Origin of the sequence: Povalibacter sp., assembly GCF_036735925.1 — a bacterium.
GTDB lineage: Bacteria > Pseudomonadota > Gammaproteobacteria > Steroidobacterales > Steroidobacteraceae > Steroidobacter.
Genome location: NZ_DAINNK010000047.1, coordinates 1 through 41,896, shown reverse-complemented (window position 1 = coordinate 41,896; position 41,896 = coordinate 1). Strand labels below are relative to the sequence as shown.

Annotated in this window: 36 protein-coding genes, 1 pseudogene and 1 riboswitch; of the genes and pseudogenes, 9 read left to right on the top strand and 28 right to left on the bottom strand. The window is 63.3% G+C overall.

From position 1 onward, the window contains the following. Positions 1-102: 102 nt before the first annotated feature. From V7D81_RS14870 to V7D81_RS14860, 3 genes are all read right to left on the bottom strand, one after another. On the bottom strand, positions 103-582 hold the full coding sequence (locus V7D81_RS14870; RefSeq protein WP_324317604.1) for a hypothetical protein: 480 nt from the start codon (positions 580-582) through the stop codon (positions 103-105). An 84-nt stretch (positions 583-666) separates the two neighbouring features. Beyond that, the gene (locus V7D81_RS14865) at positions 667-1,245 is read right to left on the bottom strand and encodes a hypothetical protein (RefSeq protein ID WP_324317602.1); all 579 of its coding nucleotides are present in this window, start codon (positions 1,243-1,245) and stop codon (positions 667-669) included. A gap of 1,016 nt (positions 1,246-2,261) precedes the next feature. Then, on the bottom strand, positions 2,262-2,603 hold the full coding sequence (locus tag V7D81_RS14860; protein WP_324317600.1) for an HNH endonuclease: 342 nt from the start codon (positions 2,601-2,603) through the stop codon (positions 2,262-2,264). Between the two features lie 339 nt (positions 2,604-2,942). On the opposite strand from V7D81_RS14860, the pseudogene V7D81_RS14855 reads away from it, so the two are divergent. Then, positions 2,943-3,935: pseudogene (locus V7D81_RS14855) on the top strand (integron integrase); the annotation flags it as partial. 81 nt (positions 3,936-4,016) lie between these two features. Here V7D81_RS14855 and V7D81_RS14850 read toward each other — a convergent pair. From V7D81_RS14850 to V7D81_RS14840, 3 genes are all read right to left on the bottom strand, one after another. Further along, positions 4,017-5,486, bottom strand: coding sequence for a DEAD/DEAH box helicase (locus V7D81_RS14850; protein WP_324317598.1), 1,470 nt, complete (start codon positions 5,484-5,486; stop codon positions 4,017-4,019). Between the two features lie 217 nt (positions 5,487-5,703). Then, complete coding sequence (locus V7D81_RS14845) at positions 5,704-6,333, bottom strand: VOC family protein (protein ID WP_324317596.1); 630 nt, start codon at positions 6,331-6,333, stop codon at positions 5,704-5,706. 34 nt (positions 6,334-6,367) lie between these two features. Further along, positions 6,368-6,829: a hypothetical protein gene (locus tag V7D81_RS14840; RefSeq protein ID WP_324317594.1), complete on the bottom strand. Its 462-nt coding sequence runs from the start codon at positions 6,827-6,829 to the stop codon at positions 6,368-6,370. A gap of 136 nt (positions 6,830-6,965) precedes the next feature. On the opposite strand from V7D81_RS14840, the gene V7D81_RS14835 reads away from it, so the two are divergent. Then, positions 6,966-7,379, top strand: a complete 414-nt coding sequence (locus V7D81_RS14835; RefSeq protein WP_324317592.1) for a hypothetical protein — start codon at positions 6,966-6,968, stop codon at positions 7,377-7,379. A 172-nt stretch (positions 7,380-7,551) separates the two neighbouring features. Here the strand turns inward: V7D81_RS14835 and V7D81_RS14830 are convergent, their stop codons facing one another. Genes V7D81_RS14830 through tagH form a run of 3 tightly spaced genes read right to left on the bottom strand, consistent with a single transcriptional unit; the run spans position 7,552 to position 11,531 of the window. Then, a complete protein-coding gene (locus tag V7D81_RS14830) occupies positions 7,552-9,462 on the bottom strand; it encodes a serine/threonine-protein kinase (RefSeq protein ID WP_324317591.1) in 1,911 nt (636 codons plus the stop codon). Positions 9,463-9,507: 45 nt separating this feature from the next. After that, a complete protein-coding gene (locus tag V7D81_RS14825) occupies positions 9,508-10,245 on the bottom strand; it encodes a PP2C family protein-serine/threonine phosphatase (RefSeq protein WP_324317589.1) in 738 nt (245 codons plus the stop codon). Positions 10,246-10,274: 29 nt separating this feature from the next. Next, entirely contained in the window at positions 10,275-11,531 is a 1,257-nt protein-coding gene (gene tagH / locus V7D81_RS14820; protein WP_324317587.1) for a type VI secretion system-associated FHA domain protein TagH, read from the bottom strand. A 193-nt stretch (positions 11,532-11,724) separates the two neighbouring features. Here tagH and V7D81_RS14815 point away from each other — a divergent pair, with 193 nt between their 5' ends. Continuing rightward, the gene (locus V7D81_RS14815) at positions 11,725-12,303 is read left to right on the top strand and encodes an SRPBCC family protein (protein WP_324317585.1); all 579 of its coding nucleotides are present in this window, start codon (positions 11,725-11,727) and stop codon (positions 12,301-12,303) included. After that, complete coding sequence (locus V7D81_RS14810) at positions 12,303-13,085, top strand: hypothetical protein (RefSeq protein WP_324317583.1); 783 nt, start codon at positions 12,303-12,305, stop codon at positions 13,083-13,085. The genes V7D81_RS14815 and V7D81_RS14810 overlap by 1 nt, the downstream gene beginning before the upstream one ends. A gap of 87 nt (positions 13,086-13,172) precedes the next feature. On the opposite strand, the gene V7D81_RS14805 is transcribed toward V7D81_RS14810, so the two are convergent. Both V7D81_RS14805 and V7D81_RS14800 read right to left on the bottom strand, forming a co-directional pair. Then, positions 13,173-15,662, bottom strand: coding sequence for an ABC transporter permease (locus V7D81_RS14805; RefSeq protein ID WP_324317581.1), 2,490 nt, complete (start codon positions 15,660-15,662; stop codon positions 13,173-13,175). 139 nt (positions 15,663-15,801) lie between these two features. Further along, the gene (locus tag V7D81_RS14800) at positions 15,802-16,491 is read right to left on the bottom strand and encodes an ABC transporter ATP-binding protein (protein WP_324317579.1); all 690 of its coding nucleotides are present in this window, start codon (positions 16,489-16,491) and stop codon (positions 15,802-15,804) included. Between the two features lie 96 nt (positions 16,492-16,587). On the opposite strand from V7D81_RS14800, the gene V7D81_RS14795 reads away from it, so the two are divergent. Together V7D81_RS14795 and V7D81_RS14790 are read left to right on the top strand one after the other, a co-directional pair. Then, the gene (locus V7D81_RS14795) at positions 16,588-17,160 is read left to right on the top strand and encodes an arylesterase (protein ID WP_324317577.1); all 573 of its coding nucleotides are present in this window, start codon (positions 16,588-16,590) and stop codon (positions 17,158-17,160) included. A gap of 33 nt (positions 17,161-17,193) precedes the next feature. Then, a complete protein-coding gene (locus V7D81_RS14790; RefSeq protein ID WP_324317575.1) occupies positions 17,194-18,864 on the top strand; it encodes an AMP-binding protein in 1,671 nt (556 codons plus the stop codon). Between the two features lie 105 nt (positions 18,865-18,969). On the opposite strand, the gene hemE is transcribed toward V7D81_RS14790, so the two are convergent. The 10 genes from hemE to V7D81_RS14740 all read right to left on the bottom strand — a co-directional run bounded on the left by hemE (position 18,970) and on the right by V7D81_RS14740 (position 29,945). Further along, entirely contained in the window at positions 18,970-20,031 is a 1,062-nt protein-coding gene (gene hemE, locus V7D81_RS14785; RefSeq protein ID WP_324317573.1) for a uroporphyrinogen decarboxylase, read from the bottom strand. A gap of 18 nt (positions 20,032-20,049) precedes the next feature. Beyond that, positions 20,050-21,213: a deoxyguanosinetriphosphate triphosphohydrolase gene (locus tag V7D81_RS14780; protein ID WP_324317571.1), complete on the bottom strand. Its 1,164-nt coding sequence runs from the start codon at positions 21,211-21,213 to the stop codon at positions 20,050-20,052. A gap of 13 nt (positions 21,214-21,226) precedes the next feature. Continuing rightward, entirely contained in the window at positions 21,227-22,306 is a 1,080-nt protein-coding gene (gene aroB / locus V7D81_RS14775; protein WP_324317569.1) for a 3-dehydroquinate synthase, read from the bottom strand. Further along, positions 22,306-22,833, bottom strand: a complete 528-nt coding sequence (gene aroK, locus V7D81_RS14770; RefSeq protein ID WP_324317568.1) for a shikimate kinase AroK — start codon at positions 22,831-22,833, stop codon at positions 22,306-22,308. Before aroK ends, aroB begins: the two co-directional genes overlap by 1 nt. Before the next feature lie 74 nt (positions 22,834-22,907). Beyond that, positions 22,908-24,878, bottom strand: a complete 1,971-nt coding sequence (locus tag V7D81_RS14765; RefSeq protein WP_324317566.1) for an Ig-like domain-containing protein — start codon at positions 24,876-24,878, stop codon at positions 22,908-22,910. Between the two features lie 52 nt (positions 24,879-24,930). After that, complete coding sequence (pilQ, locus tag V7D81_RS14760; RefSeq protein ID WP_324317564.1) at positions 24,931-27,087, bottom strand: type IV pilus secretin PilQ; 2,157 nt, start codon at positions 27,085-27,087, stop codon at positions 24,931-24,933. 20 nt (positions 27,088-27,107) lie between these two features. Further along, on the bottom strand, positions 27,108-27,614 hold the full coding sequence (locus tag V7D81_RS14755) for a pilus assembly protein PilP (RefSeq protein WP_324317562.1): 507 nt from the start codon (positions 27,612-27,614) through the stop codon (positions 27,108-27,110). 30 nt (positions 27,615-27,644) lie between these two features. After that, positions 27,645-28,301 (bottom strand): type 4a pilus biogenesis protein PilO, encoded by a 657-nt coding sequence (locus V7D81_RS14750; RefSeq protein ID WP_324317560.1) that lies wholly within the window; start codon positions 28,299-28,301, stop codon positions 27,645-27,647. After that, entirely contained in the window at positions 28,301-28,882 is a 582-nt protein-coding gene (locus V7D81_RS14745) for a PilN domain-containing protein (RefSeq protein WP_324317557.1), read from the bottom strand. The genes V7D81_RS14750 and V7D81_RS14745 overlap by 1 nt, the downstream gene beginning before the upstream one ends. A 1-nt stretch (position 28,883) precedes the next feature. Beyond that, positions 28,884-29,945, bottom strand: a complete 1,062-nt coding sequence (locus V7D81_RS14740; RefSeq protein WP_324317556.1) for a pilus assembly protein PilM — start codon at positions 29,943-29,945, stop codon at positions 28,884-28,886. A gap of 303 nt (positions 29,946-30,248) precedes the next feature. Beyond that, positions 30,249-30,351, bottom strand: a riboswitch (cyclic di-GMP riboswitch). Between the two features lie 59 nt (positions 30,352-30,410). On the opposite strand from V7D81_RS14740, the gene V7D81_RS14735 reads away from it, so the two are divergent. Then, positions 30,411-32,885, top strand: a complete 2,475-nt coding sequence (locus tag V7D81_RS14735) for a penicillin-binding protein 1A (protein ID WP_324317554.1) — start codon at positions 30,411-30,413, stop codon at positions 32,883-32,885. A 74-nt stretch (positions 32,886-32,959) separates the two neighbouring features. Beyond that, positions 32,960-33,595, top strand: a complete 636-nt coding sequence (locus tag V7D81_RS14730; RefSeq protein ID WP_324317552.1) for a hypothetical protein — start codon at positions 32,960-32,962, stop codon at positions 33,593-33,595. Positions 33,596-33,721: 126 nt separating this feature from the next. On the opposite strand, the gene V7D81_RS14725 is transcribed toward V7D81_RS14730, so the two are convergent. The 7 genes from V7D81_RS14725 to V7D81_RS14695 form a co-directional block, all read right to left on the bottom strand. Further along, a complete protein-coding gene (locus tag V7D81_RS14725) occupies positions 33,722-35,017 on the bottom strand; it encodes a citrate synthase (RefSeq protein ID WP_324317550.1) in 1,296 nt (431 codons plus the stop codon). Positions 35,018-35,163: 146 nt separating this feature from the next. Beyond that, positions 35,164-36,639 carry a M48 family metalloprotease gene (locus V7D81_RS14720; RefSeq protein ID WP_324317548.1) on the bottom strand — a complete coding sequence of 492 codons (1,476 nt, stop codon included), beginning with the start codon at positions 36,637-36,639 and terminating at the stop codon, positions 35,164-35,166. A 195-nt stretch (positions 36,640-36,834) separates the two neighbouring features. Next, positions 36,835-37,038: a 50S ribosomal protein L31 gene (rpmE, locus tag V7D81_RS14715; RefSeq protein WP_324317546.1), complete on the bottom strand. Its 204-nt coding sequence runs from the start codon at positions 37,036-37,038 to the stop codon at positions 36,835-36,837. Between the two features lie 453 nt (positions 37,039-37,491). Continuing rightward, positions 37,492-38,634 (bottom strand): radical SAM family heme chaperone HemW, encoded by a 1,143-nt coding sequence (gene hemW / locus V7D81_RS14710; protein ID WP_324317544.1) that lies wholly within the window; start codon positions 38,632-38,634, stop codon positions 37,492-37,494. Between the two features lie 12 nt (positions 38,635-38,646). Continuing rightward, positions 38,647-39,246, bottom strand: coding sequence for an RdgB/HAM1 family non-canonical purine NTP pyrophosphatase (gene rdgB, locus V7D81_RS14705; protein ID WP_324317542.1), 600 nt, complete (start codon positions 39,244-39,246; stop codon positions 38,647-38,649). An 84-nt stretch (positions 39,247-39,330) separates the two neighbouring features. Further along, entirely contained in the window at positions 39,331-40,056 is a 726-nt protein-coding gene (rph, locus tag V7D81_RS14700) for a ribonuclease PH (RefSeq protein WP_324317541.1), read from the bottom strand. Between the two features lie 98 nt (positions 40,057-40,154). After that, positions 40,155-40,901, bottom strand: a complete 747-nt coding sequence (locus V7D81_RS14695; RefSeq protein ID WP_324317539.1) for a PP2C family protein-serine/threonine phosphatase — start codon at positions 40,899-40,901, stop codon at positions 40,155-40,157. A gap of 140 nt (positions 40,902-41,041) precedes the next feature. Here V7D81_RS14695 and V7D81_RS14690 point away from each other — a divergent pair, with 140 nt between their 5' ends. Then, entirely contained in the window at positions 41,042-41,896 is an 855-nt protein-coding gene (locus V7D81_RS14690; protein ID WP_324317537.1) for a YicC/YloC family endoribonuclease, read from the top strand.

Genomic DNA, 41,896 nt, shown 5'->3' with positions numbered 1-41,896 from the left:
CCACTGCATTGTTTCCGAAGCTGACACCCTCAACGCTCTCCCTGAACGATCAAACCGCCTCGATGCCTACGACCTCATTCTTTCTGAGGCATAACGTTTGCGTTAAGGCGCGTGCGTCTTCGCACGTCGCCTCTTGAACGCATTGTTAGGGTTCTCCTGCAGTTTTTGCTGAGCTTGCACCACTTGCTCAAGTGTGAACTCGTTACAGCTCGCGCCCAAGAACTCCAAATAGGCATCAAACAGCCGCCACTGCCGCTCGGTGTAAGGAACCGTGGGTTCCCATCGATGTTCAGAGCTGAAGGCGAAGAGCAAGGCATCGGTGTAGTCCGACTCCGGTTCATTAATTGATCGAATGAGCCAGGCTGGCAGGTAGTACTGCTTTCCATCGTCTGAAAGTAGTGGCATGTCCCAACGATGCTTATCTAAGACACCGTCCGGAATGTTGAGCCATTCATACGGAGCAAGTGCAACGCGCAGTTCATCGCATTCAAGACATTCGTGCGGCGCTATGTCCGCTTCGACGGGCTTGCGCGACACTTTGAAAGCCGCGCCAACCTCAAGCTTGAGAGACTCCCGATCCATTTGCTCCTCTTAAGACCCTAACGCCACTGCTCAAGCGCGGCGTTTCTTAACGCCGTCGCGTGCAGCAGTTTGTTGGGCGTCATGTCACTGCCTGACATCTCTCAGTACTTTAGCAACGAGCTTTGAACCTTTGCCTGGACACATATCTGGATTGCTCGAAGAGAACGTGAAGCGCTGTCCGGCGAATACCCCGTCTACGGACATCCACTCACCGTCCATAACGCCACAACTGAGCGACTTTCCCGACAACTTGGATAGGGAGCCAAGCTCAGCCAATATCGTTTTCGTATTCTTCGAGCTCGAGGCTTTACAAGAACCACCAACAGGAGAGTGCTCGTTCTGTCGATAAGCAATGCGGCAGACCCACAAGCCTTGATTTGATATCACATAGCCCTTGGTTTCGTAGCCGATAGTACCGGGGTCGAAGTTGGCCCAGGAAATCCAGAATCGAATTTCGTCGGGACCTCCTTCCCGAAAAACGGCCAGCATAGATTTGGTCGCATACGCATCAACCTGTGCGCGCTTTTCGGCAAGCTCTGCCGCGCTATATGTGCTTACAGAATCTCTGCCAGAAATGTCTTCGACGTAGACGATCTCACCAGCCCACGCTGCATGCGAAAGAAGCACACAAATCGGGATCGCTGGCAGGAGGCGCTTTCGCATATTCACAATCAAACAGCCTTAAGATCGATTTGTCTCGCCCAACGCCGTGGGTAAGCCGCGAACAAGGTGCGTAGCACCTTGTGAGTCGGGTGCGCGCAGCGCACGAACTTGACCCACTTGTTAGGCATTCCCATTTCCGATCTCTCTAAGCAACTGACACCGCATGCTGACAACTAGCTCAGCAATGCCGTCTCGATCCGCCGTGTGGAACCACTCGCGTGCTCTGCCGGACCTTGCGTAGCGACGATCCATCTCAGAAAGAAGACAAAGTTCGAACGGTGCAAGATCCGGCGAGGCGAGTTCGATCAATGGCTGCAGAACGACTTCACCACCGAACGTTCTCTTGTACTCGGACCATCGCTTGAAAAAGCTCGATCGTGTAATCCCAACCTTGGTGTGCAACGCGTTTACAAGTGTCGTATGTCCCCGATAGGTGGGCTTCAACACCTCCGAAGTGGGAAATGCCAAGTACACGCCAGTGCCGTAGACGTTGATGTGTGCCGGACACCTGAAGCCTTCAGATCTCATGCTGCCTAACGCTCCGGCTGAGCCGAGAGCAAAAGCGCATCGCTTTTGCGAGTCGGGCGCGCCAGCGCGTACTCGAGCCGGTTGTTAGCCTGCACCAATCTTCCTCGATTTAGCCTTCTGCAACCTTGGCGTCGAAAGTCGAGCCGCAAGCGTTCCGATCAAGAAGCTCACTGGAAACACAACCAAGAAGAGTATGAGAGGGTGTGATAGACCGAAATTGTCCAGGAAGACGGCCAGTAGGACTGTGGCTGCCATTGCGGCGATGTATGCGACCCAACGCGCGAGCATTGGGATGTAGCTATGGCTTCGACAGTACTCACACTCAATGTGCCATGCGTAGTGCGACAGAGTCCTCCGCGGAATGAACTCCCAGAGACTGACCTTGATTGGGGAATTGCAGCTGGGACACAGATACATAAGGGCTAACGCTATTTCTCACGCGAGCGCGTCTTCGCGCGTCGCGTGCAGAAATTTGTTGGGCTCCGCGATCATGCTAAAGGAAGAAGCGGACGCTCAAGGTACCGAGGCATTACTTTCTCGGCCCATACCTTGTAGTAGTTGCGCCTGCTCTCAGCAACGTACTGCCGTTTTTTCTCAAGCATCTCTGCTCTTGACGCCTCTGGCGCAAATGTCATTCTGCTTGTCAGCGAGTTGCAGGAACCACAAGCCGCCACTCGATTGTTCGGTTCGTCTGTTCCGCCGCAGCTGCGAGGGCGGATGTGGTCGATCGAGAGTTGCATCCAGGCATCGAAGGTGCGCCCATCGAACCCACAGTACACGCACGTGAAGTGACATTTCTCGTACGTTGTTTCGTTTGATTCGGTGTTCATCTGCGTTCTCCTTATCTCCAAGCCCAACTAGATATAGACCGCCCCAGTCTGCCCAATCAACCTGCCGTCTGACAAATAACCTGGCACACCCCGACTTGCCAATACTCTGACCCGCCACGAGTTATGTCGCAGGCTGCGATCTAACAGCCCCATCAAACTCAGGAAGATCCAGCGCCTGGGTGCACAGCTTGTTCATGGACAACGTCATGAAGACTCCGATCAACCTGTGAACGACGGATAACCTGTCGATCGACAATGACGCAAGTAGCTGGCCGACGTTGACTTGTTTATTGATAACTGTATATAAACACAGATTCAACAGACACAGCACGGATGCTCATGAAATACCGATCGCCGGAACGGCCGCCGCTGCAGTCGCGTCGTCTGCTCGATCAGATCCGCGAGCGCGTTCGCTACATGCACTACAGTCTTCGCACTGAAGAGTCGTATGTGTACTGGGCGCGGCGTTTCATCAAGTTTCACGGGTTGCGACATCCGCGCGACCTGGGGCAGGCCGAAGTCGAACGGTTCCTGGCGTATCTCGCAACCCAGAAGAACGTTGCACCCTCGACGCATCGGCAGGCGCTGTCGGGCCTGTTGTTCCTGTATCGACAGGTACTCGATATCGAGCTGCCCTGGATGAGCGAAATCGGGCGACCGCGGGTGAGGGATCGCATTCCGGTCGTGCTGTCACGCATGGAAGTCGCCCGCCTGCTGCAGGAGATGGGAACGAGCGATCGGCTGATCGGCCAGGTTCTCTACGGCATGGGCCTGCGGCTGATGGAGTGCCTGCGTCTGCGCATCAAGGATGTCGATTTCGATCGCAAGATCGTGATCGTGCGGGAGGGCAAGGGATCGAAGGATCGCGTGGTCATGTTGCCCGCGGCGCTCATGCAGCCGCTGCGGGAACAGATCGCGCATTCGCGCGCCCTCTGGGCGGAGGATCGGGCGGCCGGTCGTGCCGGCGTCTGGTTGCCGGATGCACTTGCCCAGAAATACCCGCGTGCGCCGGCTTCCTGGGCATGGCACTGGGTTTTTCCGGCACCGCATGTGTCGACCGATCCGCGCAGCGGCATCTGCCGGCGGCATCATCGTTTCGAGCAGACCGTGGGCCGCGCGATCTCCCGGGCGGTGGCTCGCGCCGGCCTGGAAAAGAAGGTCACGGCGCACACGTTGCGTCACTCGTTCGCAACGCATCTGCTCGATTCGGGAGTGGACATCCGTCGCGTGCAGGAACTGCTCGGACACACCGACGTGAGCACGACGATGATCTACACACACGTGCTGTCATCGTCTGCTGCCGGCACGGCCAGCCCGATCGACGCGCTTCCCTGTGTGCCGATATTGCCTCCAGAGACAGACGAGGTGCGCGAGCCGCGACTGCACTACGGCTCACGCACCGATTACCGGCTCTTATCTGCGGCCCTGATTCCCGCTGCGCCATTGTCCACGGCCACCGCGCTGACCGGGGCGGCTGTGCCCTTGTGACTGGGGCTGCCGGTTCTGCGAGTTGCCGGCGCCGCGACCGAACGAAGCACTGCGCTGCGATTCCTGCCGATGCGCGCTATTGCCGTTCTGCGGACGACCGCGGCGAGCGTTCTGATTGCCGCCATCGAATCCCTGACGATTCGAGTCCGAGGGATACGCCGTGTTGCTGTTCGACCGCGGCTGGCGCTCGCGCTGTTGCTGGCGCCGCGGATCCTGATGCGGCTTGTATTCCTGCGGCTCGCGCGGCGCGACGCTGCGGCCGGCGGGCGGTTCTGAAATCTGCGGAATCGGCAGTTGCGACACGCGCTTGCCGATCACGCGCTCGATGTCCTTCAGCAGTCCGGTTTCATCCGGCGCAACAAGCGACAGCGCAACACCCGTGGCGCCGGCGCGGCCGGTGCGGCCGATGCGGTGCACGTAGTCTTCCGGCACGTTCGGCAGCTCGTAGTTGACGACGTGCGGCAGCTCCTTGATGTCGAGGCCGCGGGCGGCGACTTCGGTGGCGACGAGCGCACGGATGTTGAAGCCCTTGAAGTCCGCCAGCGCTTTGGTACGCGCCGACTGGCTCTTGTTGCCGTGAATCGCCGCGGCTTCGATGCCGTCGTCCTGCAGCTGCTTGGTGAGGCGATTGGCGCCGTGCTTGGTGCGCGTGAACACCAGCACCTGGTTCCAGTCGCCCTGGCGGATGAGATGCGAGAGCAGCGCGCGCTTGCGATCCTTCTGAATCATGTAGGCGCCCTGTTCGACTGTCTCGATGGCGGCGTTGCGGCGCGCGACTTCGATTTCGACCGGCTGCTTCAGCAGGCCCTGCGCGAGGCGACGGATGTCGTCGGAGTAGGTCGCGGAGAACAGCAGGTTCTGGCGCTGCTGCGGCAACAGCTTGATGACGCGGCGGATGTCGGCGATGAAGCCCATGTCGAGCATGCGGTCGGCTTCGTCGAGCACGAGGATCTCGACCGAACGCAGATCGACGTTGCCCTGCTGCGCATGATCGAGCAGCCGGCCCGGCGTGGCGACGAGGATGTCGACACCGCGACGCAGTGCGTCGATCTGCGGATTGATGCTCACGCCGCCGAAGATGGTGATCGTGCGCAGCTGCAGATACTTGCCGTAGCTCTTGATGCTGTCGGCCACCTGCGCAGCGAGTTCGCGTGTCGGCACCAGCACGACGGCGCGCGGCGCGCGCGACGGATTCTGTTGTGCCTGCAGGCGCTGCAGCAGCGGCAGCGTGAAGCCGGCCGTCTTGCCCGTGCCGGTCTGCGAACCGGCGAGAATGTCGCGGCCGGCGAGAATTTCAGGAATGACCCGCGACTGGACGGGCGTCGGTTGTGCGTAGCCGCGATCAGAAAGCGCGCGCACGAGTTCGGGCATCAGCCCGAGCGAAGCGAAAGGCATATATATGTGTTCCTCTACCGCACCTGCTCGCGAGCCTTGCGGTCGCGGGTCCAGTAAAGGCGGGAGACAAGTTCGAGGACGGCGAGGCCGTTTGATTCTCGAGAAATGAACGAGCTGACCGGACGGCAGCTTGTATAGGCGGCGCGGACTGTACAGGGATCCGCGGCAAATTGCACTGAGGCATTGCCTGAGCCCCGCCAGCGGAGCGTGACGCCGCCTACTTGCGCGTCTGCGCCATGATGGCCAGCAACCGTCCCTCGGGATCCTTGAAGAACGCCATCCATTCTTCCGTCCCGTCCGCGTGCTGGTGAATCCGGTGCGGTGCGGCCTCGAATACGACGCCTCGTTCGGCCAGCTCGCGATAGGCAAGCTGAATGTCCGGCACCCGCAGATACAGAATCGATTCGTCCGCTTTGACACCATGCATCGCGTTGAGCATCAGGCGGGTGCCGCCGCAGTCGAAGAAAGCCAGATTGCCGAAGGTGTACAGGTGAGGTAACCCCAGCACGCGTCCGTACCAGTCCGACGACTCCTGCACGTCGCGCACCGATCGCGCGATCTGGCCGATGGCGCCGAGTTGAAACTGCTGTGTCATGGCATCGCTCCTTGCTGCAACCGCGCTGTCGCGAGGTACGCCGAACCACCGCCGCAAGTCGTCGCGACCGTGCAGCCCGATCTTGTCGCGAATGTTCCGCACGTGGTACTTGATGGCATCGATACTGACGGCGCGACGTCGCGCGATCTCGCTCGTGGTCATACCGTGCTGCAGGGCATGCAGCGTGCGCCACTCCGCCGGCGTGAGTACGTCGTCATGCGCGGGCCGTCCACGTCGCCGGCGTTTACTCATGTGCACAGCCTAGCGTTCGACGACGCAAATTTCCCTACCCCTCGGCGCTCGCCCGCCGCGTGGCCAGCGCAATGGGCAGCGCCATCAGGAACATGTGTACCAGCAGGTTGAGCGCGAAGAATCCGGGACGGAACACGAACGGATGCGGATAGGCCGACAGCGGCAGCACCACGAACTGCATGAACGGATAAAGAAACGCGCCGTACAGCACGGCGGCGAGAACGGGCTGGCGGACCAGCCAGATCCAGCGGCGGCTGACCAGGAAAAACGCGGCGGCCATGAGCAATGCCATGCAGAAGTGCAGTACGAAGCCGAGCACGGCCGTCGGCACGCCGCCTTCGTAAGCAGCAGGGCCGAGCAGGCCTGTCGCCACCGACTGCAGCAGCCGCAGGGGCGGCGTGCCGCGCATCGCGGAAATCACGATGGCGTAAGTGAGATCGAGCGATCCGCCGATGGCGCCGCCGACCAGCGTGGCAAAAGCAAAGGGTCGTCGCATTCCGGTCCCCCGTTGTTCGCGTGCGGGGATCTTCGGTACTCGGGCTGCATACGGCAAGCTGCCGACGCGGCGCTGATTGGTATTTGCTGCGTTGCTGGGCCAACATGACGAGGCATCGACAGAGGAGCACCGGCCAATGCGCAACGAGAGTCATCGAACGCCATCCAGTCTGTTGCTGGCGGCCGTGATCGCGCATGTCGTCGCGACGCTGATTCATTTCGTCCACAACGCCGTCTTCCTCGCCGACTATCCGAATCTGCCGGCGTGGCTCACCGCCGGCGGCGTCTATGCCTCCTGGATCGTGCTGACTGCCGTCGGGCTCCTCGGGCTGGCGTTGCTGCGCTACGTCGCCGTTCCGCTGGGACTCGGCGTGCTGGTGCTTTATGCGCTGCTGGGATTCGGCGGTTTCGATCACTACACCGTCGCGGCGATCTCGGCACATACCACGGCAATGAACCTCACGATCCTGTTCGAGGCCGTCACAGGGTCGATACTGCTGGTGATCGTCGCGCGCGAGTACCTGCAGTACCGGCATGTCGACGCGCGTTGAAAGACGCTAGCGCGAACGGCACCGAATCCGCGCGCGGCGGTCGGAAGATCTGGAGTGGACGGATGGTCGTGATCATTGGGAGAGCACTCTCTTCTGTAGGTCAGGCTTCAGCCTGACAGGTTGATGGCCGGCTGAAGCCGGCCCCACAGGAAGAGAGAAGAAAGGCACGCGCCTACTTCGCCGCCTCGACGACCGGCGAATACTTCAGGAAATAGTCCGAGCGTCCCTGCATGTACGTCGCTGCCTCGCGGCGGCGCTCGGCATCGGTACCGGCCGCATCGAGCATGGCATCGCCCGCCTTGCGCAGTGCCTTCACCGCATCGCGGTTGCGCGGGTGCAGGCTGTACGCAGCCGCGTAGAACTCGATCGCATCGTTGAGTGCCGCGGAATTGCCGTCGTTCCTGAAGAACGTCCAGGCCTTGTCGCCTTCGTTCATCGCATCCAGAAATCCCTGCTGCGTCTCCTGCGGCAGCTGCGCGAACGGAATCGCCGGGCTCGTCTCCAGATAGTTCTGGTACCAGAGATAACCCGCCGTGATCGCAAGCACCGCGGCGACTGCGATCGACACCTTCTGCAGCGTCGAGACGCCGCGGAACAGCTTGAGGAATTCGCCCGCGTCCTTCGGCCGCTGCTTGCGATCGAACGACAGGCAGCGCTCGAGCGCGCGCGCTTCGCGCAGCTTGAGGCCCTTGAGCGGCGGCGGCTTGATGCCGAGCTTGCGCGCGGCCGGCGCGCCGTGGCGCTGGTACGGGTGAAAGCCAGTGATGAGTTCGTAGCCGATGATGCCGAGTGCGTACAGATCGTCGGCGGGATGCGGATCGACGCCGTCGATCATTTCGTCGGTCGCATACGCTTCGGTGTAGGCGCCGAGGCTGCCGGCGTCGAACACGTCGTCCTTGTTCTCCGCCGTGATGGAACTCGGCACGGCGCGCGCGATGCCGAAGTCGAGAATCTTGGGCGTGCCATCCTCGCCAATGAAGACGTTGCCGGGCTTGAGATCGGAATGCACGATGCCCTTGCGATGCGCATAGGCGAGGCCTTCGGCGATGCCGCGAATGATCGGCAGCGCGACTTCGGGCTTCACGCCCTTGCCGCGCGCTTCGCGCACGATCGCCTCGAGCGGCCGGCCCTTGAGCAGCTCCATCGTCATGTAGACGGTGTCGCCGTCGCGGTCGAAATCGAAGACTGTGACGACATTCGGATGCGCGAGCGTCTGCGCCTTGCGCGCCTCGCGCTGCAGGGCGATGAACGATTGCGGATGCCGTTCGAAGTCGGCGTTCAATACCTTGAGGGCGACGCGCGGATTCGGGTCCTGCGCCTCCTCCTTGCGGCGATCGATGGCGCCGAACACCAGGCCCATGCCGCCCTTGCCCAGCAGCGATTCCAGCACGAAGCGCCGCTTGATGATGGAGCCGGGCTGCAATACGCCGTGGCGTGGTTCGTCGACCTCGTCGAGCGATTGCACCAGTCGTTCGCTGATGACCTGCGTCTTGTCCGATGACTGCAGGGTCGCGGTGTAGTTGCCGGCCATCGCCTGCGTGCCGAGTTCCATCTGCACCGTGCGTGCCGCGGTCGGCGGAAACGGCCGCTCGGTGCGCAGCGTGGCGTCGGGATCGGCGGGCTGTGCGACGGTCGGTTCGCTGACCTGCGTCGGCGGCGGCATGCGCAGCGTGTCGCCACCAGGCCGCATCTGCGTATCGTCGGACTCGCTGGGTTCGGGCCGCACCAGTGTCTTGGCAAAAGGCGGTGTCACGGCCTGGGTCGGCTCGGCCACCCGCGTCGCAGGCACCGTGGGCGGGCGCATGGACGTGGTGTCGGGATCGATCTCGGTCGCCTCCGCCATGGCGACGGTCCTGTCGGCGAGTTCGCGAACCGTGCGTTCGATGCCGGCCAGCAGCGCGCGCCCGGCAGCGTTCGTGAGCCGACCTGCAACGACATCGCTCTGCACCCGCGCGATCAGTACGCGCGCTTGCGAGGGTTCCTCGCGCACGAGCCGTTCGATGCCGGCGACCGCGCCCGCTTCGTCCAGGGTGCCGCGCGCGAATTCCACGAGCAGTTGTTCGATGGTGTGGGAGACGGCCATGGCGTGGTGACTGCAACCTGCGGCGCCGCTCGCCGCAGCGCGAGTTTACGTCGCTTCGATCACGACGACAGTGACGTTGTCGCGGGCGCCGGCGGCGAGCGTCGCATCGATGAGCGCCTGCGCCGCGTCCTGCACCGTGCCCTCGCCGAGCAGGGCGGCGATGCGATCCGGCGGCAATTCGCGCGTCAGGCCGTCCGAGCACAGCAGGTAACGGTCGCCGAGCCGTACGCGATCGCGGCGCACGTCGAGCACCAGCGTCTGTTCGCCGCCGACGGCGCGCATGATCGAGTGGTCGAGTTCCTCGACTTCTTCCGAACCGTACATCGGCGCGATCTGCGCCGCCCAGGTGTGATCGGTCGTCATCTGCGCCAGCTGGTCGTGGCGCAGGCGATAGACGCGACTGTCGCCGGCCCAGAGGATGGCGCACGCCGTTCGCTGCACCGCGAACACGACGACCGTGCTGCCGCTCTGCACCGGATTGATGGGGCGGATCGCGGCGGCGTACAGACGCGTGTTCACTTCGCTGGCGCGGCGCTGGATGTCGTCGAGCGTGCCGTCGAGCTTGCTGGCGGGCGCGATGGCGGCGAGCGCGTCGCAGACCATGCGGCTGGCGACATCGCCCTCCATGTGGCCGCCCATGCCATCGGCCACGGCCCAGAGGCCGGCATCGGCGCGATCGACGAATCCATCCTGGTTCGATTCGCGGACCTTGCCCGTGTGCGTCAGCGCCGCGGACACGTAGACCGGATGGATGTCTTCTTCGACCAGGGTGTCTTCGAGCAAGCGGTTATCCCCGGCGCGTCCTGCGCCTTTCAGCGTTTGCGGCCGCGCGATTTCAGCCGTTCGATCTGCTCTTCGTAGGCCTTCGCAAACGCGTTGCCGAACAGCGCGCGGAAACTGTCGTCCGCGTCCTTGATGGTCTCGCCGTATTTCTCGCGATACAGATCCCAGTAGCGCAGCTTCGCCGGCACGCCGAGGATCGAGCCCTTCTTCATGTGGCGGTCGAATTCCTCCTGCAGCCGGTTGGGATCGAACTGCGCCAGCATCGTTTCGAACGCGAGGCGCATCGCGGCCAGCACGGCGGTCTGGTGATCGCGCACGTCCTGCAGCGCTTCGGCAAAGGCTTCGGTGGGTTCGAGATACGCGGCGTTCTGGCGCACCAGCAGGTTGTGGAAGGCATCCTCCACATTGGCGGAAAACTTGAGCGGGTTGTTGTTCGAGGCTTTGAAGGTGGTGCTGCGGATGTGCAGGTCTTCCTTCAGCTGGTCGCGGGCGCGCAGCACTTCCATCAATCCGCCGACGGTCACGCGCAGGATGTCGCCGCAGGTACGGGCGAGTTCGTCGGAGGGATCGACGTCCGCGACGCCTGCCGCTTCGAGCAGCTTGAGCATCGGATTCGAATCGTCGGCATCGCTGCTACGCGCAGGCGCGGCTTCGCGGACCGGCGGGGGTTTCGGTTCCTCGCGGCGCGGCGGCGGTGGACGCACGGCGACGACTTTCGGTCGCGGCGGTTCGGGCGACGGATCCGGCAGCTGCATTTCGCTCAGGCCGAACCACTGCGTTTCATTGCTGCGGTCGACGACGTCTTCCTTCGGCGCGCGTGCCGCCATGCTCGCGGTGCGATCGTCATCGGGCGGCGCGACTGGAATCTCGGGCGCGCGGACGCGTCGCTCCGGCTTCGGCGCCTTGTCGCGATCGACACGGCCCTGCAATGCAGCCAGCGGATCCTTCGACTCGGCTTCGGCCGCCGATTCCTTCTCGATCGACACCTTGATCTCGTAGGCATCGATGTAGAGCACGTCGCCGTTCTTGAGCGCGTGCGCCTGCGTTCTGGACAGTCGCGAATCGGGCGAATTGACGAAGACGCCGTTGGTGCTGGTGTCTTCGACGAAGAAACGGCCGTTGAGATAGCGCACCAGCGCGTGCCGGCCGGAAACGTAAGGGTCGGGCAGCACCCAGTCGTTGTCGGGCAGGCGCCCGATCGTGCCGCCGATCGCATGGAACACCTTGCGCCGCCCGGCGCCGAGCTGCGTACCCTGTTCTCCTATCACTTCCAGCGTCAGGATCATGCAGGCTTAGTAAACGAATGTTTTCGGGCTTTCAACACGGGGCAAACCGCTGCTGTGTCCCCGCGGCCGGCCGGTCATTGTTCGTTTAAATCGCCGGCGCGCTGCAATGGACTAAAGCCCCAGTCGTGGCAGTATCCGGCGGCGGCGCGGGCAATAATGCGCCCCAGCACACAATTCATTGCGGGAAAAACTGATGGGTTGCGCAGTTGCGAAGCCGGTCCGCCTCCTGGTTCTTCTGCTGGTCGGGCTGGCCGGCCCCTGGGCCATGGCCGACGACGACCCCGGTACACAGGTCACCGAAGGGTTCATCAATGCCCCGGTCGCGGAAGTCTGGCGACTGTTCACCACGGCCGACGGCTACCGGACGCTGGGCGTGACCCGGGCCGAGGTCGACCTGCGCATCGGCGGCCTGATCCGCAGTCATTATGGAGCCGACGGCAGGCTCGGCGACGCCGAGACCATCGTCAATGAAATCCTCGCCTACGAGCCGGAACGCATGCTGGCGATTCGCATCAGGCAACCGCCCGCGAGCTTCCCGTATCCGCAGGCAGTGCCGGGAACCTGGACCGTGATCCATTTCACGCCGTCCGGTACGGACATGACGCATGTTCGTATCGTCGCTCTGGGCTATCGCGACGATCCGCAATCGCAGGCCATGCGCAAGTTCTTCGCCGAGGGTAATCGCTGGACGCTGGATCAGGCCGCCAAGCCGTACTGGCCCAAGTGCAAGCTGTGTGCGGCCGAGCCGCCCCAGGACGCCGGAAAGCCGTGATGGACCTCAAGTACATCCAGAACGAACACATCGTCGATCGCTATCTCGCGGGCGAACTCACCGTGCGCGAGGCGCGCGAGTTCGAGCAGTACTGTCTCGAGAATCCGGCCTTCCTCGGCAAGCTGCCGATTCCGGTGCGCCTGAAGGCACGGCTGGCGCGCAAGCCGCTGGAAGCGAGCGAGACCGGCATGTTTCCGGCGATTCCTTCCAGCGCCACGCGCGCCGCGCTCGAAGCGAACGACGAAGGCTTCGATGCCGAGGAAGAAGACGAGAAGTGGGAACGCAGCCGTCCTGCGGCGGCTGGCGGCAACCGGCTGGTCGTCATGGGCCTTGCGATCGCGCTGATCGCCGCGCTTGGCGGACTGGTCGCCTATGGCATGTACGCCGCGTCGCTGTCGGACAAGCTGCAGGACACGCAGCGTCAGATCAAGGTCACGTCGATGCAGGCACCCGCGGCGGCCCAGACGTATCGGTTGCAGCTCGTGAATTCGAAGCCCGCCGGCCCGACGCTCGCGCTCGGCTGGATGCAGCCGCCGCAGCTGCTGACGCTGGTGATCGACGCGCGCGAAGAAACGTTCGCGACCTACGAGATCACCATCGACAGGTCGGACGGCACGCGCGTGATGCAGATGAAGCGCATCGCACGCGACTCGAACAAGGAAGTGACGTTCGGACTCAACTCGTCGGCCTTCGGTCCGGGCGAGTATGTGCTGAAGGTCGAAGGGTATACGTGGCGCGGCGAGCGCAAGCCGGTGGGCTGGGCGAGTCTGGGATTGGAATGACTGTGAGTTCTGTCTGTGGGGCCGGCTTCAGCCGGCCTTTTCGGAGTCAGGCTGAAGCCTGACCTACAGGAAGAGGCGGACGCAGCTTCATCCGCCGCGCAGCGTCGCCACCGGCGGATGATTCACGACGGAGCGCGTCGCCAGTGTTCCGCTGATCCCGACCAGCAATGCACCCGAGACGAGTCCGACGATCCACACCAGCGGATCGGGCGAATATTTCAGGTTGAACAGCCGCGTCGCCAGAAAGTAGCCCGCCGCGGATGCACCGCAGGCCGCGAGCACGCCGGCCAGCAATCCCAGGGTCGTGAATTCGGCGGCAACACCCTGCAGCACGGTCATGCGGCTGGCCCCGAGCGTGCGCAGCATCGCGCTTTCGTAGCGACGTTCGTCGCGCGTGGCCTGGATCGCCGCCAACAGCACGGTGATGCCGGCGAGCAGCGTGAAGCCGAAAACGTACTGCACGGCCAGCACGGCCTTGTCCATCACGCCGCGCACCTGCGTCAGGATCGCTTCGAGATCGATGGCGACGACTTCGGGAAACTGCCGCGTGAAGTCGCTCAGCATCGGGCGCTGTTCGCCTGGAATGTGCACGCTCGTGATCAGCGTGCCGGTGGCCGAATCGAGCACGCCCGGCGAAAACACCATGAAGAAGTTGGGACGGAACGAATCCCACTTCACTTCGCGGAAACTGGTGACGCGCGCATTCACGGTTTCGCCGGCGACGTCGTAGGTGAGTACGTCGCCGAGTTTCAGGCCGAGCGACTTCGCCAGCTCGATCTCGACGGACACCTGCGGATCGCCGCCCGTGTCCGCCGACCACCACTGTCCGGCGACGATGCGGTTGTCGGACTGCAGCTCGCGCGCCCAGGTGAGGTTCGCCTCGCGATCGAGAAAGTCGCGCGCCTGTTCGTTCGTCGTGTTGAGTTGCGCCGTGTCCTGCTGGTTGATGCCGGTGAGTCGCGCGCGAATCATCGGCACGAGCGTCGGTACCGCAATGCCGCGCTCCGCCAGGAACTGCTGCACCGGTTCGCCCTGATCGGGGCGCATGTTCATCATGAAGTAGTTGGGCGCATCGGCCGGCAGGCTGGCGCGCCAGTCCTGCATCAGGTCGTTGCGTACCAGTGCCAGCAGCAGCAGCACCATGAGGCCGAGCCCGAAGGCGACGATCTGGATGACGCTGTCGCGACCGCGACGCGCGATGTTGGCCATGCCGTAACGCCACGCCACACCGACGCTGCCGCGCAGGCGCGACAGCACGCGCACCAGCAGCCAGCCGGCGAGCATCAGCACGGCGAAGGTCGCGGCGGTGGCGACGACTACGTACGTCAGCAGCTTTGCATCGCGTAGCAGCCAGCCGAGCAGTGCGAGCAACGCCGCGATGGCGGTTCCGTACACCGTCGCATAGCGCAGCGGCGGCGGTTCCAGGTTCCGCCGCAGCACGCGCGCCGGCGGCACACGCTGCAATTGCAGCAGCGGCGGCAGCGCGAATCCGATCAGGATCAGCACCGACGTCATGACGCCGAGCCACATCGCATCGAGCGCCGGCGGCGGCAGTACGCCGCGCACCAGATCCTTCAGCAGCACGCCGATCGCCGCCTGCGCGCCATAACCGATGGCCGTGCCAACGATGCCGGCGAGCAGGCCGATGGCGAGCAGTTCGTACACGCTGATCTGCAGCACCAGCGATTGCGGCGCGCCCATGCTTTTCATCAAGGCCACGGTGTCGAGGTGTCGTGCAACGTAGCGGCGCGCCGCGATGGCGACGGCAATCGCGGCGAGCAGCAACGTGACCAGCGCCGACAGATTGAGGAATCGGCCGGCGCGGTCCATCGCCGACTGGATCTGCGGGCTGGCCTCGTCCAGATCGACGATGCGCTGACCGGGCTTCTTGCGGGCCGTCAGTTCCTGCTTGAGCGAGGCGACGGCGGCCGTTTCGCCGGCGAAGAGTGCGGCATACGTGACGCGGCTCCCCGGCTGCACCAGACTCGTCGCGGGCAGGTCTTCGAGCCGCATGAGCAACGACGGCGCCAGATCGACGAAGGCCGCCCCCTGGTCGGGCCGGTAGTCCAGCACCTTCGTGATCGTGAACTCGGCACTGCCGACACTCACGCGGTCGCCGACTTCCGCACCGAGCTGCGCGAGCAGTCGCGCCTCCGGCCAGATTTCCATCGGCCCGGGCAGCGTGTTCACTTCATACGCCGTGCCGAACGGCTCGTCCGCCACCTTCACGCGGCCACGCAGCGGATAGTTTGCGGACACGGCACGAAGCGCACTCAGCGCGCTGTCTTCGCCGAACATGGCGACGGTGGGAAACGTCGCCAGCTCCGCGGTCGCGAGTCCCTTGGCGCGGGCCAGCTCGAAATACTCGCGATCGATTTCGTTCGACGAACGCACGCGCAGATCGGCCGCCAGCACTTCGCCCGCCTGCTGCTCCACCGCGCGACTGACCCGGCTGGTAAAGAATCCCACCGCCGTGAGCGCCGACACCGCCACGAGCAGCGCGAGCAACAGCACGCCGAGTTCGCCCGACTTCGCGTCGCGCACCAGCGCCAGCAGTGCGAGCTTCAGGGCCTTCATGACTTCGTCCTGCCGAAGACGAAGAGAAGAAGATTCTCCACGGGGGACACGGGGAGCACGGGGACAAGAGATTTTTCTGCTCCGAACCCCGTGCTCCCCGTGTCCCCCGTGGAGAATCTTCTTTCTTCTGTGTTCGCTCTCACGCCACCACCCTCCCCGCCTCGATGCGCACGATACGACCGCAGCGCTGCGCGATGGCCTGGTCGTGCGTGACGATGACGAGTGTGGTCTGGGCTTCGCGATTCAGGTCGAACAGCAGTTCGATGATGCGCTCGCCGGTGGCGGCGTCGAGGTTGCCGGTCGGCTCGTCGGCGAACAGCACGGCCGGGCGCGTGACGAAGGCGCGTGCGATGGCGACGCGCTGCTGTTCGCCGCCCGACAGTTGCCGTGGATAGTGACCGAGACGATGCGACAGGCTCACACGCGACAGCACGTCGCGGGCGGCGTCGCGCGCATTGGGCTGGCCTGCGAGTTCGAGCGGCAGCATCACGTTCTCGATGGCCGTCAGCGACGGCACGAGATGAAAACTCTGGAATACGAAGCCGACGTGCCGGGCGCGCACGGCGGCGCGGCCGTCCTCGTTCAGGGCGCTGATTTCCGCGCCGTTGAGCCAGATCCGCCCGCTGGAGGGTTCATCGAGACCGGCGAGCAAGGCGAGCAGCGTCGATTTGCCCGCGCCGGACGCGCCGACGATGGCAAGCGTTTCGCCCGCGGCGATCGCCAGATCGACTTCTTCCAGTATGGTCAGCGTTCCCTCGGGACTGCTAACCTGCCTGCTGATCTTTTCTGCCCTGAGAACTGTTGTGGGAACCGTGGTGCCGCTGCTCATGCTGTGTTCTGGATCGATCGATTGACGATGACGGCTGTGAAATCGCTACTACTTAGGTGCGCACTCGCGATTTGGTTCGGATGGCTGTCGCTGCCGGTGGCTTCCGCCGCTGCAGCCGCGCCGGTCATTCTCGTCCTCGGGGATAGCCTGAGTGCCGGTTACGGCGTCAGCGTCGATGCAACGTGGGTCGCACTGCTGCAGCAGCGTCTCGCGAAGCAAGGGTACGGGTACCGCGTGGTCAATGCCAGCGTGAGCGGCGAGACGACCGGCGGTGCCCGGGCGCGCCTGCCGCGAGCGCTGGAGCTGCACCAGCCGGCGCTGGTGGTGATCGAACTGGGCGGCAACGACGGCCTGCGCGGACTGCCGTTGAAACAGGTGCGCGCCAATTTCGAAGCGATGCTGTCGCAGGCTCAGGCGGCGGGCGCGCGCGCCGTGCTGGTGGCGATGCGTATTCCGACGAACTACGGACCTGCGTATACCACTGCCTTTCACGCCATCTACGGCGAGCTCGGGCAGAAGTATTCGGTGCCGGTCATCGATGGATTCATGGAAAGCGTCGCGCTCGACGATGCATTGATGCAGGCCGACGGCATTCATCCGAATGCAAAGGCACAGCCGGTCCTGCTCGATGTCATCTGGCCGACAGTTTCGCGTCAGCTCAAGAAGTAGGCTGATCGCTGGTTTGTCCTGCTGGGGGTCGTCATGCAAAAGATCTGGTTGAAGAACTACCCTGCCGGCGTCCCGGCCGAGATCAATCCCGACGAATATTCATCGTTGCAGCAGCTGATCGGCGACGCGTGCGAACAGTTCGCCGCGCTGCCGGCGTACACCAGCATGGGCACGACGCTGACCTATGGCGAGTATCGCGAACAGGCACGCGATTTCGCGGCGTGGCTGCAGCAGAGCGCCGGCCTGCGCAAGGGCGATCGCATCGCCATCATGCTGCCGAACGTGCTGCAGTATCCGATCGCGCTGTATGGCGCGCTGCTGGCGGGATTGACCCTGGTCAACACCAATCCGCTGTACACGGCGCGCGAACTCGAACATCAGCTCGTCGATTCGGGCGCGAAGGCCATCCTGATCCTCGAGAACTTTGCGCACACGCTCGAAGAAGTCATCGGCAAGACCAACATCGAGACCGTCATCACGACGCAGGTGGGCGACCGGCTGCGCTGGCCGAAATCGTCGATCGTGAATCTGGTGGTGAAGCACGTGCGCAAGCAGGTGCCGCGCTGGCGCCTCCCCGGCGCGATCACGTTCAACGCGGCGCTGAGCCAGGGCAACTATCTGCCGCTGACGCCGGTGCCGCTCGATCACACCGATATCGCCTTTCTGCAATACACCGGCGGCACGACGGGTGTGTCGAAGGGTGCGATGCTGACCCATCGCAACATGGTGGCGAACGTCCTGCAGTCCGCCGCTTGGATCGGCTCGGAGGCGCAGCTCGGCAAGGACACCATCATCACGGCGCTGCCGCTGTATCACATCTTCGCGCTGACGGCGAACTGGATGGTGTTCGTGAAGTTCGGCGCGCGCAGCATCCTGATCGCCAATCCGCGCGACTTTCCGGCGTTCGTTGCGGAGCTGAAGAAATTCCGCTTCACCTATTTCAGCGGCGTCAACACGCTCTTCAACGCGCTGCTCAACACGCCGGGTTTCGCGGAGGTGGATTTCAGCGGCCTGCGCATCACGCTCGGCGGCGGCATGGCCGTACAGCGGTCGGTGGCCGAGCAATGGAAGAAGGTCACGGGCAATGTGCTGACGCAGGCCTGGGGCCTGACGGAAACTTCGCCGGCGGCGTGCATCAATCCGTTCGGCCTGGACTTCAACGGCTCGATCGGCCTGCCGATTCCATCGACGGAAATCAGCATCCGCGACGACGCCGGCCAGGAACAGCCGATCGGCGAGATCGGCGAAATCTGCGTCCGCGGCCCGCAGGTGATGCGCGGTTACTGGAACCGCCCTGACGAAACCGCGAAGGTCATGCTCGACGGCGGCTGGCTGCGCACCGGCGACATCGGCCGCATGGACGACGAAGGCTTCGTGTTCATCGAAGACCGCAAGAAGGACATGATCCTGGTGTCCGGCTTCAACGTGTACCCGAACGAAGTCGAAAGCGTGATCGCCGCCCATCCCGGCGTACTCGAAGTCGCGGCCGTGGCGCAGCCGGACGAACATTCAGGCGAAGTCGTCGCGTTGTTCGTCGTGCGCAAGGATCCCTCGCTCACCGAGCACGCCCTCATCGAGTTCGCCCGCAATGAACTCACCGGCTACAAGCGGCCGAAGCACGTTTACTTCCGCAACGAACTGCCGAAGACGAATGTCGGCAAGATTCTGCGGCGGGCGCTGCGGGATCAGTTGCCGAAAGGGTGAGACGGGATGAAATGGCCGCAAAAAGGCGCAAAAAACTCAAAGTAAGAAAGATCGCCAGTCTCTCTTCTTACCTGAGCTTTTTGCGCCTTTTTGCGGCCATTCCTCTCACATGTGATACGCCGGACTAAGCTCGTGCACGGCATCGATCATCGCTCCGGCGTGCGCCGGATCGACGGCCGGATGGATGCCATGGCCGAGATTGAAGACATGGCCGTGGCCGTGCCCATAACTCGCCAGCACGCGACCGACGTGTTCGCGGATACGTTCGGGTGAGGCGTACAGGACGCTCGGGTCGAGATTGCCCTGCAGCGCTTTCTGATCGTTCACCGCGCGGCGTGCGTCCGCGAGATCGGTGGTCCAGTCGACACCGAGCGCGTCACAGCCGGTCTTCGCCATCTCTGCCAGCCAGGCACCGCCGCCCTTGGTGAAGAGGATCACCGGGATGCGCTGGCCGTCGCGTTCGCGGATCAGGCCGTCGACGATGGCCGCCATGTAGTGCAGGGAGAATTCGCGGTATTGCGCGGGCGCCAGTGCGCCGCCCCAGGTGTCGAAGATCATCACGGCCTGTGCGCCGGCTTCGATCTGGGCATTCAGATAGGCGCGCGTCGAGTCGGCGAGCAACTGCAGCAGGCGATGCAGTGTCTGCGGTTCGTCGAACATCATGCCCTTGATGCGGGCGAAGTCGCGCGAGCTGCCACCTTCGACGACATAGGTGCCGACGGTCCAGGGGCTGCCGGCAAAACCGATCAGCGGTACGCGGCCGGCGAGTTCGCGGCGGATCAGGCTCACGGCATCCAGCACGTAACGCAGTTGCGAGCCGGGATCGGGAACGGCGAGTCGGGCCACGTCGGCAGCAGATCGGACCGGGCGTTCGATCTTCGGTCCCTCACCCGTTTCGAACTGCAACCCGAGTCCGAGCGCATGCGGAATGGTGAGAATGTCCGAGAACAGGATCGCCGCGTCGAGGCGATAGCGTGCCAACGGTTGCAGCGTCACTTCGCAGGCGAGTTCCGGCGTCATGCACAGATTCAGGAAACTGCCGGCGCGCGCGCGCGTCGCGCGGTACTCGGGAAGATAGCGGCCCGCCTGACGCATCATCCAGACGGGCGTGCGTTCCACGGGCAGACGCAGCAGGGCGCGCAGGAACAGGTCGTTCTTGAGAGTCATCGAGGGCAGCTCCTTGGGTCAGCTGCGTTTGGCCGGATCGAACAGGCGTTCGTATTCCGTGATCGCGTAGCGGTCGGTCATGCCGGCAATGTAATCGGCCACGGCGCGTGCGCGTCCCGCTTCGCCGGCCTGCGATTCGAGATCGCGCGCCGATTCGAAGTGCTCCGTCGGCAACAGTTCCGGGCGCTTGAAGAAGGTCTCGAACAACCCGCTGATCACGGTGTTCGCCTTGTTCGTCATGCGCAGCACGCGATAGTGACGATAGACGTGATCGCGCAGGTGACGCTTCAGTTCCAGATGTTCGGTGCGTACGGGATCACTGAACTGGATCAGGCTGCCGCTGTGCTGGCGGACGGCATCGACATCGGCGGGTGCGGCCTCGCCGATGGCCGCCGCCGAGGTTTCGATCAGATCGGTGACGACGTAGTTGATCATGCGCCGGACCACTTCGTGGATCAGGCGACGATCGCTCACTTCGGGATACGTTGCCAGCACGACATCGTGCTGACGGCGGAACACCGGCACTTCGCGCAGTTCGTCGATGGTCAAGAGGCCTGCGCGCAGGCCGTCGTCGAGGTCGTGATTGTTGTAGGCGATCTCGTCGGCGAGGTTGGCGATCTGCGCTTCCAGCGACGGCTGTTCGCGCTTGAGGAAACGTTCGCCCACATCGCCGAGCTGGCGCGCATTGTTGAGCGAACAATGCTTCAGAATGCCTTCGCGCGTTTCGAACGTCAGGTTCAAACCCGGGAAGGCGGCGTAGCGTTCTTCGAGTTCATCGACGACGCGCAGCGACTGCAGATTGTGTTCGAAGCCCCCGTAGGACTTCATGCATTCGTTCAAAGCGTCCTGACCCGCGTGACCGAATGGCGTGTGGCCGAGATCGTGGGCGAGGCAGATGGCTTCGCAGAGCGTCTCGTTGAGCTGCAGCGCGCGGGCGATCGTGCGGGCGATCTGCGCGACCTCGATCGAATGCGTCAGGCGCGTGCGATACAGATCGCCTTCGTGATTGACGAACACCTGGGTCTTGTAGACCAGGCGCCGGAACGCAGTTGAATGAATGATGCGATCGCGATCGCGCTGGAACTCGCCGCGGAATGTTGGCGGCGCCTCGGTGTAGCGCCGGCCGCGGGATTTTTCGTCCGTTGCGGCCCACGCAGCCAGATTCGTCGCATCGGAGTTCATCGGATAACCGCGATCAGCCGAAGTGTTGCCGCAACGTGGCGTCGAGTACGTCGGCCGGATAGTCGCCGACGATGTCGGCCTGACCCAGCTTGCGCATGAGCACGAGCCGCAGTTTGCGGTCGAGCACTTTCTTGTCCATGCCCATGAGTTCGAGCCCGCGCGCGGCGCCGATGCGCGGTGCCTCGACGGGCAGGCCGAAGCGCGTGAGCAATCGTCTTGCACGATCGAGGTCGGTTGCCGGCAACCAGCCCAATCGGGTCGACATGTCGGCCGCCATGACCATGCCTGCCGCAACGGCTTCGCCGTGCAGCCAGGTGCCATAGCCGGTGGCGGTTTCGATCGCATGACCGAAGGTGTGGCCGAGATTGAGAATGGCGCGCAGGCCGTGCTCGCGCTCGTCGACGCCGACGACCGCCGCCTTGATTTCGCAGGAACGCCTGATGGCGTGCATGACGGCGGTATCCGTGCGCGCAGCGAGTGCGTCGGCGTGGGATTCCAGCCAGTCGAAGAACGTTGCATCGTAGATGAGGCCGTACTTCACGACTTCCGCGATGCCGGCGCGATATTCGCGATCCGGCAAGGTCGCAAGCGTGGCGGTATCGGCGATCACGCAGCGCGGCTGATAGAACGCGCCGATCATGTTCTTCGCCTGCGGATGGTTGACCGCCGTCTTGCCGCCGACGGAGGAATCCACCTGCGCCAGCAAGGTGGTGGGAACCTGGATGTAGTCGATACCGCGCTGATAGCTGGCTGCGGCAAAGCCGGCCATGTCGCCGACCACGCCGCCGCCCAGCGCGACGACCGCCGCGTCGCGGTTCATGCGCGCCTGCACCAGCGCATCGAGAATGCGCGCGTAGGAATCGAGCGTCTTGTATTCCTCGCCATCGGGCAGGATCACGGAGCCGATGCGTCGTTCGCCGAGCGCGGCCGTCACCTGCCCGAGATAGAGTGGCGCGATCGTCTCGTTCGTGACGATCAGTACGTCGCGAGCCTTGATCAGCGACTGCAGCAGCGCCTGGTCGCGCAACAGCCCGGCTCCGATCAGGATCGGATAGCTGCGCTCGCCCAGTTCGATATTCACCCGTTCGGTCATCACGAAACCACCGGCTCGCGCAGCAATTGCAGGATCTCGTCGGCCACGGCGCGGACATGGCGTCCGTCGGTCTCCACCGTGACGGCGGCGATCGACTCGTACAGCGGCGCGCGGCGGCTCATGAGTTCGCGCAGCTTTGCTTCCGGATCATCCGTGTACAGCAAGGGCCGCTGCCGCCCGTGACGGGTGCGTTCGAGCTGTTGCGCGATGCCCGTTTTCAGATAGACCACCTTGCCTCGTTGCGACAGCCTGGCGCGGTTTTCGTCCAGCAGCACGGCACCGCCGCCCGTGGCGATCACCACGTTGTCGAGCTCCGTCAGGGCCTGAATCGCGTCGCGCTCCCGCTCGCGAAATCCGGCTTCGCCTTCCTTCTCGAAGATATAGGGAATGTCGACGCCCGTCCGACGCTCGATTTCGACGTCGCTGTCGTAGAACGTCAGCCGCAGCAGCCGCGCCAGCTGTTTGCCGACGGCGGTTTTGCCGGAGCCCATGGGGCCGATGAGGTAGATGTTGGTGCTGCCGGACATGGGCGCAGCATACAAAAGAAAAGGCCGCCCGTGAGGGCGGCCTTTTTCAGCTCAAGCACCCGTCTAATGCCGTTTTACTGCACGTCAACCGGGTACGTCAGCTGCGTCTGCAGACCACCAGGCGTCGTCACCAGGATGGTGAGCGTACCGTCTGCAGCGGTCGGAGCTGCCGTAATGCTGAAGGAGTAAGAGGTAGCCGATCTGGTACATGGCACACGGAAGCTGCTCGGCGTTCCCAGCGCCAACCCCGTACCCGAGATCGAGGCAGCAATCGTCGTTTCCGCAGGCAACGGATTGCCGTTCACATCGGCAAACAGGAAGCTGAAGTTGTTGGTCGCACCCGCAGCTATCGGCCCGACCGTCGATCCGCTCGCTGGCACAACCCCCGCGGGAGTGTTGTCCGACATGACGATGACGTTAGATGCGCTAATGCCGGTCGTCTGACGGGCAGGATCGCAACGTCCACTGGTGTCGAGGCAGAGCACGCCGTTGAAAATTCCATCGGCCGAATCACGAGTGGAGTTGTTGTTGAAATCGTAAATGACCTCGCCCACGTCGTACGCCAGATTTTCGTTGTCGTCGCGGTACCGTTCACCCAGATCCTGGAAGCTTTCGCCGTTGTCGAAGCTGCCATTGCCGTTCACATCGGTGAACGACTCTTCGCCGATGGCGGTCGCCAGGAGGCTGGAACGCCCATCGCTGGGGCGCGGATTCGAGCTAGTCCAATTGACTGAGCAGACTCCCGACTCTCCGGAAACCGTACCAGTTGTACATTGAGACTGAATGCGACCGCCTTCCGTCGTAAACGTCACTGCCGTACCGTCCGGAACAGGGTTGTTGAAGCGATCGGAGAGCCGCACGCTCACCGGGACGGTCGTGCCATCCAGGTTCCAAGCGTCGACGTTCGGACATGTCACAGCCATCGAGAAGCTGTCCTGGTCAGGAATACCCGTGGTCACGGTCAACTGGCTGGACTGCGTCGAAATTGTCGGCGTAGTGCTGAGGACGGTTGCTGTCACCCTGACGCTGGTCGCTACCGTACCGCCCTGGACAACCGTCTGAACGCGCCCCGTCGAGTCGCTCGTGGCAGAGACCGGAGACAAGCTGATTCCGCCGACGGTCGTGTTGAGACTGAATTGCACCTGCGCTCCGGCACGCGGGCCGCTGGTCTGATCCAGTACACGGAAGACGACAACGGACGTTTCCGGACGTGAGGAATCGCCGGTACCGCGCAACGCGATGTTGGTCGGCGTCGCAGATTCAAAAACGATCGAGCCGATTGCCGCCTGCGCCACCCTCACCGAACCGGCCGCCGACAGAGGTGTTCCGCCAATGGTCGCAGTGGCCGAAATCGCATCGTCACCGCTGCAACCACTTGCCGCGTATGTGGAGCTGGCGATGCCGGTCGATGTCTGCACCGGTGACGTAATGGTCGCCAGTCCCTGCGCGGCACATGGCGAGCTGAAACTTACTGTCGCCGGCTGCGTATAAAGCGTGCCGTCGGACTGCTGCAGCACGATCTGCAAACTGGTGCTGCCGCCCGCCGAGAGCGTTCCGCTCGACACGGCGATGATTCCGGACTGGAACTGGGCACCGGTACCGCTGCCCATCTGCACGCTGGTGGTGCCACCGGCCACGACCTGAACATTGACCGTCGCCGTGAGCGAACCGGAAGCAGCTGTCACGGTAATCGTCCGTGGAGTTGCATCGCCGGCAGGTGACAGCGTCGCAGTGGCCTGGCCGTTTGCGCCGGTGACGGCCGGAGAACCTGCAATGCCGCCGGAACTGGCGGAGAATGTCACCGGCACACCAGCAATCAAGGCGTTGTTCGCGTCGCGCGCATAAGCCGTGATCGTGGCGGAAGCTGAGCCATCGCCTGGCATCGTCGGCGCGCTGGTGGTCACCGACAATGTGGCCGCCGTTGTTGTGCCACCGCCCGTGCCTCCAGTACCTCCGTCACCGCTCGGTGGCGGCTTTCCGCCACTGCCGCCACACGCTCCCAGCAGCAGCATGAAAGGCATCAACTTCAGGAAACGACTGATCATTTTGAGTTCCACTCTCTATGGATGTTCTTGAGGTGATCTTCCCGTCAGGCGATCAATACAGATTGCTGCCTTCGCGCAGAATGCGCGGCGTCACGAAGATCAGCAGTTCGTCCTTGTTGTCGGTCTTGGTGGTCGACTTGAACAGGTGACCAACTCCCGGAAGGTCGCCCAGGAACGGTACTTTTTGTTCGGCATCGCGACGCTCTGTTTCGAGAATGCCGCCCAGCACGACGGTCTGGCCATCGTTCACCAGCACCTGCGTTGCAATCTCACGAGTATCGATGCTCGGGACGAATCCACCCGTGGCGCTCGGTACGACCTGACCCACACTGTCCTTTGCGACGACGAGGTCGAGAATTACCCGGTTGTCCGGAGTGATCTGCGGCGTCACCTTCAGACTGAGCACTGCCTTCTTGAAGCTCGTGGTCGTTGCGCCGCTGGATGAAGACTCCTGATACGGAATTTCCACACCCTGCTCGATCGATGCTTCGCGCTGGTTCGCCGTCACGAGCGTCGGCTGCGACACGATCTCGCCGCGGCCTTCGGCCTGGGCTGCCGACAGTTCGAGGTCGACGATGAAGTCGGAATCGAGGAAGGTCAACGCCAGTGCGCCGGCCGGATTGGCCGCGGGCAGGTTCACCATATAGCGATCAATTGCCTCGCCGATTTCGAGACCGCCTCGCGGATCATTCGCACCAGGGAACAACACCGCCGTATCCGGTGCATCCAGGCCGCGATTGCTCACGAAACCCTGACCGTCGCTGCCACCCACGTTGGTAGTCGTGGCATTGACGCCAAACCGCACGCCCAGCTCGCGGCTGAAGTCGTCGCTGACGATCACGATGCGGGCTTCGATACGAACCTGGCGCACCGGAATATCCAGCGTGGCCACCAGGCGACGGATGTCGGCGAGACGATCCGAAGTGTCCTGCAGCAGGAGCGTGTTGGTGCGCTCGTCGATCGCCACGCTGCCGCGCGACGACAGCAGCGAATTGTTGTTGCCCGACTTGATCAGCGAGGCCAGATCCGCCGCCTTGGCGTAGTTCACCTGCAGGAATTCGCTGCGCAGCGGCGCGAGTTCCTGCACTTCCTTGCGTGCGGCGAGCAACTGCTTCTCGCGAGCGGCAATTTCCGCCGCCGGGCCGATCAGCATCACGTTGCCTTCCTTGCGCATGTCCAGGCCCTTGTTGCGCATGACCACGTCGAGAGCCTGATCCCAAGGCACGTTCTGCAAGCGCAGCGTGACGTTGCCGCCCACGGTGTCGGCAATGACCATGTTCTGGCCGCTCGTGTCAGCAAGGAGCTGCAGCACGGCGCGGGTTTCGATGTCCTGGAAATTCAGGGTCAGACGCTCGCCCGTGTATTCCTTCTTGTCCTGGAGTTCGGGCGGCAGCTTGACGACCGGCTTGACCTCGATCGTGTAGACATTGTCCGACTGGTAGGCGAGCTGCTCGTAATCGCCCGTCGCCGCAATGACCAGACGCGTGCCGTCGCCGACGCGCATGGCGTCGACCGAGTTGACGGGCGTGGCGAAATCGACCACGTCGAGACGCTGCATCAGCGACTCGGGCAAGGTGGTCTTGGCGAAGTTGACGACGATGCGGCCGCCTTCCTGGCGCAGATCCGCAGGCACCTTGGCGTCGGTCAGCTCGACGATCACGCGGCCCGAGCCATCGCTGCCGCGACGAAAGTCGATGTTGTTGACGGAACGGATGCCCGACACCGGTGCTGCCGACGAGCGGGGCGACGACGCCGCGACGGCACTCGGTTCCGCACTGACGGAGCCGCTGCGGCCTGCGCCGAGCGTAACGATGATCGAGTTGCCCTGCAGCCGCGTCTCGTAGGGCACCAGGCTGTCGACATTCAGCACGACGCGCGTACGGCCATTGGCCTCGGCGACGTTGACGGTGTCCAGCGCGCCCTGTTTCACGTCGATGCGACGCGAAGTCATGGCGACCGACGTATCCGGCAGGTCCAGCGCGATGCGCGCCGGGTTGTCGACCGTGAATGTCAGCGGCTGCGGCGCGGTGTCGCTGAGCCGCAGCGTCAGTTCGACCTTGTTGCCGGCCGTGACGTTGGCGCGGATGTCCTCGAGGCGATTCGAGCCCTGCGCGAGCGCGGTGTGCGCGGCAAGGAGCCCCAGGAACATGACCGCGAACCGCCGCAACGATGCCATGGCGACGGGCTGGATCGAAAATGACGACGACATTCTTGGTTTCTCCCTGAGACTCATTCGGTAAGCGCCAGCGCAGCCGGCCGCTCGATGTACCCGCCGACGCCGTCGGGCACGATTTCAATCACTGAGATTCTGGTGGGCGTGATGCTGATGACGCGCCCGTCGTTCTGTCCCACGTAGCTGCCGGGAAGCACGCGGTGGACCAGACCGTCCTTGCCCTGCACCAAGCCATAGTTCTTGCCCTGCAGGGCGAGCGTGCCGACCATCTTCATGCTGTCGATGGGGAACTGTTCGAGGAACTCGCGCGGACGCTTCGAATCCGGGCGGATCGCGTTCGCGACGTCGCTGCCCGAAGGCGCGCTCTGCACGAACGGCGAACGCAGGCTGCTCGCGTTGTAGGCATAGGTTTCGTACGGCTTGATCTCGGGCAGCGGCTCGATGCGTTCGCCTGGCCGGCTCTTGATCTCGGCGACTTTCTGCTGCAACTCGTCCATGCCGCCCGAGCATCCGCTCAGACACAGCAGGACCAGCGCGGCGATGGGTAGCTTGCTCTGGATCATGGGATGGGTGACGCCTTGGTTCCTTGATCGTTAACCGTTCGGACGCGGGCGCTGATTCGCGCGGGGCTGCGCTGCGGTCTGCTCGTCGTCGTCCAGGTAGCGGTAAGTCTTTGCAACCACATCCAGCTGCAGCTGATCGACACCGCCGCGCGCATCCTTGGACAGGGGCGTGATCTCGACATCGTGCAGCGTCACGATGCGCGGCAATGCCGCGATGCCGCTGACGAATGCGCCGATCGAATGGAAGCTGCCGGTCAGCCGCATCTTGATGGGCAGTTCGGCGTAGAAATCCTTGTTTACCTGGGCGTTCGGCTGGAACAGCTTCTGGTCGAGACCGGCGCCTGCGCCCTGCTGCGAGATGTCGGTCAGCAGGTTGGGCACTTCGGTCTTGTTCGGCAGCTTGCGCAGCATAGCGCCGAAGGACCGTTCGATTTCCTGCAGCTGCGCCTTGTAGGCATCGAGATTGGCCGCCTTGCGCGCCTTGGTGGTGAAGGTTTCCAGCAGCGAGATTTCCTCGGCGCGCGCCGCGTCGAGATCCGGCTTGTTGGGCTTCCAGGCCAGGAAGTACACCATTGCGCAGGCGCCGATCACGAAGATCAGTCCGATGGCGCCGAAGCGGAAAGCCGCGGGCCAGCGACCGACATCGTTCGGATCGAGATTGCGAAGATCTTCCAGGAGATTGCTCATCAGTGGGCTCCCTGTGCGGCTCCGCCCGCGGCCGCCTTCAGATTCGGATTTTCCTGCGTCGCGTTCAGCGTGAAATCCGAACCTGTTGCAGTGCCACCTTTCGTTTCGAGAATGTCCAGCGACGGATCGGCCATCCATTCGGAGGCATCGATGTTGCGCATGTAGTTCGAGACGCGCGAACTGGACTGGGCAATACCTCTGAGTTGCACCTTGCGATCGGTTTGTTTGATCGAGGTGAGATAGATACCGTCCGGCAGCGTACGCACCAGCTGATCGAACAGATGCACGACCTCGGCGCGACTGCGCTCGAGCTGCTCGATCACCTGCATGCGCGCGACGAGGCGCTGCTTCTCCTGGTCCAGTTCCAGGATCTCGGCGATCTGCTTGTCGAGCTTCGCGGTTTCATCCTTCAGATACTGGTTGCGTTCGTTCTGTGCGCCGATCGCTGAACTCATCTGCAGATTCACTGCAAACGCGATGGCGCCGGCCAGCACGAGTGCGCCAACGGCACCGACGCCGAATTCCTGGCGCTTCTGCTTGCGCTCGGCTTCGCGCCACGGGACGAGATTGATTCTTGGCATATCAGTCGAAACTCCGTAACGCCAGACCGCACGCCGTCAGCAAGGCAGTCGCATCCTTTTTCACCGACTGGGCCTTGGCCTTCTGACTGACCTTCATCTGGCCCAGCGGATCGCCGCGCAGGGCTTCGATGCCCACGCGGCTCTGAATCATTTCGGCGGCGCCCGGGATGTTGGCGCAGCCGCCGCAGATCAGGATCTGCTCGGGCTGTTCGCGACCGGCGCCGGACGCCAGGAAGAACTGCAGCGAGCGGCTGACCTGCTGGCACATGTCGTCGATGAACGGACCGAGCACTTCGGTTTCGTAGTTGCCGGGCAGTCCGCCTTCTTTCTTGGCGCGACCGGCTTCTTCCATGCTGAGGCCGTAGGTGCGCATCACTTCTTCCGTGAGCTGCTGGCCGCCGAAGGCGAAGTCGCGCGTGTAGATGACCTTGAGATCGCGCAGCACGCTGAAGGTGGTGCTGCTGGCGCCGAAGTCGACGACTGCCAGCACGCGACCGAGACCGCCATCGGGCATCTGGTGCGTCAGCAGCCGGCAGGCATTTTCGAGCGCGAAGGCTTCGACGTCGACGATGCGGGCCGTCAGACCCGCCGCCGCACAGGCGGCCACGCGCTGTTCGACGTTTTCGCTGCGGGTCGCCACGAGCAGCACATCGAGCATTTCGGGATCTTTTTCGGAGGGGCCGATGACTTCGTAGTCGAAGCTCACTTCCTCCATGGGGAACGGGATGTACTGGTCGGCCTGCATTTCCACCTGGCCTTCCAGTTCGTTCTCGCTCAGGGTGCGAGGCATCTGGATGACCTTGGTGATGGCCGCGTCGCCGCTGATGGCGACGGCTGCGTCCTTGGCGCGCGCGCCCGAACGCTTCACGGCACGCTTGATGGCGTCGCCGACGGCATTGGCGTCGACGATGGCTTTCTCATTGATGGAGTTCGGCGGCGTCGGCTCGGCGGCATAGGATTCCACCCGATACTGGCCGCCGCTCATGCTGATCTCGATCAGCTTGACCGACGAGGTGGTGATATCCAGTCCCAGCACCGGTCGGGATTTGGCTGAAAAAAGCACGCTATTTCCCTTTGTTCGTCAGATACTTAGGGGATTATCTGAGATCAGCACTAAATACGAGGCGCAAATATATACAGCTGCTTGTTAAGTTGAATGTGAGGAGTCTCACGAAATACCATCGAGGCGATTTCGGAAACCGGCGTGCCGCGTCGCTCCAGCTCAGCCTTTGTTAAGTCAATTATTGGGCTGTGGGAGAACGCAATTGCCGGATCAATGACTTGGAGTGCGCATGGATCGGCCAGTGACCTCATGCGTACGGCAGGTCACGACAGGACAGCGTTTTTTCGATGCCCCTATCATTCCGCCGGCGACCCCGCTGTCCTGGACATCCCCTCCTTCAGGAGGATCCACCCGTAGACCGGAAGCTTTGCGTCCTCACCTTTCGATGAGTTTGCCCACGTAAATTCGCGGCTACTATTGCATACCGGCATTTTTTAAAGCAAGGACTTAGGTTCATTTGTTGTGATGCGACATTACCTTCCGGCCTGGTTGCGTTTCGCCCTGGCAACGATCGTCGTGCTCATCGGCGGTCTCACGCTCGGGCTCTGTGGTGCCTATCAATATCTGGAGCCGGCCTTGCCGGACGTCGCAGCGATTCGCGACATCCGTCTGCAGGTGCCGCTGCGCGTTTACAGCCGCGACGGCAAGCTGATCGCGCAGTTCGGCGAACAGCGGCGCATTCCGCTTTCGTTCGAAGCGCTGCCGAAGCAGCTCGTCAATGCCGTGCTGGCCGCCGAAGACGATCGCTTCTTCCAGCACAGCGGCGTGGACTATCCAGGACTGGCGCGCGCGATCGTGCGTCACCTGATGTCGGGCGAAAAGGGCGAAGGCGGCAGCACCATCACCATGCAGCTCACGCGCGGCATCTTTCTCAGTCCCGAGAAAAGCTATCGCCGCAAATTGCAGGAAATCTTTCTCACGCTGCGCATCGAACAGCAGTTCAGCAAGCAGGAAATCCTGACGCTGTACATGAACAAGATGTTTCTCGGCCAGCGCGCCTACGGCGTCGGCGCAGCGTCCGAGGTGTATTTCGGCAAGACCATCGATCAGCTGTCGTTGCCGGAGCTGGCGTTGATCGCAGGCACGTTCCGCCTGCCCTCGCGCGACAATCCGGTTGCGAATCCCGAACTCGCCAAGCATCGCCGCAGCTACGTGCTGCGACGCATGCGCGAGAAGAACTTCATCACCGCGGACGAACAGCGCGCCGCCGACAACTCGCAGGTCGAATCGCGCTTGCACGGACCCGCCGTGGAAGTCGACGCGCCGTACATCGCGGAGATGGTGCGCGCCGATCTCTACAACCGCCTGGGCACCGACGCCTACACCGCGGGCTACGAAGCGATCACGACACTCGACAGTCGCCTGCAATCCGCAGCCGTACGTGCCGTGCGCGCCGCGCTGGTCGAATACGATTCGCGCCACGGCTATCGGGGCCCGGTTAGCCGGGTCACGGTACCGGCGCAGTCATCGGAGTCCGACTGGTCGCGACTGCTCTATGAGTTTCCGCTGCGCGGCGGACTCGAGCCTGCGCTCATTCGTGCCGTCGAAGACCGCAGCGCCGTCGCCTGGTCGAAAGTTCACGGACGCATCAATCTGCCCTGGAGCGGACTGAGCTGGGCGCGGGCGCCGCTCGCGGACGGCAGCGTCGGACCGCCGTTGCAGCGCGCCGCGGACATCCTCTCCGTGGGCGATGTCGTGTACGTCGCGCAGGAACGTTCCGGCAACTGGCGCATGGTGCAGGTGCCGGAAGCCCAGGGCGCGTTCGTGGCGATGGATCCGCAGGACGGCGCGATCACGGCGCTGGTCGGCGGTTTCGATTACTTCGCCAGCAATTTCAATCGCGCCGTCCAGGCGAAGCGTCAACCGGGTTCGGCGTTCAAGCCCTTCCTGTATTCAGCCGCGCTGGATCGCGGCTTCACGCCGGCCAGCGTCGTGAACGACGCGCCGCTGGTGATCGAAGATCCGTCGCTGGAAACGGTCTGGCGGCCGCAGAACAACTCGCGCGAATTCCGCGGCCCCATGCGGCTGCGCGAAGCACTCGTCCGTTCGCGCAATCTGGTGTCGATCCGCGTGATGCATGCGCTGGGACCCGCCTACACGACCCAGTACATCGAGCGCTTTGGCTTTCCGGAGCAGAACCTGCCGCGCAACCTGACGCTCGCGCTCGGCACGGCGCAGGTGTCGCCGCTGGAGATGGCGAGCGCCTACGCGATCTTCGCCAACGGCGGCTATCGGGTCGGCTCGTACTACATCGATCGCATCATCGGGCCGGATGGCAACAGGGTGTTCGAGTCGCAACCGCGGATCGTCTGTCGCGAATGCGTCGAGCAGCCTGCCGACGCAGCGACGGAAGTCATCAACGTGCCGGAGGGCGCACCGCCGCCGCCGACCGTCGATGAACGCAACTGGGGCAGTCTGAGTTACCTGCCGGAGAAGGCGATTGCTCCCGTCTCGATCTCGCCGCAGAACGACTACCTGATGGTCGACATGATGGCCGACGTGGTCCGCCGCGGCACGGCCGTACGCGCGATGCAGTTGAAGCGCGACGATCTCGCCGGCAAGACCGGCACCACCAACGATCGCCGCGATGCCTGGTTCTGCGGCTTCACGCCGTCGCTCGTGGGGACCGCGTGGGTCGGCTTCGATCAGGAACGATCGCTGGGGCCCGGCGAAGAAGGCAGCCGCACGGCGCTGCCGATGTGGATCTATTTCATGCACGAGGCGTTGCAGGGAGTACCGCAGCAGCGGCGCGTGCCACCGCCGGGTCTCGTGACGATGCGTGTTTCCGCCGATACGGGTCTGGCAGCGCGGCCCGGCGAACCGGACGCGATCTTCGAGACCTTCATGGCAGGCCATCTGCCGGCCGCATCGGAAGGCGGCGACGGTTTGTCGAATGGTGCCGGTGCGAGCGAACAAAGTAGTGACGATCCGATCTTCTGACAGGTACTCTCGCTGCTGAGCAGCCGCTGCGGCTGCGAACAAGAAGATTCCTGCCGCCGGGCCCAGGAGGCGACATGAGCAAACGAATGAATCCGCGCGCCGAGCAGTTGCGTATGGCACTGGCGCAGGAAGCGGCACGCATCATGTCGGAACAGGGCATCGACGATTACCGTCTGGCCAAGCGCAAAGCCGCAGAGCGGCTCGGCGCCACCGACATCGCCGTGCTGCCGAAGAACACGGAGATCGAAGCAGCCCTCGCGGCACATCACCGCCTGTTCGAAGGCGACCGTCATTCCTCGGCACTCGAATCCGCGCGCCGCACGGCCCTACAAGCCATGCGCCTGCTGCAGAAATTTCAGCCGCGTCTCGTCGGACCGGTATTGAGCGGTACAGCGTCGGCGCACTCGGAAGTGAACCTGCACCTGTTCGCCGACGGCGCCGAAAGCGTGGCGCTGTATCTCATGGAGCAGGGCATTCCGCACGAGATCGCGGAGCGGCGGCTGCGCTACGAGCCGGATCGGCTCGTCAGTTATCCCGTGGTGCGCTTCGTGGCGGGCAATCGCGAGATCGATGCCGTCGTGTTTCCGATCGACGGCATCCGCCAGGCGCCATCGAGTCCGGTCGATGGCAAGCCCATGCGGCGTGCGGATGGCGGGGAGTTGCAGGCGTTGCTCGCGAACCAGCCTCAGGAGCGAGTGGGCTGGCCCTAAGAGGTTTCACACGGAGATCAGAGAAGAAGAATTTTCCACGGGGGACACGGGGAGCACGGGGACAAGAAAGATTTTTCTGTTCCGAACCCTGTGTTCCCCGTGTCCCCCGTGGAAATAATTCTTCTCTCAGCGCTTGCTCATCTCGACATAGTCGCGACGCGGCGAGCCGGTGTAGAGCTGGCGCGGGCGGCTGATCTTCATCGCCGGGTCCGCAATCATTTCCTGCCAGTGTGCTACCCAGCCGACGGTGCGTGCGATGGCGAACATCACCGTGAACATCGACTGCGGGATGCCGATGGCGCTGTAGATGATGCCGGAATAGAAATCGACATTCGGATACAACTTGCGCTCGACGAAGTACTCGTCCTTGAGCGCGATCTCTTCGAGCTTGAGCGCGAGTTCGAACAGGGGGTTGTCGGACTTGCCGAGCTTCGCCAGCACCTTGTGGCACATCGCGCGGATGATGGTCGCGCGCGGATCGAAATTCTTGTAGACGCGGTGGCCGAAGCCCATGAGGCGGAAGTTGTCGTTCTTGTCCTTCGCCTTGGCGAGGAACTTCGGCACGTTCTCGACGGTGCCGATCTGTTCGAGCATCGCGAGCACGGCTTCGTTGGCGCCGCCGTGTGCCGGGCCCCACAGGGCCGAGATGCCGGCGGAAATCGCCGCGTACGGATTCGCGCCGGTGCTGCCGGCGAGACGCACGGTCGAGGTGCTGGCGTTCTGCTCGTGATCGGCGTGCAGGATGAACAGCAGGTCGAGCGCCTGTGCGGTGACCGGATCGACGTTGTACTGCTCGCACGGCACGGCGAAGAACATGTGCAGCAGGTTCGAGCAGTAATCGAGATCGTTGCGCGGATAGACGAAGGGCTGACCCAGCGCGTGCTTGTACGCGGCGGCCGCGATCGTCGGAATCTTCGCGATGATGCGGTGGGCGAAGATCTCGCGATGGCGCGGGTTATGGATGTCCATCGAGTCGTGATAGAAGGCCGCCATCGACGCGACCACGCCCGACAGCATCGCCATCGGATGCGCGTTGTACTGGAAGCCGTTGAAGAATCGCAGCAGCGATTCGTTGATCATCGTGTGGTACTGGATCGCGTGCGTGAATTCGCCGATCTGATCGTTGGTCGGCAGTTCGCCGTTGATCAGCAGGTACGCCACCTCCAGGAAGTTGCTCTTCTCTGCGAGCTGCTCGATCGGAATGCCCCGGTGCAGCAGCACGCCTTCGTCGCCGTCGATGAACGTGATCTTGCTCTCGCACGACGCCGTCGCCATGAAGCCCGGATCGAACGTGAACAGACCATGTTCCTTGTTGAGGTTGGCGACGCTCAGGACGCTCGGACCCAGGGTGCCATTCTTCACTTCGGCAACGGATTTCTTGCCGGTCGACAGGTCAGTCAGCTCGAACTTCTTCTCAGACATTTGCGAAATTCCAGGGCGGTTCGGAGCGCCGGAGCGCCAACTTTTTTGCAGGTGCAAACGGGACGCGCAGACTTACACGACCCCGGCGACGAATCAAGCCGGAATCCAATCGGATTCAGGGGCTGCGCGACGGAAAAATGCGGCCGTTACTGCACGATCTTCAGCAGCTGGCCGGGCTGGGGCTGCTTGTCGGGGTACAGATCGTTGAGCAGCCGCAACTGCTCCACTGGATATTTCTTGACCGGCGATGACTTGGCCAGGTCTTCGATGCGCACGTTCTGATTCACGCGCACCGTGCGGATCTTGTACGGCTCGGCGAGCGCGAATTCATTGTCCTTCAGGCGACGGAAGGTTTTCACCGTAGACATGAAGAGTGCATCTGCCGAAGGCACGCCGCTGGAGCCGCGGCTGGCGCCGGCGAACACATAAGCGAGATTGTTGTAGTAAATGACTGCATAACGGGCCGGCACCACGCCGAAGTCCGTGTTCGCGGAACGCACGACGGCGGTGTAACCCTGCAGCCCGTTGACCTCGATGGCCTCTCCCTGTCCGGCGTTGGAGCGTGCCAGCAATCGCGACAGGAATTCCTTGGGACCCATGTTCGGCGGCGGTGCCTGCGTCTGCATCTGCAGAACGCTGTCCTTCTTTGGTGCAACCGCCAGCAGGCGATTCGGCTGATTCTCGACGTTCCACCCTGAGGGGAACGCGACCGTAAAACCGAAATTGCCGTGATAGAAGCGGTTGCCCTTCAGCACGCCCTGCGCGCGGCTGGTGCCCACCGGCAATCCTTCGATCGCCCGCAGATAACGTTCGCGACCCGGATCGACCTTGTCGCCTTCGCCCTTGAGTTTGCCGGCGGCCTCGACCACCTCGCGCAGGCGCTGATCGTTGTCCGGGTGCGTCGCGAACACGCCGTGATAGATGCGCGGCTCGCGGTTCTCTTCGCGGGCCCGTGCCACTTCGAACATTTCCTGATTCTTGAGCAGCCGCACCACATCGATCATGTGATCCGGCGACAGCCCGACGGACTGCAGATATTCCGCGCCGAGCCGATCGGCTTCGAGTTCGTTGTCGCGGCCGTAGCCGCGAATCAGTGCAGCGCCGGCATAGTCGGCGAGTCCCGCGATGTCGCCGCTGCCGGTGAAAATGCCGATCGCCGCCGCACCGATGCCCGACAGCGTCGACTGCGTCTGCTGCTTCACCGGATGTCGCGCCGTGATGTGCCCGATTTCATGCCCGAGCACCGCGGCCAGTTCGGCCTCGGAGTTCAGGTAATTCATGATGCCGCGCGTGATGTAGACGTAACCGCCGCCGGTGGTGAAGGCGTTGATCTCTTCGCTGTCGAGCACCGTGAAGAAGTACTGCAGTTCGGGCCGCTGACCGACTTTCGCGACCCGCTGGCCGACTTCGTTCACGTACTGCTGCAGGCGCAGGTCGTCATAAGGGCCGCCGAACTGCTGCAGCATCAGCGGATGCACCTGCCTGGATTTCTTCACTTCGGATTCTTCCGAAGAGAACACCAGGTCCGGCCGTCCGCTCACCGGATTGGTCGCACAGGCGCTCAGCCCGAGAACGCAGACGACAGCGAACAGAGCAATGCGTGCAAGGCAGTGAGGGAGCATGTCGGCGACTCGCAGTGAGAGAGCGACCCACGGTTTATAAACCGCGTTTCGATACAGCTACAAGACGCGTTGATGTCATGCCGTGCGCGATCGCACGGACGATGCGGATTCAGGCGGGGTTCAGCCAAACAAAAAGGGCGCCGAGGCGCCCTTTCCGGATTCTCTCGCGACGCGAACGTCGCAGACGCGCCGCGATCAGCGTGCAGCGTACTTCTTGCGGAACTTGTCGACGCGACCGCCGGTGTCCACGATCTTCTGCTTGCCCGTGTAGAACGGATGGCAGTTCGAGCAGACTTCGATCTGCAGATCGTGCCCGAGGGTGGAGCGCGTCACGAACGTGTTCCCGCAGCTGCAGGCGACGTTGGTCTCTTTGTACTCGGGATGGATTCCGGCTTTCATGGTGCTTCGGGCGTGGTGCGCCCCCTCGAAAAAAGGCGCGCAGTGTAGCGGCGCATATCTCAGGTCGCAAGGTAAATGGCGCCCTCGAACCGCTTTTCAATCCGGGCCGGGGATACGTAGGTCGGTTATCCACAAAACCTGTGGGTAACTCTGTGGATCGTTGCATCCGCGGCGACCGCGCAATGCATCAAAAATGGCTCCGTGTCACATTGGTTAAATTTTAGCCACCCCTTTTCTGCTTTTTGTATCAATGAGTTAGTGATTTAACATCATCTACTGCGTGTAATTTCGTCATCAACCGCCCGTCCTTTCTTGCGACACAGACCGGTGTGCATAACCCCGCTGTCACCACCGCGCGCGAGTGCCATTCCGGCGCTCGATTTTGTGCGCTAGTTCACGAACTTGCGCCTGCCTTGCAACGACGCCCTGCGCTGTGAGCGGGGCGCAAGAGGCTCAGCAGTTCGCGGGCAGAAACATCTCCTGCAGGTCGTTCAGGAACCGGAAACCGAGTTCCGTGGGCTCCCAGGCGCGGCCCGTCGAGTGGAGCAGACCGCGGGTCTGGGCGGCGCGCAGTTCCGCGTCGATTGAATCGATCGACAGACCCGTGCGCTCTTCGAACAGCGGGACGGCAAACCCTTCGCGCAACCGCAGCGCATTCAGCATGAACTCGAACGACAGTTCGCCGGCTGCGACCGTGCGGCGTTCGCTGACCCGTTCTGCAGGTGTGCGCGAAAGATAGTCACGCGGCTGCTTGCTGCGCGTGGTGCGCTCGACAGCGCTGCCCGTCAGCTTGCCGTGCGCACCTGCGCCGACGCCGACGTAGTCACCGAACTGCCAGTAGTTGAGATTGTGGCGACAACGCCGGCCGGCGCGTGCGTACGCGGAAATTTCGTACTGCTCGTAGCCGCTGCTCGCCAGCAACGCCTGGCACTCGAGCTGCATTTCCCACGTCGTATCGTGATCCGGCAACGGCGGCGGGCGGTGATGGAAAACCGTGCCGGGCTCGAGCGTCAGCTGGTAGTGCGACAGGTGTGCGGGCTCCAGCGCGATCGCCGCCGCGAGATCGGCGAGCGCCTGCTCGCGACTCTGTTGCGGCAGTCCGTACATGAGATCGAGATTGAAGTTGTCGAGTCCCGCCTGCCGCAATTCATCGACGGCGCGGCGGATGTCGCCGCTGCCATGGATGCGGCCGAGCACCTTGAGGTGCTCGTCATTGAACGACTGCACGCCGAGCGACACACGGGTCACGCCCGCCTCGCGATAGCCGCGAAATCTGCCGTGCTCGATCGTGCCGGGATTGGCTTCGAGCGTGACTTCCATGTCGTCCGCGCAGGCAATGCGTTGCCGGACTCCGGCCAGAAACCGGCCGATTTCCTCGGGACTGAACAGGCTCGGCGTGCCGCCGCCAAAGAAGATCGAGATGAGCGGCCGATCGCCAGCCGCCGGCCGATCGAGATCGAGGTCTTCCAGAAGCGCATCGACGTAGTCGCGCTGCGGAATCTGTGCCGGCGCCGCGTGCGAATTGAAATCGCAGTAGGGACACTTGCGCACGCACCAGGGCAGGTGCACGTAGAGCGAAAGCGGCGGAAGCGGCATGAGCGTCGCCGGCTATCGACGTGGCAGGACGTCGCGCAGTTCGGCAACGAGCTGACGCAGCGCCTGGCCGCGATGGCTGCGGCGATTTTTTTCTTCCGCCGGAAGCTCTGCTGCCGTCACGCCGGGCTCGACTTCGAAGATCGGGTCGTAGCCGAAGCCGCCGCTGCCGCGCGGCGTGTCGACGATGCGTCCCTCCCAGCTCGCCTGGCACACCAGCGGCGATGCATCGCTGTCCCAGCGCATGAACGCCAGCGCGCAGCGATAGCGCGCCGTGCGCTGTGCGAGCGGGACGTCGCGCAGGTCGTGCAAGAGCTTGTCGAGATTCTGCTGATCGCTCGCCCGGTCGCCGGCGTAGCGGGCCGAGTAGATGCCCGGCGCGCCACGCAATGCGTCGACTTCGATGCCCGAGTCGTCCGCGATTGCCGGCAATCCGGAAACATGAGCAGCATGGCGCGCCTTCAGGATCGCGTTCTCGACGAACGACAGCCCGGTTTCTTCCGCCGCAACCGACGTGAACTGCGACTGCGGCAGCACGTCGATCGCAAGCGGTGCGAGCAATGCCTGCAGTTCCTGCAGCTTGCCGCGGTTGCCGGTGGCGAGGACGAGACGCATCCTGTAGGTCAGGCTTCAGCCTGACTCCAAGAAGGCCGGCTAAAGCCGGCCCCACAGGAAGAACAGCTCTCGCCCCTCAAGAACCTAATCTTCACTCAACGCCTCCAACTGCTTCGCTAGCAGTTGTCCGATGCCGTTGGCGGCGAGATTCAGCAGCGTGTCGAGCTCATCGCGTCGGAACGCATGTCCTTCCGCCGTGCCCTGCACTTCGATGAAACCGCCGCCATTGTTCATGACGATGTTCATGTCGGTTTCGGCGTCGGAGTCTTCCTTGTAGTCGAGATCGATCACGGGCATGCCGGCCCAGATGCCGACCGAGACGGCGGCGACCTGGCCGTGAATCGGACTTTCGCGCAGCAGGCGCTTGCGGATGAGCTTGTTCACGGCATCGACCATGGCGACGTAGGCGCCGGTGATCGAGGCGGTGCGCGTGCCGCCGTCGGCCTGCAGCACATCGCAATCGAGCGTGATGGTGCGTTCGCCGAGCGCCTTCAGATCGACGACGGCGCGCAGCGCACGGCCGATGAGCCGCTGGATTTCCAGCGTGCGTCCGCCCTGTTTGCCGAGCGAGGCTTCGCGCTTCGAACGCGTATGCGTCGCACGCGGCAGCATGCCGTATTCCGCCGTGACCCAGCCGCCGCCGCTGCTGCGCAGGAACGGCGGCACGGTTTCTTCGACGCTCGCGGTGCAGAGCACGCGCGTATCGCCGAATTCCACCAGCACGGAGCCTTCCGCATGCCGGGTGAAATTGCGCGTGATCCGGATCGGACGCAGTTCGTCTGCGGCGCGTCCGCTGGGTCGTTTTTTCATGGAAGCCTCGAAGGAAATGCCGGCGCCCTTCGGGGCGTCGACGGCCGATCGCTGCGGCCAGTATGAACCGCAGCCCGGTCAATGGGGACTGAAGGATTCTAGCCCGCCTGCCAGCGCAGGACGGCGGCCGTCGAATTGTCGCTGAACGGCGCAGAGGCCTGAACGGCGCGTCGGCCGAGGGCCTCGAGCCATGCGCGCAGATTCTCGGGATCGTCCTTGAAGAATGCGGCGATGTCCTCGTCGCGCAGGTTGGCCCAGATGCCGTCCGAACACAGCAACAGCACATCGCCCGGCTGCAGTGTATTGCGGCCGCTGATCGTCATTTCCGGAATGGCGGGATCGCCGCCCAGACAGCACTCGACGAAGTTGCGCATCGGATGCGTCGCGACTTCGTCCTGCGTGATCTTGCCTTCGCGCAGCAGCAATTCCACATGACTGTGATCGCGCGTGCGGATCTGCACGACGCCTTTGCGGATCCAGTACACGCGGCTGTCGCCGACATGCGCCCAGTACGCCGCGCCTTCCTGCACGAGACAGATGGCGATCGTGGCGCGCGGCCGCGAATCCAGGCTCTGCGCACTGCCGAGCTTGGCGACCTCGTCGTGCGCCTTGCTCAGCGACAGGTGCAGAAAGCCGAGCGGATCGAACAGCGGCTGCGGCGACTGATGAAAGGATTCGAGCAGGCTCCTGAGCGCGGTGTCGGCCGCACGACTGCCGTCGGAATGTCCGCCCATGCCGTCGATGACGATCAGCAGCGCCGCCTTGTCGGTGGCTGCGACGGTGACGCGGTCCTGATTGTCCTCACGGTCGCCAATCAGGCTGACTTCTGCATGCTCGATCCGCAAGCGGGCTCCGGGCCGGACGGCTGGTTGAAGCTGTTACACTTGGCGGCGCTTTATACACTGGCAACCGCTGGTACGTAAGCCAGCGTTTGCCTTAATTCCCTTCGCATTTTTCAGGAACCCACTGTCGCATGATCCGCAGCATGACAGGCTTTGCCCGCCGCGAACGTCAGGGTCCGTGGGGCACCCTCGTTTGTGAACTGCGCACTGTGAATCACCGCTATCTGGAGATCTCGCTGCGGCTGCCGGACGATCTCAGGTCGCTCGACAATGACGTGCGCCAGACCATCACGGCCGCCCTGCGGCGCGGCAAGGTCGATGCGAATCTCTATCTGAGATCGAGCGGCCCGTCGCAACAGTCGCTCGAGATCGATACCGCGCTGCTGGATGCGCTGGTGGCACGCGTGGCAGAGGTCCGCCATCGCGTTCCCGATACGGCGCCGCTGAATCCGCTCGATCTGCTGCGCTGGCCCGGCGTCATCCGCGATGCGGGCATCGACAGCAAGCCGGTCCTGGCCGCGGCGCTCGAACTGTTGAAGGAGTCGCTCACCGAACTCAACGACACGCGACTGCGCGAAGGCCAGCGCATCCGCGAACTGCTGTCGAGCCGCTGCACGGCCATGCGCACGCAGGTGCAGGTCGTGCGCACGCGCCTGCCGGAAATCTCGCAGCGCCTGCGCGAGCGCATCGTCGAGAAGATTTCGCAGATGGGCGTGACGCCGGATCCGGAGCGGCTGGAGCAGGAACTGGTGCTGTATGCGCACAAGATGGACGTCGACGAGGAAATGGACCGTCTCACCGGCCATCTCGAGGAAGTGACGGGCGTGCTGGATTCCGCCGAGCCGGCGGGACGTCGTCTCGACTTCCTGATGCAGGAACTGAATCGCGAGGCGAACACGCTCTCGTCCAAATCGCAGGACGCCGAAACGACACGCGCCGCGGTGGACATGAAAGTGATCATCGAGCAGATGCGCGAGCAGATTCAGAACGTGGAATAG

Bases quoted from the DNA above. Each gene is read 5' to 3' on its own strand.
- V7D81_RS14840 (WP_324317594.1), bottom strand. From the start codon at position 6,829: ATGCGACGACCCTTTGCTTTTGCCACGCTGGTCGGCGGCGCCATCGGC.
- hemE (WP_324317573.1), bottom strand. From the start codon at position 20,031: ATGACTCTCAAGAACGACCTGTTCCTGCGCGCCCTGCTGCGTCTGCCC.
- V7D81_RS14750 (WP_324317560.1), bottom strand. From the start codon at position 28,301: ATGAGCAATCTCCTGGAAGATCTTCGCAATCTCGATCCGAACGATGTC.
- V7D81_RS14810 (WP_324317583.1), top strand. From the start codon at position 12,303: ATGGACCTCAAGTACATCCAGAACGAACACATCGTCGATCGCTATCTC.
- rdgB (WP_324317542.1), bottom strand. From the start codon at position 39,246: ATGCGTCTCGTCCTCGCCACCGGCAACCGCGGCAAGCTGCAGGAACTG.
- V7D81_RS14730 (WP_324317552.1), top strand. From the start codon at position 32,960: ATGAGCAAACGAATGAATCCGCGCGCCGAGCAGTTGCGTATGGCACTG.
- V7D81_RS14835 (WP_324317592.1), top strand. From the start codon at position 6,966: ATGCGCAACGAGAGTCATCGAACGCCATCCAGTCTGTTGCTGGCGGCC.
- V7D81_RS14805 (WP_324317581.1), bottom strand. From the start codon at position 15,662: ATGAAGGCCCTGAAGCTCGCACTGCTGGCGCTGGTGCGCGACGCGAAG.
- V7D81_RS14815 (WP_324317585.1), top strand. From the start codon at position 11,725: ATGGGTTGCGCAGTTGCGAAGCCGGTCCGCCTCCTGGTTCTTCTGCTG.
- V7D81_RS14865 (WP_324317602.1), bottom strand. From the start codon at position 1,245: ATGCGAAAGCGCCTCCTGCCAGCGATCCCGATTTGTGTGCTTCTTTCG.
- hemW (WP_324317544.1), bottom strand. From the start codon at position 38,634: ATGCCGCTTCCGCCGCTTTCGCTCTACGTGCACCTGCCCTGGTGCGTG.
- V7D81_RS14780 (WP_324317571.1), bottom strand. From the start codon at position 21,213: ATGAACTCCGATGCGACGAATCTGGCTGCGTGGGCCGCAACGGACGAA.
- rpmE (WP_324317546.1), bottom strand. From the start codon at position 37,038: ATGAAAGCCGGAATCCATCCCGAGTACAAAGAGACCAACGTCGCCTGC.
- V7D81_RS14790 (WP_324317575.1), top strand. From the start codon at position 17,194: ATGCAAAAGATCTGGTTGAAGAACTACCCTGCCGGCGTCCCGGCCGAG.
- rph (WP_324317541.1), bottom strand. From the start codon at position 40,056: ATGAAAAAACGACCCAGCGGACGCGCCGCAGACGAACTGCGTCCGATC.
- V7D81_RS14690 (WP_324317537.1), top strand. From the start codon at position 41,042: ATGACAGGCTTTGCCCGCCGCGAACGTCAGGGTCCGTGGGGCACCCTC.
- tagH (WP_324317587.1), bottom strand. From the start codon at position 11,531: ATGATCCTGACGCTGGAAGTGATAGGAGAACAGGGTACGCAGCTCGGC.
- aroB (WP_324317569.1), bottom strand. From the start codon at position 22,306: ATGACCGAACGGGTGAATATCGAACTGGGCGAGCGCAGCTATCCGATC.
- V7D81_RS14725 (WP_324317550.1), bottom strand. From the start codon at position 35,017: ATGTCTGAGAAGAAGTTCGAGCTGACTGACCTGTCGACCGGCAAGAAA.
- V7D81_RS14830 (WP_324317591.1), bottom strand. From the start codon at position 9,462: ATGGCCGTCTCCCACACCATCGAACAACTGCTCGTGGAATTCGCGCGC.
- V7D81_RS14850 (WP_324317598.1), bottom strand. From the start codon at position 5,486: ATGCCTTTCGCTTCGCTCGGGCTGATGCCCGAACTCGTGCGCGCGCTT.
- V7D81_RS14800 (WP_324317579.1), bottom strand. From the start codon at position 16,491: ATGAGCAGCGGCACCACGGTTCCCACAACAGTTCTCAGGGCAGAAAAG.
- aroK (WP_324317568.1), bottom strand. From the start codon at position 22,833: ATGTCCGGCAGCACCAACATCTACCTCATCGGCCCCATGGGCTCCGGC.
- pilQ (WP_324317564.1), bottom strand. From the start codon at position 27,087: ATGTCGTCGTCATTTTCGATCCAGCCCGTCGCCATGGCATCGTTGCGG.
- V7D81_RS14870 (WP_324317604.1), bottom strand. From the start codon at position 582: ATGGATCGGGAGTCTCTCAAGCTTGAGGTTGGCGCGGCTTTCAAAGTG.
- V7D81_RS14720 (WP_324317548.1), bottom strand. From the start codon at position 36,639: ATGCTCCCTCACTGCCTTGCACGCATTGCTCTGTTCGCTGTCGTCTGC.
- V7D81_RS14845 (WP_324317596.1), bottom strand. From the start codon at position 6,333: ATGAGTAAACGCCGGCGACGTGGACGGCCCGCGCATGACGACGTACTC.
- V7D81_RS14860 (WP_324317600.1), bottom strand. From the start codon at position 2,603: ATGAACACCGAATCAAACGAAACAACGTACGAGAAATGTCACTTCACG.
- V7D81_RS14755 (WP_324317562.1), bottom strand. From the start codon at position 27,614: ATGATCCAGAGCAAGCTACCCATCGCCGCGCTGGTCCTGCTGTGTCTG.
- V7D81_RS14735 (WP_324317554.1), top strand. From the start codon at position 30,411: ATGCGACATTACCTTCCGGCCTGGTTGCGTTTCGCCCTGGCAACGATC.
- V7D81_RS14745 (WP_324317557.1), bottom strand. From the start codon at position 28,882: ATGCCAAGAATCAATCTCGTCCCGTGGCGCGAAGCCGAGCGCAAGCAG.
- V7D81_RS14765 (WP_324317566.1), bottom strand. From the start codon at position 24,878: ATGATCAGTCGTTTCCTGAAGTTGATGCCTTTCATGCTGCTGCTGGGA.